54 protein-coding genes (1 of these 54 running past the window's edge) are annotated in these 57671 nt (G+C 74.9%); 35 read left to right on the plus strand and 19 right to left on the minus strand.

What is annotated here, in order from left to right; all coding sequences use genetic code 11:
- Positions 1-36: 36 nt before the first annotated feature.
- The 4 genes from ABD158_RS10030 to ABD158_RS10045 are packed head-to-tail and all read right to left on the minus strand — an operon-like array spanning position 37 to position 3510.
- Entirely contained in the window at positions 37-426 is a 390-nt protein-coding gene (locus ABD158_RS10030) for a universal stress protein (protein WP_344006665.1), read from the minus strand.
- Positions 423-1973, minus strand: coding sequence for a tripartite tricarboxylate transporter permease (locus ABD158_RS10035; RefSeq protein WP_344006667.1), 1551 nt, complete (start codon positions 1971-1973; stop codon positions 423-425). The genes ABD158_RS10030 and ABD158_RS10035 overlap by 4 nt, the downstream gene beginning before the upstream one ends.
- Positions 1973-2518: a tripartite tricarboxylate transporter TctB family protein gene (locus tag ABD158_RS10040; RefSeq protein WP_344006669.1), complete on the minus strand. Its 546-nt coding sequence runs from the start codon at positions 2516-2518 to the stop codon at positions 1973-1975. Before ABD158_RS10040 ends, ABD158_RS10035 begins: the two co-directional genes overlap by 1 nt.
- Entirely contained in the window at positions 2515-3510 is a 996-nt protein-coding gene (locus ABD158_RS10045) for a Bug family tripartite tricarboxylate transporter substrate binding protein (RefSeq protein ID WP_344006671.1), read from the minus strand. Before ABD158_RS10045 ends, ABD158_RS10040 begins: the two co-directional genes overlap by 4 nt.
- Positions 3511-3641: 131 nt before the next feature.
- On the opposite strand from ABD158_RS10045, the gene ABD158_RS10050 reads away from it, so the two are divergent.
- Positions 3642-5297 (plus strand): sensor histidine kinase, encoded by a 1656-nt coding sequence (locus tag ABD158_RS10050; protein ID WP_344006673.1) that lies wholly within the window; start codon positions 3642-3644, stop codon positions 5295-5297.
- Positions 5294-6001, plus strand: coding sequence for a response regulator (locus tag ABD158_RS10055; RefSeq protein ID WP_344006675.1), 708 nt, complete (start codon positions 5294-5296; stop codon positions 5999-6001). The genes ABD158_RS10050 and ABD158_RS10055 overlap by 4 nt, the downstream gene beginning before the upstream one ends.
- A gap of 32 nt (positions 6002-6033) precedes the next feature.
- On the opposite strand, the gene ABD158_RS10060 is transcribed toward ABD158_RS10055, so the two are convergent.
- From ABD158_RS10060 to ABD158_RS10070, 3 genes are all read right to left on the minus strand, one after another.
- Positions 6034-7035: a VldE C-terminal domain-containing protein gene (locus tag ABD158_RS10060; protein ID WP_344006677.1), complete on the minus strand. Its 1002-nt coding sequence runs from the start codon at positions 7033-7035 to the stop codon at positions 6034-6036.
- A complete protein-coding gene (gene dapD, locus ABD158_RS10065; protein WP_344006679.1) occupies positions 7036-7959 on the minus strand; it encodes a 2,3,4,5-tetrahydropyridine-2,6-dicarboxylate N-succinyltransferase in 924 nt (307 codons plus the stop codon). It lies immediately after the preceding gene.
- A 74-nt stretch (positions 7960-8033) separates the two neighbouring features.
- Positions 8034-8708 carry a PepSY domain-containing protein gene (locus ABD158_RS10070; protein ID WP_344006681.1) on the minus strand — a complete coding sequence of 225 codons (675 nt, stop codon included), beginning with the start codon at positions 8706-8708 and terminating at the stop codon, positions 8034-8036.
- A gap of 105 nt (positions 8709-8813) precedes the next feature.
- On the opposite strand from ABD158_RS10070, the gene ABD158_RS10075 reads away from it, so the two are divergent.
- The 9 genes from ABD158_RS10075 (at position 8814) to idi (ending at position 18699) form a co-directional block, all read left to right on the plus strand.
- Positions 8814-9419, plus strand: coding sequence for a DEAD/DEAH box helicase family protein (locus ABD158_RS10075; protein WP_344006683.1), 606 nt, complete (start codon positions 8814-8816; stop codon positions 9417-9419).
- A 25-nt stretch (positions 9420-9444) separates the two neighbouring features.
- A complete protein-coding gene (locus tag ABD158_RS10080; RefSeq protein WP_344006686.1) occupies positions 9445-9774 on the plus strand; it encodes a DNA polymerase ligase N-terminal domain-containing protein in 330 nt (109 codons plus the stop codon).
- A gap of 302 nt (positions 9775-10076) precedes the next feature.
- A complete protein-coding gene (gene ileS / locus ABD158_RS10085) occupies positions 10077-13376 on the plus strand; it encodes an isoleucine--tRNA ligase (protein WP_344006689.1) in 3300 nt (1099 codons plus the stop codon).
- Between the two features lie 71 nt (positions 13377-13447).
- Positions 13448-14278, plus strand: coding sequence for a UbiA family prenyltransferase (locus ABD158_RS10090; RefSeq protein ID WP_344006691.1), 831 nt, complete (start codon positions 13448-13450; stop codon positions 14276-14278).
- Positions 14275-15432 carry an NAD(P)/FAD-dependent oxidoreductase gene (locus ABD158_RS10095; protein WP_344006693.1) on the plus strand — a complete coding sequence of 386 codons (1158 nt, stop codon included), beginning with the start codon at positions 14275-14277 and terminating at the stop codon, positions 15430-15432. Before ABD158_RS10090 ends, ABD158_RS10095 begins: the two co-directional genes overlap by 4 nt.
- A 1-nt stretch (position 15433) precedes the next feature.
- Positions 15434-16546, plus strand: coding sequence for a type III polyketide synthase (locus ABD158_RS10100; protein WP_344006695.1), 1113 nt, complete (start codon positions 15434-15436; stop codon positions 16544-16546).
- Positions 16543-17082 (plus strand): isoprenylcysteine carboxyl methyltransferase family protein, encoded by a 540-nt coding sequence (locus tag ABD158_RS10105; protein ID WP_344006697.1) that lies wholly within the window; start codon positions 16543-16545, stop codon positions 17080-17082. The genes ABD158_RS10100 and ABD158_RS10105 overlap by 4 nt, the downstream gene beginning before the upstream one ends.
- On the plus strand, positions 17075-18115 hold the full coding sequence (locus ABD158_RS10110; protein WP_344006698.1) for an NAD(P)/FAD-dependent oxidoreductase: 1041 nt from the start codon (positions 17075-17077) through the stop codon (positions 18113-18115). The genes ABD158_RS10105 and ABD158_RS10110 overlap by 8 nt, the downstream gene beginning before the upstream one ends.
- The gene (gene idi / locus ABD158_RS10115; RefSeq protein ID WP_344006701.1) at positions 18112-18699 is read left to right on the plus strand and encodes an isopentenyl-diphosphate Delta-isomerase; all 588 of its coding nucleotides are present in this window, start codon (positions 18112-18114) and stop codon (positions 18697-18699) included. The genes ABD158_RS10110 and idi overlap by 4 nt, the downstream gene beginning before the upstream one ends.
- Positions 18700-18746: 47 nt before the next feature.
- Here the strand turns inward: idi and ABD158_RS10120 are convergent, their stop codons facing one another.
- Positions 18747-19676, minus strand: a complete 930-nt coding sequence (locus tag ABD158_RS10120; protein WP_344006703.1) for an oxidoreductase — start codon at positions 19674-19676, stop codon at positions 18747-18749.
- 128 nt (positions 19677-19804) lie between these two features.
- On the opposite strand from ABD158_RS10120, the gene dapE reads away from it, so the two are divergent.
- Genes dapE through ABD158_RS10135 form a run of 3 tightly spaced genes read left to right on the plus strand, consistent with a single transcriptional unit; the run spans position 19805 to position 21868 of the window.
- Positions 19805-20866 carry a succinyl-diaminopimelate desuccinylase gene (gene dapE / locus ABD158_RS10125; protein ID WP_344006705.1) on the plus strand — a complete coding sequence of 354 codons (1062 nt, stop codon included), beginning with the start codon at positions 19805-19807 and terminating at the stop codon, positions 20864-20866.
- Entirely contained in the window at positions 20851-21588 is a 738-nt protein-coding gene (locus ABD158_RS10130) for an LOG family protein (RefSeq protein ID WP_344006707.1), read from the plus strand. The genes dapE and ABD158_RS10130 overlap by 16 nt, the downstream gene beginning before the upstream one ends.
- A 7-nt stretch (positions 21589-21595) precedes the next feature.
- On the plus strand, positions 21596-21868 hold the full coding sequence (locus ABD158_RS10135; RefSeq protein WP_344006709.1) for a DivIVA domain-containing protein: 273 nt from the start codon (positions 21596-21598) through the stop codon (positions 21866-21868).
- On the opposite strand, the gene ABD158_RS10140 is transcribed toward ABD158_RS10135, so the two are convergent.
- Positions 21855-22682, minus strand: a complete 828-nt coding sequence (locus ABD158_RS10140) for an enoyl-CoA hydratase/isomerase family protein (protein WP_344006711.1) — start codon at positions 22680-22682, stop codon at positions 21855-21857. The genes ABD158_RS10135 and ABD158_RS10140 overlap by 14 nt on opposite strands.
- 141 nt (positions 22683-22823) lie before the next feature.
- Here ABD158_RS10140 and ABD158_RS10145 point away from each other — a divergent pair, with 141 nt between their 5' ends.
- Entirely contained in the window at positions 22824-22991 is a 168-nt protein-coding gene (locus ABD158_RS10145; protein ID WP_344006713.1) for a DUF3117 domain-containing protein, read from the plus strand.
- A 40-nt stretch (positions 22992-23031) separates the two neighbouring features.
- Complete coding sequence (locus tag ABD158_RS10150) at positions 23032-24717, plus strand: leucyl aminopeptidase family protein (protein ID WP_344006715.1); 1686 nt, start codon at positions 23032-23034, stop codon at positions 24715-24717.
- Between the two features lie 43 nt (positions 24718-24760).
- Here ABD158_RS10150 and ABD158_RS10155 read toward each other — a convergent pair whose 3' ends face one another.
- Positions 24761-25306, minus strand: a complete 546-nt coding sequence (locus ABD158_RS10155; protein WP_344006717.1) for an O-methyltransferase — start codon at positions 25304-25306, stop codon at positions 24761-24763.
- Positions 25307-25518: 212 nt separating this feature from the next.
- Here ABD158_RS10155 and sigE point away from each other — a divergent pair, with 212 nt between their 5' ends.
- The 4 genes from sigE (at position 25519) to ABD158_RS10175 (ending at position 29418) form a co-directional block, all read left to right on the plus strand.
- Positions 25519-26139 (plus strand): RNA polymerase sigma factor SigE, encoded by a 621-nt coding sequence (sigE, locus tag ABD158_RS10160; RefSeq protein ID WP_344006719.1) that lies wholly within the window; start codon positions 25519-25521, stop codon positions 26137-26139.
- Positions 26136-26663, plus strand: a complete 528-nt coding sequence (locus ABD158_RS10165; RefSeq protein WP_344006721.1) for a hypothetical protein — start codon at positions 26136-26138, stop codon at positions 26661-26663. Before sigE ends, ABD158_RS10165 begins: the two co-directional genes overlap by 4 nt.
- Before the next feature lie 380 nt (positions 26664-27043).
- On the plus strand, positions 27044-28129 hold the full coding sequence (locus ABD158_RS10170; protein ID WP_344006723.1) for a S1C family serine protease: 1086 nt from the start codon (positions 27044-27046) through the stop codon (positions 28127-28129).
- Between the two features lie 320 nt (positions 28130-28449).
- A complete protein-coding gene (locus tag ABD158_RS10175) occupies positions 28450-29418 on the plus strand; it encodes a hypothetical protein (protein WP_344006726.1) in 969 nt (322 codons plus the stop codon).
- Between the two features lie 236 nt (positions 29419-29654).
- On the opposite strand, the gene ABD158_RS10180 is transcribed toward ABD158_RS10175, so the two are convergent.
- Positions 29655-29891: a helix-turn-helix domain-containing protein gene (locus tag ABD158_RS10180; protein WP_344006728.1), complete on the minus strand. Its 237-nt coding sequence runs from the start codon at positions 29889-29891 to the stop codon at positions 29655-29657.
- Positions 29892-29993: 102 nt separating this feature from the next.
- Between ABD158_RS10180 and ABD158_RS10185 the strand changes: the two genes are divergently transcribed.
- Both ABD158_RS10185 and ABD158_RS10190 read left to right on the plus strand, forming a co-directional pair.
- Positions 29994-30668 carry a hypothetical protein gene (locus ABD158_RS10185; protein ID WP_344006730.1) on the plus strand — a complete coding sequence of 225 codons (675 nt, stop codon included), beginning with the start codon at positions 29994-29996 and terminating at the stop codon, positions 30666-30668.
- 2 nt (positions 30669-30670) lie between these two features.
- Complete coding sequence (locus tag ABD158_RS10190) at positions 30671-32005, plus strand: CpaE/TadZ family protein (protein WP_344006732.1); 1335 nt, start codon at positions 30671-30673, stop codon at positions 32003-32005.
- Here ABD158_RS10190 and ABD158_RS10195 read toward each other — a convergent pair.
- Positions 31968-33296, minus strand: a complete 1329-nt coding sequence (locus ABD158_RS10195; protein ID WP_344006734.1) for a hypothetical protein — start codon at positions 33294-33296, stop codon at positions 31968-31970. The genes ABD158_RS10190 and ABD158_RS10195 overlap by 38 nt on opposite strands.
- Positions 33297-33439: 143 nt before the next feature.
- Here ABD158_RS10195 and ABD158_RS10200 point away from each other — a divergent pair, with 143 nt between their 5' ends.
- Together ABD158_RS10200 and pruA are read left to right on the plus strand one after the other, a co-directional pair.
- The gene (locus tag ABD158_RS10200) at positions 33440-34840 is read left to right on the plus strand and encodes a wax ester/triacylglycerol synthase family O-acyltransferase (RefSeq protein WP_344006736.1); all 1401 of its coding nucleotides are present in this window, start codon (positions 33440-33442) and stop codon (positions 34838-34840) included.
- 13 nt (positions 34841-34853) lie between these two features.
- Complete coding sequence (gene pruA, locus ABD158_RS10205; RefSeq protein ID WP_344006738.1) at positions 34854-36482, plus strand: L-glutamate gamma-semialdehyde dehydrogenase; 1629 nt, start codon at positions 34854-34856, stop codon at positions 36480-36482.
- Between the two features lie 56 nt (positions 36483-36538).
- Here the strand turns inward: pruA and ABD158_RS10210 are convergent, their stop codons facing one another.
- Positions 36539-37009: a DUF2505 domain-containing protein gene (locus ABD158_RS10210; protein WP_344006740.1), complete on the minus strand. Its 471-nt coding sequence runs from the start codon at positions 37007-37009 to the stop codon at positions 36539-36541.
- A 102-nt stretch (positions 37010-37111) separates the two neighbouring features.
- On the opposite strand from ABD158_RS10210, the gene ABD158_RS10215 reads away from it, so the two are divergent.
- Complete coding sequence (locus ABD158_RS10215; protein WP_344006742.1) at positions 37112-41959, plus strand: NAD-glutamate dehydrogenase; 4848 nt, start codon at positions 37112-37114, stop codon at positions 41957-41959.
- 4 nt (positions 41960-41963) lie between these two features.
- On the opposite strand, the gene ku is transcribed toward ABD158_RS10215, so the two are convergent.
- The 3 genes from ku to ABD158_RS10230 form a co-directional block, all read right to left on the minus strand.
- Positions 41964-42989 carry a non-homologous end joining protein Ku gene (ku, locus tag ABD158_RS10220; protein ID WP_344006744.1) on the minus strand — a complete coding sequence of 342 codons (1026 nt, stop codon included), beginning with the start codon at positions 42987-42989 and terminating at the stop codon, positions 41964-41966.
- A 72-nt stretch (positions 42990-43061) separates the two neighbouring features.
- Positions 43062-43835, minus strand: coding sequence for a sulfite exporter TauE/SafE family protein (locus ABD158_RS10225; RefSeq protein WP_344006746.1), 774 nt, complete (start codon positions 43833-43835; stop codon positions 43062-43064).
- Entirely contained in the window at positions 43832-44551 is a 720-nt protein-coding gene (locus ABD158_RS10230) for a FadR/GntR family transcriptional regulator (protein ID WP_344006748.1), read from the minus strand. Before ABD158_RS10230 ends, ABD158_RS10225 begins: the two co-directional genes overlap by 4 nt.
- A 114-nt stretch (positions 44552-44665) precedes the next feature.
- On the opposite strand from ABD158_RS10230, the gene ABD158_RS10235 reads away from it, so the two are divergent.
- From ABD158_RS10235 to ABD158_RS10270, 8 genes are all read left to right on the plus strand, one after another.
- Positions 44666-45946 carry an SLC13 family permease gene (locus ABD158_RS10235; protein WP_344006750.1) on the plus strand — a complete coding sequence of 427 codons (1281 nt, stop codon included), beginning with the start codon at positions 44666-44668 and terminating at the stop codon, positions 45944-45946.
- 8 nt (positions 45947-45954) lie between these two features.
- The gene (locus ABD158_RS10240) at positions 45955-47139 is read left to right on the plus strand and encodes a CaiB/BaiF CoA transferase family protein (RefSeq protein WP_344006752.1); all 1185 of its coding nucleotides are present in this window, start codon (positions 45955-45957) and stop codon (positions 47137-47139) included.
- Positions 47136-48578, plus strand: a complete 1443-nt coding sequence (locus ABD158_RS10245) for a carboxyl transferase domain-containing protein (RefSeq protein ID WP_344006754.1) — start codon at positions 47136-47138, stop codon at positions 48576-48578. The genes ABD158_RS10240 and ABD158_RS10245 overlap by 4 nt, the downstream gene beginning before the upstream one ends.
- Before the next feature lie 8 nt (positions 48579-48586).
- Positions 48587-49570, plus strand: a complete 984-nt coding sequence (gene ligD / locus ABD158_RS10250) for a non-homologous end-joining DNA ligase (RefSeq protein WP_344006756.1) — start codon at positions 48587-48589, stop codon at positions 49568-49570.
- Entirely contained in the window at positions 49563-50462 is a 900-nt protein-coding gene (ligD, locus tag ABD158_RS10255; protein WP_344006758.1) for a non-homologous end-joining DNA ligase, read from the plus strand. Before ligD (ABD158_RS10250) ends, ligD (ABD158_RS10255) begins: the two co-directional genes overlap by 8 nt.
- A gap of 72 nt (positions 50463-50534) precedes the next feature.
- On the plus strand, positions 50535-51161 hold the full coding sequence (locus ABD158_RS10260; protein WP_344006760.1) for a hypothetical protein: 627 nt from the start codon (positions 50535-50537) through the stop codon (positions 51159-51161).
- Positions 51162-51241: 80 nt separating this feature from the next.
- Positions 51242-52018 carry an HAD-IIA family hydrolase gene (locus ABD158_RS10265; RefSeq protein WP_344007025.1) on the plus strand — a complete coding sequence of 259 codons (777 nt, stop codon included), beginning with the start codon at positions 51242-51244 and terminating at the stop codon, positions 52016-52018.
- Between the two features lie 87 nt (positions 52019-52105).
- Complete coding sequence (locus tag ABD158_RS10270) at positions 52106-53350, plus strand: hypothetical protein (protein WP_344006762.1); 1245 nt, start codon at positions 52106-52108, stop codon at positions 53348-53350.
- Here ABD158_RS10270 and ABD158_RS10275 read toward each other — a convergent pair.
- The 3 genes from ABD158_RS10275 to ABD158_RS10285 are packed head-to-tail and all read right to left on the minus strand — an operon-like array spanning position 53334 to position 55569.
- Positions 53334-54515, minus strand: a complete 1182-nt coding sequence (locus ABD158_RS10275; RefSeq protein ID WP_344006764.1) for a GDSL-type esterase/lipase family protein — start codon at positions 54513-54515, stop codon at positions 53334-53336. The two genes, ABD158_RS10270 and ABD158_RS10275, sit on opposite strands and share 17 nt — an antisense overlap.
- Positions 54512-55108, minus strand: a complete 597-nt coding sequence (locus ABD158_RS10280) for a TetR/AcrR family transcriptional regulator (RefSeq protein ID WP_344006766.1) — start codon at positions 55106-55108, stop codon at positions 54512-54514. Before ABD158_RS10280 ends, ABD158_RS10275 begins: the two co-directional genes overlap by 4 nt.
- Before the next feature lie 53 nt (positions 55109-55161).
- Entirely contained in the window at positions 55162-55569 is a 408-nt protein-coding gene (locus ABD158_RS10285) for a YkvA family protein (RefSeq protein ID WP_344006768.1), read from the minus strand.
- A gap of 95 nt (positions 55570-55664) precedes the next feature.
- Here ABD158_RS10285 and ABD158_RS10290 point away from each other — a divergent pair, with 95 nt between their 5' ends.
- Together ABD158_RS10290 and ABD158_RS10295 are read left to right on the plus strand one after the other, a co-directional pair.
- On the plus strand, positions 55665-57170 hold the full coding sequence (locus ABD158_RS10290; protein WP_344006770.1) for an HNH endonuclease: 1506 nt from the start codon (positions 55665-55667) through the stop codon (positions 57168-57170).
- Between the two features lie 35 nt (positions 57171-57205).
- A protein-coding gene (locus tag ABD158_RS10295) for a hypothetical protein (RefSeq protein WP_344006772.1) crosses the window boundary here: on the plus strand, positions 57206-57671 show its 5' portion. 44 nt of this gene lie beyond the right edge of the window; only the first 466 of its 510 coding nucleotides appear in the window; it begins with the start codon at positions 57206-57208; the stop codon falls past the right edge of the window.

The following is a 57671-nucleotide window of genomic DNA, read 5'->3' on the forward strand; positions in this document are numbered from 1 at the left end:
GACACCCGGATCGTGCGCACCCGGGCCGACTCGCGCTCAGGGGCTGGGCTTGACCGCCAGCACCGGGCAGGGCGCGTCGAGCAGGATCCGCTGGGCGACGCTGCCCATGAGCACCTTGCCGACCGGGCTGCGGTGGCGGATGCCGACGACCACGAGCGAGCCGCCGACCTCCTTCACCACGTCGATGACGGCCTCCGACGGCTCGACGCCGACGGGCTGACGGACCTCGTGGGTCAGCCCCTGCTCGCCGAGCGCGGCGTCGAGCTCGGCGAGGCGCTCGGTGGAGGCGAACCGCTCGTCGACGAAGGCGTCGCCGCGGGTGGCGTTGACGACGACGACGCCGAGCCGGCGCAGCCCGGCCTCGGTGACGGCGTGGGCCAGCGCGGCCTCGCCGTAGACGTCGGGGGTGTAGGCGACGACGATCACGAGCCGACCTCCTGGCGGTCCCTCTCGGGGACCTCGGTGAGTGGGGTGGCCGGCCGCGGGGCGACCCGCGACCAGACGAGCGGGACGACGACGACCAGGACGATGATCGCGTAGACGATGATCGCGATCGGCTCGTTGACCAGGCCGACGAGGTCGCCCGAGCTGAGGTCGAGCGCCTCGCGGAGCCGGACCTCCATGAGCGGGCCGAGGATGACGCCGAGGATCAGCGGCAGCACGGGGATCCCGAAGCGGCGCACGGCGAACCCGAGGGCGCCGAACACGAGCAGCAGCGCCACGTCGAACGGCTGCTGCCGGACGGCGTAGGCCCCGAGCGAGGCGAAGAACAGGATGCCGGCGTACAGCTGGGGGCGCGGGATGCGCAGCAGCTTGGCCCACACCGGGGCGAGCGGCAGGTTGAGCACCAGCAGCAGCGCGTTGCCGATGAGCAGGCTGGCCAGGAGCGCCCAGATCAGGTCGGGCTGGTCGGTCATCAGCGTCGGGCCGGGGGTGATGCCGTAGCCCTGGATCGCGGCGAGCATCACCGCGGAGGTCGCGGTCACCGGCAGGCCGAGGGCCAGCAGCGGCACCAGGGTGCCGGCGGCCGAGGCGTTGTTGGCGGCCTCCGGGCCGGCGACGCCCTCGATGGCGCCCTCGCCGAAGGACTCGCGACCCTCGGCGTGGTGGCGGCCGGCGAGCTTGCGCTCGGTGATGTACGACAGGAACGTCGGGGTCTCCGCGCCGCCGGCCGGCACGGCGCCGAACGGGAAGCCCAGCGCGGTGCCGCGCAGCCACGGCCTCCAGGAGCGCCGCCAGTCGTCCCTGCCCATCCACGGGCGCCCGACCGGGATCACCTGGAGCGGGCGGCGCCGCAGGTGCGCCGCCGTCCACAGCGCCTCGCCGACGGCGAACAGCCCGACGGCGACGACGACGATGTCGATGCCCTCGGCGAGCTGGTTGACGCCGAGCATCGCCCGGGGCTGCGCGGTGGAGGCGTCGAGGCCGACCAGGCCGATCGCGAGGCCGATGAACAGGCCGACGAAGCCGCGGAGCTTGGAGGCCCCCAGGACGGCGGAGACCAGCACCATCGCGAGCAGCATGATCGCGAAGTACGACGGGGCGCCGATCTGGACGGCGAATTCGGCGAGCGGCGGCGCGAAGAAGACGACGCCCAGGGTGCCGATCGTGCCGGCCACGAAGGAGCCGATGGCGGCCGTGGCCAGTGCCTGCGCGGCGCGCCCGGCCTTGGCCATCCGGTTGCCCTCGAGCGCGGTCATCACCGACGCCGACTCGCCGGGGGTGTTCAGCAGGATCGAGGTGGTCGACCCGCCGTACATGCCGCCGTAGTAGATGCCGGCGAACATGATCAGCGCCGAGGTGACGTCGAGGCCGTAGGTCACCGGGAGTAGCAGCGCGACCGCCATGGCGGGGCCGACGCCGGGCAGGACGCCGACGAACGTCCCGAGCAGGACGCCGATCACCGCCCACATGAGGTTCATCGGGGTGAGGGCGTCGGCGAGGCCCCCGCCCAGCAGGGAGAGTGTCTCCATCAGAGGATCCCGTCCAGGATGCCGGGCGTCAGGGGGACCCCGAGCGCGACGTAGAAGAAGTACCAGCTGGCCAGCGCGAGGGCGACGCCCACGAGCAGGTCGCGGACCAGGGTGCGGCTGCCGAGGGCCCAGGCGGCCCCCGCGAACAGCAGGCCGCCGGTGACGGCCCAGCCGAGGACGTCGACGAGCAGCACGTTGGCCGCGAGGACGACGGCGAGCTTGCCGACGGTGACGAAGTCGGAGCGCTGGTCGAGGTCGACGTCCTCGCCGCCCTCGGCCTCGGCCCGGTCGCCGCGCAGCGTGGCCACGATCCAGATCGCGGCGAGCACGATGAGCGCGCCGCCGATGACGTAGGGGAACAGGCGGGGCCCGACGGGGTCGGCGAACCCGATCCGCAGGCTGCTGGCGTCGACGACCAGGTAGACGCCGGCGACGGCGAGCAGGCCGGCGAAGACGATCTGGCCGACGTCGACGCCGGCGGGCACGCGCGCGGCGCCGCCGTCGGCGGGCGCCGGGTCGGGGGGCCGGGGGGTGGTGGTGCTCATGCGTCCTCCTCGTCGATGAGCTCGAGCTCGGTCAGGGTGTCGGCGACGCGGGCGTCCTGCTCGACGAGGAACCGGTCGAAGTCCGCGCCGGTCACGAAGGCGTCCTCCCAGCCGTTGGCCTCGAGCTGCTCGGTCCACTCGTCGGTGTCGCGCATGGCGGTGAAGTAGTCGATGTAGTCCTGCTCCCGCTCCTCGGAGATGCCGGGCGGGGCGAGGACGCCGCGCCAGTTGAGGAACGTGAAGTCGATGCCGGACTCGACGAGCGTGGGGATGTCGCTGAGCGACTCCTGCTCGATGCGCTCCTCGCCGGAGACGGCCAGGACGCGCAGGTCGCCGTTCTCGATGGACCCGGCGAACTCGCCGAGGCCGGAGAAGCCGACCTGGATCTTGTTGCCGAGCAGGGCGCTGGTGAGCGGACCGCCGCCGTCGTAGGAGATGTAGTTGACGGCCGTCGGGTCGACGTCGACCGCCTCGGCGAGCTGGTGCGGGAAGAGGTGGTCCGGCCCGCCGGGCGAGGAGCCGCCGCCGACGGTGATGGACGCCGGGTCGGCGCGCCACGCCTCGACGAAGTCGTCCACCGTGCGCCACGGGGAGTCGCCGGGAACCAGGATCCCCTCCTGCTCCTCGATCAGCTGGGCGATGGGGGTGGCGTCCTGCAGGGACTCGGTGGACCCGAAGGAGTACAGCGAGCCGACGACGCCGAGGCCGACGGTCATCATCGACTCCTCGTCGCCCTCGAGGTTCATCAGCTGCGCGAACGCCAGGCTGCCGCCGGCGCCGATGGCGTTCTCGACCTGGAAGCTGCCCCCGGTGACGTCGTGGTCCTCCATCACCCGGACGGCGGCGCGGCCCGTCAGGTCGTAGCCGCCGCCGGGGCTGTTCGGGATGATCATGAGCAGGTCGTTGTCGCCCTCGCCGCGGGTGACCCCGCAGGAGGAGACGGCGAGCGCCACGGCGAGGGTGGTGGCCACCACGCCGGTGGTGCGTCCCACCTGTCGTGCTCGATGTCGCATGCTGTCCTCTTCGATGATGTGGGGTGAGCCGGTTCACACCGGCCTGCACGGAGTCTGCGAGCCGCGTGTGGCGGCCGTCACGGTTAGGGAGGTAGAGGAGGTTGCGGTCGTTGTGGTCACGGCTGACGCTGGCCGGGCAGTTCCTGGTCTTCCAGCTGGGCGTGATCGGCCTGGTGGCGGTGTCGGTCACGGTGATCGCGGTGCCGCAGGCCGACGCCGAGTTCCGCAACGACCAGGGGCAGACCACCCGCGCCGTGGCGAACGCGATCGGCAACGCGCAGCTGGTGCAGGACGACATCGGCGCCGTCGGCGCCCAGCGCCTGCTGTCCCCGATCGTGGTGCAGCAGCAGGAGTCGGCCGCCATGGACCTCACCCTCGTCGCCGACACCGAGGGGACCGTCATCGCCTCCTCCGACCCGACGATCGTCGGGGACCGGATCGGCGTGGGGGAGGCGGCCGCCGACGTCGCCGCCGGACGCACCTGGACGGGCGAGGCGGAGCTGGGGGGCCGACGGTTCCTCGTCTCCTACCGTCCGGTGTTCGACGCCGTGGAGGGGCCGGAGGGCGACGTGGGCGGCGGCGTCGTACGGGTCGGGATCGCGGGGGCCGGCGTCGCGGCGCCCACGCTGGGCGAGCGCCTCGCCGGGGCGGTGCCGGACACGCTGCTCTACCTCGCGATCGCGGCGGGCCTCGGCGTCGCCGGATCCTACCTGCTCTCCCGGCTCGTACGACGGCGCACCCGCGGCCTCGAGCCGGCCGAGATCGCGACCCTGGCCGACCACCGCGAGGCGCTGCTGCACAGCATCCGGGAGGGCGTGCTGGGGGTGGGCACCGACGGCCGCGTCACCGTGCTCAACGACTCCGCGCGCGACCTGCTCGGCCTGCCGGCCGACGCCGTCGGCCGCCACCTCGACGAGCTGGACCTCCCGCCCGGGCTGCGCGACGCGCTGGCCGGCGCCGGCGCCGCGGAGGAGACGGTGGTCGTCACCGGCGCGAAGGCGCTCGTGGTCAGCCGTCGTGCCGCCGCCAGCGAGGGCCGCTCGATCGGCACCGTCACCACGCTCCGCGACCGCACCGAGCTGGTCGCGCTGCAGAGCCAGCTCGACGTCAGCCGCAGCGTCACCGACACCCTGCGCGCGCAGACCCACGAGCACGCCAACCAGCTGCACACCCTCTCGGGGCTGGTCCAGCTCGAGGAGTACGACGAGCTGCGCCGCCTCGTCGGGGACCTCTCGCGCCGCCGCGCCGAGATCAGCGAGGCCGTCACCGCGATGGTGGAGGACCCGGCCGTCGCGGCGCTGCTGGTCGCCAAGACCAGCTCGGCGCTGGAGTCGGGCCAGGAGCTCGGGCTGGTGCCCGGCTCCCGCCTGCGCCGCCTCGACAGCGCGACCTCCGCGGCCGTCACCACCGTGGTGGGCAACCTCGTCGACAACGCCCTGCACGCCTCCGCCGCCTCGGGGGGACGCCACGTGGACGTCCGTCTCGACGACGACGGCGCCCGGGTGGCCGTGGAGGTCAACGACGACGGCGACGGCGTGCCCGCGGAGGTCGCGGACGCCGTCTTCGCGCGCGGCTTCTCCACGAAGCCCGAGGTCACCGGCGGCCGGGGCGTGGGGCTGGCGCTCGTGCAGGTCGTGTGCGAGTCCCGCGGCGGTAGCGTCACCGTCGACAACGGCGGCGAGCTCGGGGGAGCGGTGTTCGTCGCGACCCTGCCCTACGCCGACCCGTACGCCGATCCCCACCGCGCCGAGGAGGTGCTCGCGTGACCCAGCCCGCGACGCTCGGGGTGCTCGTGGTCGACGACGACTTCCGGGTGGCGGCGATCCACTGCCGCTTCGTCGAGCGCACCGAGGGCTTCGAGGTCGTCGCGAGCGTCCGCAGCGGCGCCGAGGCGCTGGAGGCGGTCACGGAGCTGCGGCCCGACCTGGTGCTGCTCGACGTGCACCTGCCGGACCTGTCGGGCCTGGAGGTGCTCCGGCGGCTGCGGGCCTCCGCCGACCCGGGCGTGGCCGAGGTCGGCGTCATCGTCATCACCGCCGCGCGGGAGGCCGACACCGTCCGCGCGGCCCTCCACCGCGGGGCGGCCGGCTACCTGGTCAAGCCGTTCGAGGCCGAGGACCTCTCCTCCCGCCTCGCCGACTTCCGCCTGACCCGCGAGGTGCTCGCCGGCAGCCCCGACGTGGCCTCGGTCGACCAGGCGGCGATCGACGCGGTGTTCGGTCGGGTGGGCCCGGTCCGGCGCGAGGCCGACCTGCCGAAGGGCCTGTCGGCGGAGACCGGCCAGACGGTGCTGGCCGCGGTGCCGCCCGACGGGGACGTGTCGGCCGCCGAGGCGGCCGAGACCCTCGGGATGTCGCGCGTCACCGCCCGGCGCTACCTCGAGCACTTCGTCGAGTCGGGCCGGCTCGAGGTGCGCCTGCGCTACGGCCGCGCCGGGCGCCCCCAGCGCCGTTACGCCCGCGCCGGCTGAGTCGCCGCGGGTGCCGGGCCCCGGACGACGGGCTACTCGAAGACGTCGACGTGCACGTGGTCGCGGTGGCGCAGGATCTCGGCGGTCGCGGGGTCGCGGCCCTCGGTGTCGACCTCGTAGTCGCGCCACCCCTGCGCGGAGCGGCGGGCCGTCCAGATCCGGTCGTCGTAGATGACGGTGGCGACGCCGAGCCGCTCGGCGTGCGCGACCAGGTACTGCGCGAGCGCCCAGCCGCGGGTCAGGTTGGCCTCGTCGACGGGACGGAAGAAGAAGTCGACGGCGCGGCCGTCGTAGTGGGCGGAGCCCTCCATGTGGCCGGTGCTGACCCCCTCGGGCGCGAACCCGCCGGTCTGGACCTCCCCGAACGCCGCCAGCACGTCGCGGCGCACCGCGTCGGCGCGCTCGGTGAGCCCGAGGTCGCCCAGCTCGGCGGAGACCGCCTCGGCGCTGCCGCTGGCGTCGCACGTGAACGCGGCCCGCGAGAAGCCGGTCAGCGCGGAGGCGAGCACGCGGGCGTCGGCCGCGTGGTCCTCGTAGGCCTCCGGGAAGCCGGAGCGCTGCACCTCCTGGGCGGCCTCGGTGATGCGCATGCCCTCGTAGCCGTCGACCTCGACCAGCGCGTCGTAGAAGGCGTTGGTCGCGTAGACGGGGTCCTGCACCTGCGCCTCGGTGCCCCAGCCCTGCGACGGCCGCTGCTGGAACAGCCCCAGGGAGTCGCGGTCGCCGTAGTCGATGTTGACGATCTTCGACTCCTGGTACGCCGTGGCGAGCGCGATGGAGACCGCCCGGGCGGGCAGGTCGCGGCGCACGCCGATGGCGGCGATCAGGGCGGCGTTCTCGGCCTGCTCGGTCGAGACGGCCACGGTCCGACCGTCGACCTCGGCGGTGCAGCCGGAGGCGGAGGGCAGCCCGGGGATGATCGGCCCGAGGAGGCGGCTGACGGCGAACCAGGTGCCGACCGCGACCCCCGCGAGCAGGAGCAGGACGAGCAGCAGCGTGCCGGCCCGTCCGCCGCCGGAGCGGACGGCGGACATCTAGTTCGCGTGCAGGGCGGCGTTCAGCGCGATGCCCTGCCCGGTGCGGGCGACGGCCTCCACGGCCCCGGACACGGAGTTGCGCCGGAACAGCACCCCGTCGGACCCTGAGAGCTCGGCGGCCTTCACGACCCGGTCCTCGCCCGGCAGCGTCACCTTCGTGCCGGCGGTGACGTAGCAGCCCGCCTCCACGACGCAGTCGTCGCCCAGCGAGATCCCGATGCCCGCGTTGGCGCCCAGCAGGCAGCGCTCGCCGATCGAGATCACCTCGGTGCCGCCGCCGGACAGGGTCCCCATGATCGAGGCCCCGCCGCCGACGTCGGAGCCGTCGCCGACGACGACGCCCGCGGAGATGCGGCCCTCGACCATCGAGGCGCCCAGCGTGCCGGCGTTGTAGTTGACGAAGCCCTCGTGCATCACGGTGGTGCCGGGCGCGAGGTGGGCGCCGAGCCGCACGCGGTCGGCGTCGGCGATGCGCACCCCGGTCGGCAGCACGTAGTCGACCATGCGCGGGAACTTGTCGACGCCCCACACCGCCACCGGGCCGGCGCCCTTGAGGCGGGCCCGGGTGGTCTCGAAGCCCTCCACCGCGCACGGGCCGGCGGAGGTCCACACGACGTTGGTGAGCAGCCCGAAGACGCCCTCCATCGACATGCCGTGCGGCTTCACGAGCCGGTGCGAGAGCAGGTGCAGGCGCAGCCAGACGTCCTGCGGGCTCGTCGGGGCGGCGTCGAGGTCGGGGACCTCGACGAGCTCGACCTCGGTGGTCACCCGGCGGACGGCGTCCTCGCCGGCCAGCATCCCGAGGGTGCCGCCGGAGTCCTCGGTGCCGCGCTCACCGAGGCCGGGCTCGGGGAACCAGACGTCCAGCACGTGGCCGTCCAGGTCGCGCGTGGTCAGTCCGTAGCCCCAGGCGGAAGTCATGGCGCCGAGTCTAGGAGGGCCCGCTGAGCGCTCCCTGAGCCCGCCCGCGTGCCCCGCCCCGGCGGCCCGCCCGCTCAGTCGTCGTCGCCGTCGTCGTCCTGCTCGGTGCCGATGACCTGGCCGGAGGCGGCGTCGACGAGCACCGTGCGCTGGTCGTCGTCGGTGTCGTCGCCGAAGTCGACGTCCCAGCGCAGCGTGCCGTTGTCCTCGTCGAGGTCCACGCCGGTCACGTCGAGGTCGGTGACCTCGCCCGCGGCGGTCTCGATGGCGGCGGCGTAGTCGACCGAGGCGTCGAGCAGGCGCTGGCGCTCGGCGCGGTCGTCGCCGTCGTCGTCGTTGTCGTCGGCCACCGGGCCGCGGGTCACGGTGCTGCCGTCGGCCGAGACGTCGACGTCGTTCTCGACGCCGTCCTGGGTCAGCAGGGTGACGTCCCAGTCGCCGTTGTCGTCGCGGTCGACGGTGATCAGCGTCGCGCCCGACAGCTCGCCGAGGGCGGTCTCGGCGGCGGTGCGCAGGTCACCGCCGCCACCCTGACCGCCCTGGCCCGACGCGGCGCCGTCATCCTGGGACCCGGTGTCGTCCGGCGTGCTGGACGCGTCGCCCTCCGGGGACTCGGTGACGGTGACGGTGGCCGAGGGGGTGCCGGCGTCGGTGTCGCCGTCGTCGTCGGAGCCGCAGGCCACGAGGACGACCGCCAGCGGGGCGACGGCGAGGGCGGCGAGGCGGTGACGGAACGGGCGGGTCGACATGGGGTCTCCTGGTGTGCGGTCGGATGCGATCGGTGCGTCAAGTCTGCGAGAGCCCGTCCTAATTCCGGATGAAACCGACCTCAAGGGACTCTTAACCTTCTCGGCGTGAGCGGGTGTCGAGACGCGGAGCTGCTGCTGATCACGGGTCCGCCCGCCGTCGGGAAGATGACGGTGGGCCGCGCGATCGCGGCCCGCAGCGCCTACCGGCTCTTCCACAACCACCACACGATCGAGCCGCTCCTGGAGGTGTTCGGTCACGGCACACGGGCGTTCGAGGTGCTCAACGAGGAGTTCCGCCTCCGGGTGGTCACCGAGGCGGCGGCGGACGGGCTGTCGCTGATCTTCACCTTCGCGTGGTGGGTCGACTCCGACACGGACGCCGAGGTCGTCGCGCGTCTCGTGGCCCCCTACACCGATGCGGGTCTGCCCGTCCGCGTCGTCGAGCTGTACGCCGACCTGCCGACGAGGCTGGCGCGCAACGTCGGGACGGACCGGATCGCCGCGAAGCCGTCGAAGGCCGACCTCGCGTGGTCCGACGCCCACGTGCGGGAGCTGGACGCCGCGCACCGGATGAACACCGACCCCGCCCGGCCCTCCGTGGCCGACGATCTGCTGGCCTCCCTGCCGCACCTGCGGGTTCGCACCGAGGGGCGCGCCGCCGAGGACGTGGCGACCGAGGTGCTGCACTGGGTGGGTGTCTGGAGCACCTGATCGACCCCCCGGCCGGCCCCGCTTCGTGCTCCACGACCACCGCGAGCCCCGGCCCCACCACGACCTGCGGCTCGAGGAGGACGGCGTGCTGCGCTCCTGGGCGCTGCCGAAGGGGCTGCCGGTCGACGTGCGTGGCGACCGGCTCGCGCTCGCGGTGGCCGACCACGACCTCGACCACGCGACCTACGCCGACGAGCACAAGACGATCGCCGACGACGGCTGGTGGGAGCTGGAGCGCCGCGACGAGCGACGCTTCGTGTTCCGGCTCCACGGACGCGACGGGGCGACCCGCTACGCGCTGATCCACACCGGCGGCACCCACTGGCTCCTGCACCGGGTGAAGGACCAGTCGTGAGCGGCCCGGGTCGGACGGCCCGGGCGAACAGATTCGCCCGGCGCCGACGGCCCGCCGTACGATCGGTGCCACAGGCGTCCGAGCCGTCATCAGCGGCGAGCCTCCGGAAGAACGGCCCGGCCGGCACCACCGACCGGGCTCACTAGAACCGGACGGGTAGGCCCGTCACAGCCGTGAACGGAGAGGCCCCGCGAGGGGCAAGCAGGGTGGTACCGCGGTCCCCGCCGTCGAGCGTGGGTCGTCCCTGTGGTCAGACCCGATCGACCGCAGAGAACGACCCCAGCGCGAGGAGACCCCCACCCATGGCCGGCCAGAGCTACCCGAAGGTCACCACCGACCCGTCCGGCTCCGTGCCGCCGAGCCCACGCTTCCCCGACATCGAGCAGCGGGTCCTGGACTACTGGGACGCCGACGACACCTTCCGTGCGAGCGTCGAGCAGCGGGACGCGGGCGCCGACGGGTCCAACGAGTACGTCTTCTACGACGGCCCGCCGTTCGCCAACGGCCTGCCGCACTACGGCCACCTGCTGACCGGCTACGTCAAGGACCTCGTGCCGCGCTACCAGACGATGCGCGGGCGCCGGGTCGAGCGCCGCTTCGGCTGGGACACCCACGGCCTGCCCGCCGAGCTCGAGGCGATGCGCCTGGCCGGCATCAAGACCACCGACGAGATCGCCGAGCTGGGCATCGAGCGGTTCAACGAGCTCTGCCGCGCCTCGGTGCTGAAGTACACGGGCGAGTGGCGCGACTACGTGACCCGCCAGGCCCGCTGGGTCGACTTCGAGAACGACTACCGCACCCTCAACCCCGACTACATGGAGTCGGTGCTGTGGGCGTTCAAGCAGCTGCACGAGAAGGGCCTGGTCTACGAGGGCTTCCGCGTGCTGCCCTACTGCTGGAACGACGAGACCCCGCTGTCCAACCACGAGCTGCGCATGGACGACGACGTCTACCAGCGCCGCCAGGACCCCGCCGTGACCGTCGGGCTGCGCCTGGAGACCGGGGAGCTGGCCCTGGTCTGGACGACGACGCCGTGGACGCTGCCGTCCAACCTGGCGATCGTCGTGGGCCGCGACATCGACTACGTCGTGGTCACCTCCGACGTCACCGGCACGACCGAGCGCTACGTCGTCGCCGAGGCGCGGCTCGCGGCGTACGCGAAGGAGCTCGCCCCCGACGGCGAGCCCACCGTCGTGGAGCGGCTCACCGGCGCCGACCTGCTGGAGCGCTCCTACACGCCGCCGTTCACCTACTACGCCGGTCACGAGCGGGCGTTCCGGATCGTCGAGGCCGACTTCGTCACCACCACCGACGGCACGGGCCTGGTCCACACCGCCGGCGCCTTCGGCGAGGACGACAAGCAGGTCACCGACCGCGAGGGCATCGAGCCCGTCATGCCGGTCGGCAAGGACGGGCGGTTCACCGCGCCGGTCGTCGACTACGCGGGCATGCAGGTCTTCGACGCCAACCCCCACGTCATCGACGACCTCAAGTCCGCCACCGCGGGGGAGGCCGCGGGCTCCGTCAGCCCGGGCACGGTGCTGCTGCGCCGCGAGACCTACGACCACGCCTACCCGCACTGCTGGCGCTGCCGCGAGCCCCTGATCTACAAGGGCGTCGAGTCGTGGTTCGTCGCGGTCACGAAGTTCAAGGACCGCATGGTCGAGCTCAACCAGCAGATCCGCTGGGTGCCCGACCACATCAAGGACGGCCAGTTCGGCAAGTGGCTGGAGAACGCCCGCGACTGGTCGATCACCCGCAACCGCTTCTGGGGCTCCCCGGTGCCGGTGTGGAAGTCCGACGACCCGGCGTACCCCCGCCTGGACGTCTACGGCTCCTTCGCCGAGATCGAGCGTGACTTCGGACGCCTGCCGACGCGGACGGTCGACGACGGCGCGGGGGCGACGCGGGAGGTCCCGGACCTCCACCGCCCCTACGTCGACGACCTGACGCGGCCCAACCCCGACGACCCCCGGTCGCCGGAGGAGGGCGGCAGCACGATGCGGCGCGTCACCGACGTGCTCGACGTGTGGTTCGACTCGGGGTCGATGAGCTTCGCCCAAGTGCACTACCCCTTCGAGCAGGAGGAGTGGTTCAGCCACCACTTCCCGGGCGACTTCATCGTCGAGTACATCGGCCAGACCCGCGGCTGGTTCTACACGATGCACGTGCTGGCGACGGCGCTGTTCGATCGGCCCGCGTTCGAGAACTGCGTCTCCCACGGCATCGTGCTCGGCTCCGACGGCAACAAGATGTCGAAGTCGCTGCGCAACTACCCCGACGTCTCGGAGGTCTTCGACCGCGACGGCGCCGACGCGATGCGCTGGTTCCTCATGTCGAGCCCGATCCTGCGCGGCGGCAACCTCGTGGTCACCGAGCAGGGCATCCGCGACGCCGTGCGCCACACGATGATCCCGCTCTGGAACGCCTGGTACTTCCTGTCGCTGTACGCCAACGCGGCCGGCGAGGGCGGCTACGCCGGGGTCCGGCGCACCGACTCGACCCACCCGATGGACCGCTACCTGCTCGCCAAGACCCGCGAGTACGTCGAGGCCAGCACCGCGCAGCTCGACGACTACGACGTCGCCGGCGCCTGCGAGACCACGCGCGGCTTCATCGACGTGCTCACGAACTGGTACATCCGTCGCTCCCGGGGCCGCTTCTGGGCCACGGACTTCTCGGCGGACGACGCGACCGCCCGCGAGCCGTTCGACACCCTGCACACCGTGCTCGAGACGGTCTGCCGGGTCACCGCGCCCCTGCTGCCGCTGACCGCGGAGGAGATCTGGCGGGGGCTGACCGGCGAGCGGTCGGTGCACCTGACCGACTGGCCCGACGCGGCCGAGCTGCCGGCCGACCCGGGCCTGGTGGCCGCGATGGACCTGGTGCGGGAGGTCTGCTCGGCGGGCTCGGCGCTGCGCAAGGCCGGCGGCCTGCGGACCCGGCTGCCGCTGTCCTCGCTGACCGTGGTCGTGGCCGACCCGGCCCTGCTCGGGGGGTTCGCCGACGTCGTCGCCGACGAGCTCAACCTCCGCGAGGTGCGGCTGCTGGCCCTCGACGACCCCGAGGCCGCGTCGTACGGCGTGTCGCAGCGGCTGACGGTCAACGCCCGCGCGGCCGGGCCGCGGCTCGGCAAGGACGTCCAGGCCGCGATCAGGGGCTCGAAGTCCGGCGACTGGTCGGTCGGCGACGACGGTGCGGTGACCGCCGGCGGGCTGGCGCTGGTCGAGGGCGAGTACACCCTCGAGACCGTCGCCGACGGTGTCGGTGACGACTCGGCCACGGGCGTGCTGCCCGGCGGCGGCTTCGTCGTGCTGGACACGCGGGTGAGCGAGGAGCTCGCGGTCGAGGGCCTGGCCCGCGACCTGGTGCGCGCCGTGCAGCAGGCGCGCCGCGACGCCGGCCTGGAGGTCTCCGACCGGATCGCGCTCACGGTCGCCGGCACCGCCGGCGTCCACCGCGCCGTCGCGGCGCACGAGCGGCTCGTCGCGGAGGAGACCCTGGCGGTCGAGGTCGTCGTGGTCGACGAGCCGGTGCCCGGGGCCGACGAGGTCGCGCTGGCCGACGGCGAGCGGGCGACGGTGGGCGTCGAGCGCCGGTAGGCGGCGGGGTCGGGGAAGGGGTCCGGCCGGGAGTCTGGGTACCGGGTCGCGGGCACGGAGCAGCGGGAGGCGTGAGGGTGGCGAGCGGCAGCACGATCGGCGCGCTGGTGCGCTCCTGCCACCCCGCGCCCGCGGTCGCGGTGACCGTGCTGGCGGCGCTCCTGGCGGCCGGGGCGGGCGCCGACGTCGACCGCACCGTCGTGGTGGTCGCCGCCGTGCTCGCGGGCCAGCTGTCGATCGGCTGGTCCAACGATCTCGTCGACGCCGCCCGCGACCGGCGGGTCGGGCGCACCGACAAGCCCGCCGCCACCGGCGAGCTGCCCGTCGCGACCCTGCGGACCGCGACCGGGGTCGCGCTCGTGCTGGCGGTCGCGCTGCCGCTCGTGCTCGGGGTGTCGGCAGGACCGGGCGCCGCGACGACCGGGCTGCTGGTCGTCGCCGGCGGGTGGGCCTACAACCTCGGCCTGAAGGCCACGGTGCTCTCCTGGCTGCCGTACGCCGTGGCCTTCGGCGCGCTGCCGGCGTTCGTGCTGCTCGCCGACGGCCTGAGCGTGCCCGGCTGGATGCCGGTGGCCGGGGCGCTGCTGGGCGTCGGCGCCCACGTGCTCAACGTCGTGCCGGACCTCGACGACGACGCCGCGACGGGGGTGCGGGGGATGCCCCACCGCCTCGGCGCGCGCCGCGCGGTTGGCGCCGGGGCCGCGCTGCTCGTGCTCGCCACCGTCGTCATGGCCCTCGGCGCCCCGGTCCGCGGCGCGACGCTGGCGCTGCTCGCGGTCGTGGTGGGCGCGCTCGCCCTGGTCGCGGTGCTGCGGGGAGGGCGCACGGCCTTCCGGGCCGCGATGGCCATCGCGCTGGTCGACGTCGCGCTGCTGGTGCTCGCGCAGGGGGCGGGCGCGTGAGCGGGCCGCGGGACCCCTGGGACCTCGTCGTCGTCGGCGCCGGGCCCGCGGGCAGCGCGGCCGCGCTCGGCGCGCTCGCCGCCGACCCCGACGCGCGGGTGCTGCTGCTGGACCGCGCCGACTTCCCCCGCGACAAGGTCTGCGGCGACGGGATCGCCCCCCACGTGTTCGAGGCCCTCGCGGGCGCCGGCGTCACCGGTGTCGCCGACGGCTGGACCCCGATGCGCCGCCTCGAGCTGGCGCTGGGCGCGGCGAGCGTGTCGCGACCGCTGTCGCGGCCGGTGTGGGTGATCCCGCGGGAGGTCTTCGACGCCCGCCTGGTCGAGCGCGCGGTCGCCGCCGGGGCGGTGCTGCGCCGGGAGAAGGTGGACGCGGTCACGCGCACCGGGGCCTCACCCGAGGTCGCCGGCGAGCGGGCCCGGGTCGTCGTCGGCGCCGACGGCGCCCACTCGGTGGTCAGGCGGTCGGTCCACGGCGAGCGGCCCCAGCGCCGGGCGCTGGCGCTGCGCGGCTACGTGCCGACCCGCCCGGAGTGGGCGGGCTCGCAGGTGATCCGCTACGGCGAGCGGCGCCAGCCGTCGTACGCGTGGGCCTTCGACCGTGGGGACGGCCTGACCAACGTCGGCTACGGCGAGCTGCTCGACAACGAGCGTGACGGGCCGCCGACCCGGGCGGTGATGCTCACCGAGCTGGACCGCCTGCTGCCGGGCTCGACCGACGACGGGCGGCAGTGGCGGGCGCACCACCTGCCGCTGTCGGGGTGGACGTGGCGTCAGCCCGACGGGCCGGTGCTCCTGGCCGGCGACGCCTCCGGGCTGGTCAACCCCATGACCGGGGAGGGCATCTACTACGCGGTCGCCACCGGGCTGGCCGCCGGCCGCGCGGCGGTGACCGCGCGGCGCGAGGGTGACGCCACCCGGGCCGGGGCGGCGTACCGTCGCGACGTACGACGACTGCTCGCGACCCACCTGCGCCACACCGCCACGGCGGCGAGGCTCTCGGGGGTGCCGCGACTGGTCGTGGCCGGGATCGAGGCGGCCAGGCGGGACCCGCACGCGTTCGACGACCTCGTCGAGCTGGGGCTCGGTCGCGGACGCATCACCCCTCGGCTCGCGGGCGGACTGCTCGCGGGCCTGGCGAACAGGAGACCGTGACGTGCCGACAGGCCCCCAGCTGCTCGCGGTGCGCGGCGCCCTGCCTCCTCACCGCTACGACCAGCAGACGATCACCGACGCCTTCGCGGAGGTGATCGTCGCCCCGGACGCGGCGGTCGACCAGCGGCTGCTGCGTCGCTTCCACGCCAACGCGGGGGTCGCGGCCCGGCACCTGGCGGTCCCGCTGGAGACCTACGCGGAGCTGCGGGACTTCGGCCAGGCCAACGACCTGTTCCTCCTCCACGCCGTCGCGCTCGGCGCGCAGGCGCTGCAGGACGCGCTGAAGGCCGCGGACCTGACGCCCTCCGACGTCGACCTGATCGTCACCACCACCGTCACCGGGCTGGCGATCCCCTCCCTCGACGCACGCATCGCCGCGGTCGTGGGCCTGCGTCCCGACGTGCGCCGGGTGCCGCTGGTCGGGCTGGGCTGCGTGGCCGGGGCGGCGGGCGTCGCCCGGGTCGCCGACCACCTGGTGGGCCACCCCGACCACGTCGGGGTGCTGGTCTCGGTCGAGCTGTGCTCGCTGACGGTGCAGCGCGACGACACCTCCACGCCCAACCTGGTCGCCAGCGGCCTGTTCGGCGACGGCGCCGCCGCCGTCGTCATGGGTGGCGCCTCACGCGCGCCCGGGCCGGTGTCGGTGGTGGACTCCCGCAGCCGCCTCTACCCGGACTCCGAGCGCACGATGGGCTTCGACGTGGCCGCCACGGGCCTGCGGATCGTGCTCGGCGCCGACGTGCCGGACCTCGTCGAGGCGTACGTCGGGGGCGACGTCGACGCGTTCCTCGCCGACCACGACCTCACGCGGGCCGACGTCGGCTGGTGGGTCTGCCACCCCGGCGGGCCGAAGGTCATCGACGCGCTCCAGGCCGCGCTCGACCTGGACCCCTGGGCCGTGCAGCTCACCCGCGACTCGCTGGCCGACATCGGCAACCTGTCGAGCGCCTCGGTGCTGCACGTGCTCGCCGACACCCTGCGGGAGCGGCCGCCCGCCCCCGGCTCGTGGGGCGTGCTGATGGCGATGGGACCGGGGTTCTGCTCGGAGCTGGTGCTGCTGCGCGCCGACACGTCCACCACGTCCACCACGTCCACCACGGAGGTGAACGCGTGACCCTGCCGGTGCTGTTCACGGTCCTGGTGCTGCTCGTCGGGCTCGAGCGGGTCGCCGAGCTCGTGGTGTCCACGCGCAACGCCGCGTGGGCCTTCGCCCGGGGCGGCGTGGAGTCCGGGAAGGGCCACTACCCGGTGATGGTCCTGCTCCACACCGGCTTCCTCGTCGGCGCGCTGGTCGAGGTGTGGCTGCGACGCCCGGAGGTGCCGGCGGCCCTCGCGTGGTCGATGTTCGCGGTGGTCCTCGCCGCCCAGGCGCTGCGCTGGTGGTGCATCCGCACCCTGGGCCCGCAGTGGAACACGCGCGTCATCGTGGTGCCTGGCGGCGGTCTCGTGGCCTCCGGTCCCTACCGGCTGCTGCCGCACCCCAACTACGTCGCGGTCGTCGTCGAGGGCGTCGCCCTGCCGCTGGTCGGTGGGGCCTGGATCACGGCGGTCGTCTTCACCGTGCTGAACGCGGCCCTCCTCGCGGTGCGCCTGCGGGTCGAGAACGCGGCGCTGGCCGCTGCGGAGCCGTCGGGGGTGGGCCGTGCGTGACCTGGTCGTCGCCGGCGGCGGGCCGGTCGGCCTCGCCGTCGCGCTCCACGCGGCGCGGGCCGGCCTCGACGTCGAGGTCCGCGAGCCCCGCGCCGGCGTGATCGACAAGGCGTGCGGGGAGGGCCTGATGCCGGGCGCCGTCGCGGCGCTGGCCCGGCTCGGCGTCGACCCGGAGGGGATCGACCTGCACGGCATCCGCTACGTCGACGCCGGGCGCGGCGGGGTCCGCGAGGCCCGGGCCGACTTCCGGGCCGGGCCCGGCCGGGGCGTGCGGCGCACCGTGCTCCACGCGGCGCTGCACGACGCGGTGGCCCGCGCCGGCGTCCCCGTCGTCGCGACCGCCGTCCGGGACCTGGAGCAGCGTGACGACCACGTGCTGGTCGACGGCGAGCCCTCCCGCCACCTCGTGGGGGCCGACGGCCTGCACTCCGGCGTCCGCCGGCTCGCGGGGCTGACCGACGCCCGACCCCACCGGGACCCTCGACGCTACGGCCAGCGCGTGCACCTGGAGTGCGCCCCGTGGAGCGCCCACGTCGAGGTGCACTGGAGCCCGGTGGGCGAGGCCTACGTGACTCCGGTGGCACCCGACCTGGTCGGGCTCGCCGTCCTCACGGCGGACCGGACGCCGCTCGCCGAGCTGCTGCCCGCGTTCACCACGCTCGCCCCGCGCCTCGCGGGGGTCGCGGCCGGGAAGGTCCGGGGGGCGGGGCCGCTGCGCCAGCGCACCCGGGCCCGGGTCGCCGGGCGGGTCCTGCTCGTGGGCGACGCCGCCGGCTACGTCGACGCGCTCACCGGCGAGGGCCTCGCGCTCGGGCTGGCGCAGGCCGAGGCGGCGGTCGCGGCCGTCGCCGCGGGCACGCCGGAGGCCTACGAGATCGCGTGGCGTCGCCTGACGCGACGTCACGACCTGTTGACCGCGGGGCTCCTCCGGGCGACCCGGGCCGCGCCGGTCCGCTCGCACGTCGTGCCGGCCGCCCGCCGGATGCCGTGGGCCTTCGGCTGGGCGGTCGACCAGCTGGCGAGGCCCGCGTGAGCGCCCCGCCGGCGGGGGCGGAGCTGGTGGTGCTCCTCGACGAGGCCGGCGAGGCGGTCGGGACCACCGAGAAGGCCGGCGTCCACCACGCCGCGACGCCGCTGCACCTGGCGTTCTCCTGCTACGTCTTCGACGGTGAGGGCCGGGTGCTGGTGACCAGGCGGGCGCTGCACAAGCCGACCTGGCCGGGGGAGTGGACCAACAGCTTCTGCGGCCACCCGGGGCCGGGCGAGCCGCTGGCCGACGCCGTACGACGGCGCGCGCCGCAGGAGATCGGCGTCGAGGTCCGCGACGTGCGGCTCGCGCTGCCGGCGTTCCGCTACCGCGCCGTGATGCCCAACGGCGTGGTCGAGAACGAGATGTGCCCCGTCTACACCGCCGTCGCCGCGGGCCCCGTGGTCCCCGACCCCGCCGAGGTCGACCAGGCCGTCTGGGAGCCGTGGGCCGACTTCCGCGCCGGCGTGCTGGCCGGGACGCGCGCCATCAGCCCGTGGTGCGCCGAGCAGATCGCCCTGCTGCCACAGGACCCGCGCGCCGCTGCGCCGGCGGACCCGTCCGTCCTGCCCCCGGCCGCCCGCGTCTGAGCCCGGCCCGGACCCCGCACCGGCGCGCGGCGCGGTGCCGCGCGGGATCAGACCGGGAACGTGACCCCGGTGAGCTCCTCGGACGCGGCCCACAGGCGGTCCTGGGCGACCGGGTCGTGGGAGCGGGCGGTCGAGGTGACCCACACCGGCAGGCCGACGGTCTCGCCCGGCCCGGCCGGGCCGAAGTAGTCCCCGCCGGCGGCGGCCGGGTCGGTCGCGGCGCGCAGGCTGCCGAGCGCTCCGGCGGCGGGCGGGTTCAGCAGCCGGCCGCCGACCTTCATCCCGAGCTTGAAGATCGCCGGCGAGTTGCGGATCAGCTCGGTGGGGGAGACGCCGGGGTGCGCGGCGAGCGCGATGGCCGGGGCCGCGGCGTCGCGCAGCTTGCGGTCGAGGAGGTAGGTGAAGAGCAGGTTCGCCAGCTTGGAACGCCCGTAGGCCGCGGTGCGGTCGTAGCCGCGGGTGAGCTGCAGGTCGTCGAAGTCGATCCGCGAGCGCACCTTGTGGGCGATGCTGCTGACGTTCACGACCCGCCCGGCCGGCGCGGCCAGCACGCGGTCGAGGAGCAGACCGGTGAGCGCGAAGTGACCGAGGTGGTTGGTGCCCATCTGCATCTCGAAGCCGTCGGCGGTCTCGCGACGCGGGTTGACGTACATGACCCCCGCGTTGTTGACCAGCAGGTCGATCGCGTCGTAGCGGTCGCGCAGGGCGGACGCCGCCGCGCGCACCGACTCCAGCGACGCCAGGTCGAGCTCCTGCACCCGCAGGTCGGCACCCGGCACCCCGGCGTGGATGTCGGCCAGCGCCTCCGCACCCTTCGCGTGGTCGCGGCAGGCCAGCTCGACGGTGGCGCCCGCGCGGGCCAGCTCGCGGGCGGTCTCGCGGCCCAGGCCGGTGTTGGCGCCGGTGACCACGGCCACCTTCCCCTCCAGGGACGGGATGTCGCGGGCGGTCCAGGGCTCGGAGGTGAAGGCAGGCATGCCGCCAGCCTAGGAGCGTCCTCCCCGCGCCGCGGTGGTCGACCGCCGCCATGGAGCCGCTCGCGACGTGCGAGGACCTCCCCGAGGGCTACGGGTTTGTGCTGCTCCCGGCCTGCTTGACTGGCGCCATGCTGGACCTGACCCGTGACGTCGTCACGCTGACCCGCGACCTGGTCGACATCGAGTCGGTCAGCCACCACGAGGCCGACATCGCCGACGCCGTCGAGGCGGCGCTGTCCGCGCTGCCCCACCTCACCGTCGTGCGCCGGGGCCACACGGTGGTCGCCCGCACCGAGCTCGGCCGCGCCGAGCGGGTGGTGATCGCGGGCCACCTCGACACGGTCCCGCTGAACGACAACCTCCCCTCGCGCCTCGACGAGGAGACGGGCCTGCTGCACGGGCTCGGGACCTGCGACATGAAGGGCGGCGACGCGGTCATCCTGCGGCTCGCGGCCACGCTGAGCGAGCCGGTGCGCGACGTCACCTACGTGCTCTACGAGGCCGAGGAGGTGGAGGACGTCCACAACGGCCTCGGCAAGCTCGCCGCCTCCGACCCGGACCTGCTCGCCGCCGACTTCGCCATCCTCATGGAGCCCAGCAACGCCGGCGTCGAGGCCGGCTGCCAGGGCACGCTGCGCGTCGACGTCACCACCCGCGGCGAGCGCGCCCACTCGGCCCGGGCCTGGCGGGGCGTCAACGCCATCCACGGCGCCGCCGACGTGCTGGCCCGGCTCGCGTCGTACGAGCCGCGTCGCCCCGAGATCGACGGCCTGACCTACGTCGAGGGCCTCAACGCCGTCCGGGTCCGCGGCGGCGTCGCCGGCAACGTGATCCCCGACGAGTGCGTCGTCGAGGTCAACTTCCGCTTCGCCCCCGACCGGTCCACCGCCGAGGCCGAGGCCTTCGTGCGCGACTTCTTCTCCGGCCACGAGGTGACCCTCACCGACCTCGCCCCCGCCGCCGTGCCGGGGCTCGGACGCCCGGCCGCGGCCGCGTTCGTCGAGGCCGTCGGGGGTCAGGTGGCCCCCAAGTTCGGCTGGACCGACGTCGCCCGCTTCTCCGAGCTCGGCGTGCCGGCGGTCAACTACGGGCCCGGTGACCCGATGCTGGCCCACACCCAGGCGGAGCACGTCCCGGTCGCCGACATCCGACGCTGCGAGGAGACACTCACCGCATGGCTGAGCACGTGACCGGCACCCCCGAGCGGCAGCGCGGCCAGACCCGGCTGCGCCGCGGTCAGGTCGACACCTCGACCACCGACCAGCGGCTGCTCGAGTCCCGCGGCCCGACCGACTGGGTCCACACCGACCCGTGGCGCGTGCTGCGCATCCAGTCGGAGTTCGTGGAGGGCTTCGGCAGCCTCGCGGACCTCGGCTCCGCGGTCGCGGTCTTCGGCTCCGCGCGCACCCCGGCCGACCACCCGCAGTACGCGCTGGGCGAGCTCGTCGGGCGCCGCCTGGCGGAGGAGGGGTTCGCGGTCATCACGGGCGGTGGTCCCGGCGCGATGGAGGCCGCCAACAAGGGCGCCTGCGAGGCCGGCGGGACCTCGGTCGGCCTCGGCATCGAGCTGCCCTTCGAGCAGGGCCTCAACTCCTACGTCGACATCGGCATCGACTTCCGCTACTTCTTCGTCCGCAAGACCATGTTCGTCAAGTACTCCCAGGGCTTCGTGGTGCTCCCGGGCGGCTTCGGCACGATGGACGAGCTGTTCGAGGCGCTGACCCTGGTGCAGACCCGGAAGGTCACGTCGTTCCCGATCGTGCTGATCGGCGTCGACTACTGGGGCGGGCTGATCGAGTGGCTCCGCACCACGATGCTGACCGACGGCAAGATCGCCGCCAAGGACCTCGCGATGATCAGCCTCACCGACGACCCCGAGGAGGCGGTGCGGCTCATGGTGGACAGCCGGTGAGCGCGCGGTGACCTGGGTCTTCGCGATCCTGGTCGTGCTGGTCCTCGGCGGTGTCGCCGCGGCCGCCGCCGGGCGGGGGAGCGGGCTGGCCGAGGACGACGACCTCGTCGCGGGTCCGACCTCCCGGGAGGTGCCGCTGGACGCGTCGGGGCTCCGCGCCGTCCGCTTCCCGCTCGCCCTGCGCGGCTACCGGATGGCCGACGTCGACGCGCTGCTCGACCGCCTCGCGGCCCGCGAGGAGGCGCGGCAGCAGGAGGCCGAGCGTCCTAGCGACCCGTGAAGGTCGGCTTCTCCTTCGCCAGGAACGACGCGACCGCCGCGGCGTGGTCCTCGGTGTCGCCGGTACGCCGCATCTGGCGGCCCTCGAAGGCGAGCACGTCCGCCAGCTCGTGGGTCGCGGCGTAGGCCAGGGAGGCCTTGATCGACGCCAGCGCCACGGTCGGACCGGCCGCGAGCCGGGCGGCGAGGGTCGCGGCCTCGCCGGCGAGGTCGCCGGCCGGCACCACGCGGTTGGCCAGGCCTATCGCCAGCGACTCCTCGGCGTCGACGGTGCGGGGCATGAACAGCAGCTCGGCCGCGCGCGCGTGCCCGACGAGGCGGGGCAGGGTCAGGCTGGAGCCGGTGTCGCAGGACAGCCCGACGCCGGCGAACGCGAAGTTGAACCCGGCGGTGTCCGCCACCAGCCGTAGGTCGCAGGCCATGGCCAGGCTGGCCCCGGCCCCGGCGGCGACGCCGTTGACGGCCGCGACCACGGGCTTGGGCATCTCGAGCAGCGTGGTGACCGTCGGGTTGTAGTGCTCGGCGACGGTGCTGCCGAGGAGGTCGTCGCGGCCCTCGCGCTGGTGCTGCACGTGCTCCTTGAGGTCCTGGCCCACGCAGAATGCCCGCCCGGTGCCGGTCAGCACGACGCAGCGCACGTCGTCGTTTGCGGCGAGGTCGGCGAGGGTGTCGCGCAGCAGCACCTTGGTCGCGACGTCGAGGCCGTTCATGGCGCCCGGGCGGTTCAGGGTCACCGTCGCCACGGCGCCCTCGGTGGTGAGCAGGACGGGGGCCTCGGCGGGGCCGGAGTCGGGTGTCGTCACGGGTGTCGTCACGGGGGTCAGTGTGCCCGATCACAGCCTGCGCGGCGCGTCGGCGGAGCATGGGGGATAATGGTTCCCACCCGTCGTGACGCCGCGCCCCGCGGCGAGGCGTCATCGCGACGACCACCTGTGACTCAGAGGAAGAGGTACTCGATGGCCGCGATGAAGCCACGGACCGGCGACGGCCCGCTGGAGGTCACCAAGGAGGGTCGCGGCATCGTCATGCGCGTCCCGCTCGAGGGTGGCGGTCGCCTGGTGGTGGAGCTGAACGCCGACGAGGCGGGGGCCCTCGGGAAGGCCCTCGACGACGTCGTCGGCTGACCTCGTGGCGCGACGTACCCCTGGACCGACGCGGCTCGACGTGCTCGACCTGCCCGGCCTCCCCGAGCAGGCGACGCCCCCCGAGGTGACCCTCGGCGACGCCGACCTGGACGCCCTGCTCGACGTCGCCGACGTCGACGTGCTGGCGCTGCCGGTGCTGCCGGCACCGCCCTCGTCGCCCTCGTCGGACGGCGAGGCGAGCCCCGGGACCGAGGACGGACCCGCGTCGGTGCTCCTCGGACCCGGCGCCGCGGCGGTTTTCGAGGCCCTGGGCGTCGACCCGTTCGCGCTGCGCGCGGTCGCCCGGTCCGTCGGACGCACGGGCGAGGTCGTGTCCGTGCCTCTCGCCCGGGAGGGCGGGCCGTCCGAGGTGCTGCTCGTCGGCGTGGGCGCGGCCACCGGCCACGACCTGCGCCGGGCCGGCGCCGCGCTGGCCCGCCGCTGCCGCGACCGCGGCACGGTCCTGACGACCCTCGCGGCGGTGGCACCCGACCCGGCGACCGACCCGGCGACCGACCCGGCGACCGACCCGGCGACCGACCCGGCGCCGGCGGCCGAACCCGCCGGCACGCTGGGCGACCTCGTCGCGGGCCTGGTGCTGGGCTCGTTCGGGGTGCACGTCCGCTCGACGGGTCCCGCGTCACGGCCCGCCGCTCGTGTCGTGCTCGCAGGCCTGCCCGACGACGCCGACCACCGCGACGCCCTGGCCCGGGCACTCGCCCGCGCCGGCGCCGCCTGGTCGGCGCGCGCGCTCGCCACCGTGCCCAGCAACGTCAAGGACCCCGCCTGGATGGTCGGTCGCGCCCGCGCGGCCGCCGAGGCCGGCGACCTCGACGTCCGCGTGTGGGACGCCGAGCAGCTCGTGGCCGAGGGCTTCGGCGGCATCGCCGCCGTCGGTCGGGCCTCGGCCACCCCGCCCCACCTGGTGCAGCTCGACTACGCGCCGCGCCGCGCCGGGCGTCGTACGCCGCGCGTCGTGCTCGTCGGCAAGGGCATCACGTTCGACTCCGGCGGGCTGTCGATCAAGCCCGCCGAGGGCATGGTCACGATGAAGCGCGACATGACCGGCGGCGCCGTCGTGATCGCGGTCCTCGGTGCCCTGCGGGCGCTGGGCTGCCCGGTCCGCGTCACCGGCCTCGTCCCGCTCGCCGAGAACGCCGTCTCCGGCGACGCCCTGCGTCCCGGTGACGTGATCCGCCACTGGGGCGGGCGCACCACCGAGGTCACCAACACCGACGCCGAGGGCCGACTGGTCCTCGCCGACGGCCTCGCGTACGGCGTGGCGGAGCTCGACCCGGCCGCCATCCTCGACGTCGCGACCCTCACGGGCGCGATGAAGGTGGCGCTCGGCCAGCGCACCGGCGGCCTCTTCGCCGACGACGACGCGCTCGCCGGCCACCTCCTCGGCGCCGGCCGCGACGCCGGGGAGCCCCTGTGGCGGATGCCGCTGACGGAGGACTACACGGCCAAGCTCTCCTCGCCCGTCGCGGACGCCGACAACGCCCCCGGCGGTCCCGGCGCCACGACCGCGGCGCTGTTCCTGCGCCCCTTCACCGGCGACGTGCCGTGGGCCCACCTCGACATCGCCTCGGTGGGGGACTCCCCGTCGGAGTGGCACGAGTGGACCGCCGGCCCCACGGGCTTCGGGGTGCGACTGCTGCTGGATTGGCTGTGCTCGGCCGACCCCCTCGCGGGCGTCGGAGCGACGGCTCCGACCGCGGGCTGACTCCGCCGGCCGGGCCGCCCGGCCGGCGGTGGGACCGCGTGCGTCAGTGCTCGCGGGTGCGGGCGAGCAGCAGCCCGTCGCCCACGGGCAGCAGCACCCGCAGCAGGTCCTCGTCCTCGGCGACCGTCGTGAGGAGCTCGCGGACGGCCAGCGTCTCCTCGTCGCGCACGGACGGGTCGGCGACCCGGTCGTGCCACAGGGCGTTGTCGAAGACCACGACCCCGCCGGGGCGCAGCAGGCGGCGGGCCTCGGCGAGGTAGGCGACGTACTCACGCTTGTCGCCGTCGCAGAACACCAGGTCGTAGGCGCCGTCGGTCAGCCGCGGGAGCACCTCCAGCGCGGGTCCGGGGATGGTCCGGGCGCGCTGGTTGGGGAAGCCGGCCTCGGTGAACGTCTGCCGCGCGAGCCGCTGGTGCTCGGTCTCGACGTCGACCGTCGTCAGCACGCCGTCCGGTCGCATCCCGCGCAGCAGCCACACGCCCGAGACCCCGGTGCCGGTGCCGATCTCGACCACCGCGCGCGCCGCCGAGGCGGCGGCCAGGAAGCCCAGCGCCGCGCCGGCGCCGGCCGAGACGGGCACCACGCCCATGTCGCGCGCGCGCTGGCGGGCGGCGGTGAGGATCGGGTCCTCGTCGACGTAGGTCTCCGAGAAGACCCAGCTCTCGGGCTTCAGCGGCTCGGTGATGACGTCCTCCTGGGATCGGGCTGGCGACCGGGTCGTGCGCGGCCGGTCCCGGCGAGACTAGTGCCTCCGCCGGCGTTCCCAGGAACCTCTCAGCCTGCCCGCCTAGCGTGTCCGAGGTGGACGACGAGGCCGGCAGCAGCCCGGCGGGCACCGGTGACCCGGTCCCGTCGTGGGACGAGGTCGTCGAGCGCCACTCCGACCGCGTGTTCCGGCTGGCCTACCGGCTGACCGGCAACCGTCCCGACGCCGAGGACCTCACCCAGGAGGTCTTCGTGCGGGTCTTCCGGTCGCTGTCGACCTACTCGCCCGGCACCTTCGAGGGCTGGCTGCACCGGATCACCACCAACGTGTTCCTCGACCAGGCGCGGCGCCGCCAGCGGATCCGCTTCGACCCGCTCTCCGACGAGCGGGCCGGCCGGCTGGCCGCCCACGGGCCCGGACCGGACGCGGCGTACGCCGACCGGACCTTCGACGACGACGTCGAGAGCGCGCTCGCCGCGCTGCCGCCCGAGTTCCGCGCGGCGGTCGTGCTGTGCGACATCGAGGGCATGACCTACGAGGAGATCGCCGACGTGCTGGGCGCCAAGCTCGGCACGGTCCGCTCCCGGATCCACCGGGGCCGCGCCATGCTGCGCCGGGAGCTCGCGCACCGCGACCCCGGGTCAGGGAGGCGGCGCTACGGTGGCCCGGTGAGTCGAGAGCCACGCGTCGACCCCGCTCGGGCGGGACGCCCGTGATCGGGCCCCACCGACCCGGTCTGGGCCCGCTCGGTCCGCTGGGGCCGCTGGGCCACCTCGGACCGCGCGTCAGCGCCCTTGTCGACGGCCAGCTGCCGCCGGCGGAGGAGGAGCGTGCCTGGGCCCACGTGGACGTCTGCGGGACCTGTCACGACGAGGTCCGCCGCCAGGGATGGGTCAAGACCCGTCTCGCCGGCCTCGGTGACGTCGCCGGCGGTGACACGGGCGCGTTCAAGACCGCGCTGCTGGCCGCCGGCCCGCCGTCGGGCGACGAGCTGCTGCGGCTCGGCGGCGCCGCAGGGGTGCCGCGACGGTCCACGCGCACGGGTCTGGCCGCCCTGGGTACCGGCGCCGCGGGCGCGGTGGCGCTCGGGATGCTCGCGGTCGTGGTGCCGCCGGCGGCCGCCCCGGTGACCGACCGGGCCCCGCTCGTGCGTCCGATCGAGACCAGCCGCCCCGTCCTCACCCCGATCCGCCAGTCCCCGATCCGTCAGAACCCGACCCGTCAGAGGGAGCAGCCGTGACCGGCCAGCCAGACGAGCCCCGCGCCGACGAGCCGACCGAGCGGCTCCCGGTCGCCGGGGGCCCGGCGCCCTGGCACCCGCCCGGCCCCTCGCGGCCCGCGCCGGTCGACGGGCCGCCGCAGGGTCCCGCGGAGCCCGGTCGCTTCGGACCGGGCCCGGCCGGTCCCGGCCCGATGGGCGCCGGTCCGATGGGCGCCGGTCCGATGGGCGCCGGTCCGATGGGTGCCGGTCCGGCGGGTCCCGGTCAGATGGACCAGCCGCGTCCCGGACCGTCGTACCCGGCTCCCTGGGGTCCTCCCGGCGGCTTCGGCCCGCCGCGTGGGCCCGGCGGCCCCGGAGGCCTTCCGCCGGCGCACCGGGACCGGCCGCCGCGCGGTCGGGTGCCCGGCTGGCTGCTGCCCGTCGTGGCCGTGCTCGCGCTCGTGCTCGGCGCGGTCGGCGGCGCGCTCGGCGGCGTCGCCTACGACGAGCTGTCCGCCAGCGACGCCCCGGGCCGGCTCAGCAGCGGCCTCGGTGGCGGCGTGCGGACCGAGGCCCCGCTCGAGCCGGAGGACGGCTCGGTGGCCGCCGTCGCCGACGAGCTGCTGCCCAGCTCGGTGCAGATCCTGGTCGAGGGTGCCGACGGTGGCGCCACGGGCTCGGGCTTCGTCATCGACGACCAGGGCCACGTCGTCACCAACAACCACGTGGTCGCCCCCGCCGCCGACGCCGAGGGCGGCATCCAGCTCGTCGACGCCGACGGCAACCGGTTCGCGGCGGAGATCGTCGGCCGCAGCCCGGTCTACGACCTCGCCGTGCTGTACGCCGAGGAGGTCCGCGAGCTGCGGCCCGCCGCACTCGGGTCCTCGCAGCAGATGAACATCGGCGAGGGGGTCGTCGCGATCGGCTCCCCGCTCGGTCTGACCTCCACGGTCACCTCCGGCATCGTCTCGGCCAAGGACCGCCCGGTCACGACCGGCGGCGAGGACGAGTCGTCGTTCATCAACGCCGTGCAGACCGACGCCGCCATCAACCCGGGCAACTCGGGCGGACCGCTCGTCAACCTCGTCGGCCAGGTCGTCGGGGTCAACTCCGCCATCGCCACGGCCGGCGGCCTCGGCGGCAGCGCGGGCAACATCGGTGTCGGCTTCGCGATCCCGATCGAGCAGGTCGAGGTCACGGCCGACCAGATCCTGCGCGACGGCGAGGCCCGCTACCCCGTGATCGGCGCACAGGTGCGCACCGGCGGCGAGACCGACGAGGTCGGCGCCGTCGTGGAGGAGGTCAACCCCGGCTCCCCGGCCGAGTCCGCGGGCCTCGAGCAGGGCGACCTCGTCACCGAGATCGAGGGTCAGCCCGTCACCGACGGGGTGGCGCTGATCGTCGCCATCCGCACCTTCCAGCCCGGCGACACCGTCGAGCTCACGGTCGAGCGCGACGGCGAGGCCCAGCAGATCCCGGTGGAGCTCGACTCCGAGGTGGGCTGAGGCCGACCCGGCGCCAGCTCCCGCCGCAGCCCCGCCGACCCGGCGCGAGCTCCCGCCGCAGCCCCGCCGACCCGGCGCGAGCTCCCGCCGCGGCGGTGCCGAGTCGGCGTAAGTTCACGCCGCAGCCCCGCCGAGTCGGCGCCAGTTCCCGCCGCGGCGGTGCCGAGTCGGCGCCAGTTCCCGCCGCCGCGGTGCCGAGTCGGCGCGAGTTCCCGTCGTACGACGGGCCGACGGGCGTCCACAGGACGCCGGGTGGTCCGGTCCTCCACAGCGGCCTCGCGGTGAGGCGTCGCCGACCGGGGCGCGGGCAGGGACCCGGCATGACCCTGACCCTCGACCCCGCGACGGGGCTGCTCGAGACCTCCTTCCCCCTGCCGCTCGACGAGCCGTTCAGCACGGCCACCGCCCGCGCCGTCGGTCTGCGGCCCAACACGCTCACCCGGCTCGTCGCCGGAGGTGCCCTGCGGCGCATCGTCCGCGGCGTCTACGTGGCCGTCCAGGCGGGCGACTCGACGGCGCTGCGGGCGCGAGCACTCCGGCTCGTCGTGCCCGAGGACGCCGTCGTCGTCGACCGGCACGCGGCGTGGCTGCTCGGCGCCGAGATGGCGCTCGCTCCCGGCGAGCACCTCGAGCTGAGGCCGATCACGGTCTTCCGACCGCCGGGCCGCGGGCGGCTGCGCAGCACCCTGGTCGACTCGGGCGAGCGCGACCTCCGTCCGGAGGACGTCACCGACGTCGACGGGCTGAGGGTCACCACGGCCCTGCGCACCGCGTGGGACCTGGGGCGCGTGCGACACCCCGACCTCGCGATCGCCGGGATGGACGCTGTCGCCCGGCTCGGCCTCTTCACGCGCGAGGAGCTGCTCGGCGGCGTTCCCCGCTTCGCCCGCACGCGGTGGGTGACGACCCTCCGGGCGGTCGCCCCGCTCGTCGACGGTCGTGCGGAGTCGCCGCCGGAGTCCGTGCTGCGGCTGCGGTGGATCCAGGCGGGCCTCCCGACCCCCGAGCCGCAGGTGGAGGTGTGGGAGCACGGCGTCCTGGTCGCACGCCTCGACGTCGGTCACCGCGGACTGCGCCTCGCCGCCGAGTACGACGGGGTGGAGTTCCACACGTCCGAGGCCCAGGTCGCCCACGACCGGGTCCGTCGGGGGTACCTCGACGCGCAGCGCGGCTGGACGCTCGTCGTCGTCACCCGGCCCGACCTGTGGGGCCCCGGCGCCGGCGTCGAGGCGCTCCTGCGCCGCGGGTGGGAGCGGTCCCGGGCCCGGGCGACGCAGGTGATCTCGTGACGACTCGGCGTGCCCGGGACGTGATCTCGTGACGACTCGGCGTGCCCGGGACGTGAAGTCGTGACGACTCGTCGTGCCCGGGACGTGAAGTCGTGACGACTCGGCGGGGTGGGGGCGTGAAGTCGTGACGACTCGTCGTGCCCGGGGCGTGAAGTCGTGACGACTCGTCGTGCCCGGGACGTGAAGTCGTGACGACTCGGCGGGATGGGGGCGTGAAGTCGTGACGACTCGGCGGGTCAGTCGGGGGCGTCGGCCTCGACGAACGGGTGGGTGTCGACGAAGTCGCGGGTCTCGGCGTACATGCGCTCGATGTACTGCTCGAGCTGGGCCGCCTCGACCCGCCACTGCCCGCGCCCGCCGATCTTGATCGCGGGCAGGTCGCCGCGGCGCACCAGCGCGTAGACCTGGGCGCTGGAGGTGTTGAGCACCTCGGCCACGTCGGCCAGCGTGAGGAAGCGGGGCGTGCCGGGCATGGCCCAACTGTGCCACCCTGCGCGCCCGTGGCGTGGGAGGCCTCGGACCGACCTGTGGATGCGTGGCTCCCCAAACGGCCGCTCCCGACGCAGGATGTCGCCGTGAGCACGCCAGTCACGCCCGCCAGCGGCCCCCTCCCGCCGTCCGACGCCCCCGCCGCCACCCGCGCCCGTACGCCGGGGTGGCGCGACCCGCGGCTCTGGATCGGGGTGCTGATCGTCGCGGCCTCGGTGGTCCTGGGGGTCCGCCTGGTCGGCGGGGCCGACGACACCGTCGCCGTCTGGGCGGTCGGCGAGGACCTGGGTGTGGGCGACACGGTCGCGCCCGAGGACCTCGTCGCGCGCCGGGTCCGGTTCGGCGACGACACCGACCTCGACCGCTACCTCGTGGCCACCGAGGAGCTGCCCGGCGACCTGCAGCTGACCCGGGCCGTAGGGGCGGGGGAGCTGCTGCCCCGGGGCGCCCTCGGCGGCGCCGACGAGGTCGGGGTCGCGCAGGTGTCGCTGCGGGTGGTGGCCACCGACGTGCCGACCTCGGTGGGCTCCGGGTCGACCGTCGACGTGGTCGTCTCCCGGCCCGGCAGCAGCGGTCGGGGCCAGGCCGAGACGGTCCTGGACGACGTGGTCGTGGTGGAGGTGCCGAGCCTCGGCAGCGAGCTCGGGGCCGGCGCGGAGGGCCAGGTGGTCGTCGGGGTGCCGGACGACCAGGCCGACGCCATCGAGTCGACGCTCGCCCTCGCCAACGAGGGCCGGGTCTCGCTCGTCGAGGTGCCCTGACGATGATCTGCGTCCTGCTCGTCGCCTCCGGCGCGGCCTGGGAGCCGCGGGTGGTCTCCCTTCTCGCCGACGCCCCCGGCATCGTCCTGCTCAAGCGGTGCGTCGACGTCGACGACCTCATGGCGGCGGCCACGACCGGGCAGGCCGACGCCGCGGTGGTCGCGCTCGACGCGCCCGGTCTCGACGGCGGAGCGGTCGACCACCTCCGTCGCCACGGCGTGCGTCCGGTCGCGGTCGCGGCGGCCGGCGACGACGACGCGGCCGCACGGGTGCGCGCCACCCGCACCGGTGTCGCGGCCCTCGTCACCGAGGACCGCCTCGCCGACCTCCCCGACGTGCTGGTCGCGGCCACCGTGCCGGCGGGCCAGGACGGCGGCCAGGACGGCGGCCAGCACGACGGGGAGCACGGCGGTGCGACCGGCGGCGCGGGCACCGACGCCGGGCCCGGGCCCTGGCAGGAGGCGCCCGGTGAGGTCGTGCCGTCGGCACCGGGCCGGGTGATCGCGGTCTGGGGTCCGCGGGGGGCGCCGGGACGCACCCTGGTGGCGACGACGCTGGCCGCCGAGCTCGCCCACCGGGGGGTGCGGACCATGCTGGTCGACGCCGACCCGTGGGGCGGCTCGGTCGCGCAGGTGCTGGGGGTGATGGACGAGGTCTCCGGCCTGCTCGCGGCCGCTCGTCTCGCCACGACCGGCGAGCTCGCCGAGAGGATCGCGACGGTGCAGCGGGCGGTGGCGCCGGGGTTGACCGTGGTCACCGGGCTGCCGCGTGCCGACCGGTGGACCGAGGTGCGGCCCGGCGCGCTGGAGCACCTGCTCGAGGTGGGTCGCGGGCAGGCGGTGGTGGTCGTCGACTGCGGCTCCGACCTCGTCGACGACAGCGGTCCCGCGCTCCCGGGCGGTCGACCCGGGCGCAGCCGGATGACCACCGGGGTCCTCGAGACCGCCGACGAGGTGTTGGTGGTCGGCACCGCCGACCCCGTCGGGCTGTCGCGGCTCGCGCGCGGCCTGGTCGACCTCCGCGAGGTGGTCGCCGGCGCGCCGGTGCGGGTGGTCGTCAACCGGATGCGCCCCAGCCTCGGCTGGACCGAGGGCGAGGTCGCGACGATGGTGGAGGGGTTCTCCCGGCTGCTGGGCCTGCACTTCGTGCCCGACGACGGACCCGGGGTCGACCGGGCCCTCGTCGCCGGGCGGAGCCTGCGCGAGAGCGGCGAGGAGGCGGTCGTGCGGGCCGTCGCGGCGCTCGTCGACGCCATGGCGCCCCGCACCGCGCCGGTGCGGTCGACGCGGGGCGCCCGCCTCAGGCGGCGAACAGCAGGAGGAGGCCGCCGGCGGTGAACAGCACCATGACGACCAGCAGCGACAGCTGACCCGTGAGCTGGTGGCGACGGGGGAGCAGCTCCAGGGCGCGGTCGTGCGCGGCCACCGCGCCGAGCACGTGGCCCAGGACCACCCCCAGCACCTTGACGTTCGCCAGGAACGTCGGGTGCAGGGTCAGCCAGTAGTTCACCGACAGGTCCGCGGTGCCGAGGAGGTTCGAGCCGGTCGAGAGCGGGTCGCTCAGCTGGATCACCAGCGTCTGGCCGTCCTCGACGAACAGGCTCAGGTAGTGCGCGACGAAGTAGCCGACCACGATCGGCACCAGGGAGTGGGCGAAGCGTGCCGAGAGCACCCACCGCGAGGAGCCCTCGCGCACCCCGGTGGCCGCGCAGGCCGCGACGAAGACCAGCCCCACGCCGACGCAGAAGCCGAGCAGCGCGAGGGTCGACAGGACCGGGGTGGGCACGCCCCCGTCGTAACCGGTCACGAAGCCCGTCCACAGCGGCGACTCGCGGAACGAGTCGTAGCTGGTGGACCCGAACAGCACGGCCACGACGGCGAGCAGTCCCGGCGTCACGGGTGTCCGGGCGAGGTGCGCCAGCGGGCTCAGCACCACGAGCCGGCCCTCGTCGTCGCGCGCCCAGACCGACAGCCGGCCGACGAGGGTCGAGAACACCTCGAACGGATCGGCGCGCGCGAAGAACCGCTCGCCCCACAGCACGCCGCCGAAGACGGTGAGGACGAGGTAGGTCACCACCCACAGCCGCACCGGCCCGAGCTGGTTGTAGCCCGGGAAGACGAGCTCGAACCAGACAAAGGCGAGCAGCCCGGCCGCCGCGGGCCACATGCCGAGGCGCTCGGGGTAGCGGTACAGACCCTCCGCGGGGTCGGCGCCCGCGACGCGCGCGATCAGCAGGTGCAGGGTGCGCACCGGGCTGACGGCCCGGTAGAAGGAGCCGAGCAGCAGCGAGGCGGGCACGATGCCGACCCACAGCGCGATGTAGAACATCCGGAACGCCGGGTTGATGAGCACGTCCTGGCCCAGCACCGCCGCGTACAGGAAGAAGGCCAGGAAGGCGAGGCCGAAGCCTCGGGCCGCCCACCGCAGCGCGGTCGAGTCGGCGAGGCGTCCGAGCCACCCCGGCACCGGACGGCCGGTGGCCGCGGCGAACCGGGGCGCGCGCCAGGCCAGCGCGAGCACGGTGAAGGAGACGACGAGGGCCGCCACGGCGCCGGCGACCGCGAGGTCGCGCGGGATGGGCAGGTCCTCGGCGTTGCCGACGCCGTGAGCCAGCACGGTCCAGTCCACGGCGCGGGACTCCCCTCTGCCATCATCGAAGGTCCGGGATCGGTGGTCCGGGTCCCGGGCGGCGACGCCCGGCACGATCCCGGTGACCCACGATCCCAGCCCAGACAAGCAGGCCCCGCCCCGGGCCGCGGAGAGGTGGCGTGATGGACCGGCTCCGTCCCCGGGACCAGGCCCTGCTCGGCCTCGACGAGGAGGCCCCGCTGCACAACGCGACGGTCGAGGTCTTCGACGCCTCCGCCGCCACGCTCGACCACGAGGCGCTGCTGGCGCTGGTGGCCGAGCGGATCTCGTTCGTGCCGCGCTACCGCCAGCGCCTGCTCGAGACGCCCGGGGGCCTGGTGGCCCCGGCCTGGGTCGACGACCACCGCTTCGACCTGGAGTACCACGTGCGCCGCTCGGCGCTGCCCCGCCCGGGCACCTGGGCGTCGCTGCGCGAGCTGGTCGCCCGCATCGTGTCCCGGCCGCTCGACCGGTCCCGGCCGCTGTGGGAGCTGTACCTCGTCGAGGGCCTCGAGGGCGACCGGGTGGCCCTGCTGTCGAAGTCGCACCCCGTGCTGGCCGACGGCGTGCACACCGTCGACCTCGCGCAGGTGCTCATCGACGAGGTGGCCGAGGCCCCCGCGCTGGGCGAGCCGGAGGACTGGCGCCCCCGGCCCCGCCCGGGGGCGGCGGCCACGGCCGTCAGCGCCCTGCGCGACACGGTGCGCCGACCCGGCGCCGCCGTCGGGGCCACGGTGGGCGCCACCGTCGGCGCCGGTGCCCGCCGGGTGGGCGCCCTCGCGGGCGCCCTCGCGCCCCGACCGCCCGCCCCCACCACGCCGGTGAACCGGCCGCTGTCGCAGCAGCGCCGGCTCGTGCTGTGCCGCACCGACCTGGCCGCGCTCCGGGAGGTCCGCGACGCGCACGGCGGCAGCGTCAACGACGTCGTGCTCGCCGTCGTCGCGGGCGGGCTGCGCGGCTGGCTGATGACCCGCTCGGAGTCGATGTCGGGGGTCCGCAGGCTGCGGGCCGTCGTGCCGCTGTCGGTGATCGACGACGAGCTGGAGGCCACCTCGCTGGGCAGCCAGATCGCCAGCCACCACGTCGACCTGCCCGTCGGCGAGCCCAGCCCCGTCGTCCGGCTGCACCAGGTGTCCTACTCCTTCACCGCCCACCGCGAGGGCGGCCGGGCCGTGGCCGCGCGCCGCCTGGTGCGGACCGCGGGCTTCGCGCCCTCGACGTACCACGCGCTGGGGTCGCGGCTGGTCGCCGCCGAGCCGCCGGGCTCCTTCGACCTGTCGGTCACCAACGTCCCCGGGCCGCAGTCGGCCCGCTGGGCCGCCGGAGCGCGGCTGGTGGAGACCTACCCGGTCCCGCCGCTGACCCCGGGCCACGCGCTCGCCATCGGCGTCACGTCGTACGACGGGGCGGTGCACCTGGGCCTGACCTGCGACCGCGACGCGCTCCCGGACGCCGACGTGCTCGGCGCGTGCATGCTCGAGGCCGTCGACGAGCTGGTCGACTCGGCCCGCACGGCCGGTTCGCGTGCACCCCGGGGGCGGTGACACGATCGGGCGCATGGACGCCGTCACCACCCCGCCCGCCCCGATCAACGAGCCCAACCTGACCTACGCCCCCGGCTCGGCCGAGCGCATGTCGCTGCTGACCGAGATCGCGGCCCTCGAGGCGTCCGAGACCGCCCTGCCCGCCCACATCGGTGGCGAGCGCCGCACGGGCGGCGGGCGCGAGATCCCCGTGGTGCAGCCCCACGACCACGGCCACGTCCTCGGCCGGCTGGGCAACGCGACCCGCGCCGACGCGACCGACGCGATCGCCGCCGCGTCCGACGCCGCCCCGGCCTGGCGCGCGATGTCGGTCGACGACCGCTGCGCGGTGATCCTCAAGGCCGCCGACCTGCTCGCCGGCCCGTGGCGCCAGCGCATCAACGCCGCCACCGTCCTCGGGCAGTCGAAGACGGCGTTCCAGGCCGAGATCGACTCGGCGTGCGAGCTCATCGACTTCTGGCGCTTCAACGTCCACTTCGCCAAGCAGATCCTCACCGACCAGCCGATCGCGAACTCGCCGGGCATCTGGAACCGCACCGACCACCGCCCGCTCGAGGGCTTCGTCTACGCGATCACGCCGTTCAACTTCACGGCGATCGCCGGCAACCTGCCGACCGCGCCCGCGCTGATGGGCAACACGGTGATCTGGAAGCCCTCGCCCACCCAGCAGCTGGCCGCGACGCTGACGATGCAGCTGCTGGAGGAGGCCGGCATGCCCCCCGGCGTCATCAACATGCTGCCCGGCGACGGCCTCGAGGTCTCCGAGGTCGCGCTGGCCCACCGCGACCTCGCGGGCATCCACTTCACCGGCTCCACCCCGACGTTCCAGCACCTGTGGCGCACGGTGGGGGAGAACATCACCTCCTACCGCTCCTACCCCCGCATCGTCGGCGAGACCGGCGGCAAGGACTTCATCGTCGCCCACCCCTCCGCCGACCCCGACGTGCTGCGCACCGCGATGATCCGCGGCGCCTTCGAGTACTCGGGCCAGAAGTGCTCCGCCGCCTCCCGCGCGTACGTCGCCCGCTCGGTGTGGGACCGGATCCGCGACGACCTCGTGGCCGAGGTCGACGCGATCTCGGTCGGCGACCCGACCGACCTGTCGCACTTCATGGGCGCGGTGATCGACGACCGGGCCTTCGCCAAGCACCGCGCGGCGCTCGAGCGCGCGGCGGCCACCGACCACCTCGACGTCGTCGCCGGCGGCACGTGCGACGACAGCACCGGCTACTTCGTGCGGCCCACCGTCGTGGTCTCCACCGACCCGACCGACGAGATGTTCTCCACCGAGTACTTCGGCCCGATCCTCGTGGTCCACGTCTACGAGGACGGCGACTACGAGAGCGTCGTCCACCAGATGGAGTCGATCGCCGACTACGCGCTGACCGGCGCCGTCATCGCCCAGGACCGCGGCGCGATCGCGTGGACGCGCGAGGCGCTGCGCTTCGCGGCCGGCAACTTCTACGTCAACGACAAGCCGACCGGTGCCGTGGTGGGCCAGCAGCCCTTCGGCGGCGCGCGCGCCTCCGGGACCAACGACAAGGCCGGCGCCCCCAGCAACCTGATGCGCTGGACCAGCCCGCGGTCGATCAAGGAGACCTTCGTGCCGCCGACGGACTACCGCTACCCCTACATGGGCTGAGCCCCGTTGGCCGAGCGCCCACCGGTCGGCCGGTCGGCCGGTCGGCCGGGCGGCGCTCAGCCGAGCCGCTCGCGACCGACCTCGTGCTCCTTGCGCAGCCCGTCGCGGATCATGTCCTTCAGCAGGCCCTCGATCTTGCCGCCGACGACCGGCACCTTGACCCTGATGTCGAAGACGACCGTCTCGACGCAGCCGCCGCCGTCGGCCTCGGCGAGGTCGATGGTGCCGCTCACGTCGCCGGGCTTGCCCGGGATCTCGAGCCGGATGTCGGCGTGGGTGGGGCTGGTCCAGGTCTCGGTCTGCACGATGGTGACCTCGTCGCCGACGATCTTGGTGGCGTAGCCCGGCAGGCCCCTCGTCCGGCGGCCGAACTCGACGCGGACGTCGTCGCCGTCGATCGAGACCTCGTGGTGGGTGGCGCCCTGGCGGTCGCACACCGCCTCCCGGAAGGCGACGTCGTCGAGCATCGCGGAGACCTGCTCCGGGGTGGCGTCGTAGGGCATGTCGTGGGTCAGGCGCGTGGCCATCGCGGTCCTCCGGAGGGGCTCGTGGGGGTACAGGTGTACACATCATGGGGCATGCCCGCAGGTGCGCGGCGGCGCCCGACCGGGGGCGTTAGCCTCGCGTGCGTGGTCACCGTCGATCCGCTCTCCCCGCCCGACCTGCTGCGCGCCTACTTCCGTCACCTGCCCCCCGAGGAGGTGGCCGCGCGCGAGGACGGCGACCTGCGCGGCGCGCTCGACTCCCACACCGGGCTCGCCTCCGAGCGTCCGCAGGGCACCGCCCGCGTGCGGGTCCTGACCCCGCAGCGCGACCGTGACGGCTGGGCCGCCGACGGGCGCAGCGTCGTGGAGACCGTCACCGACGACATGCCGTTCCTCGTCGACTCGCTGACCATGGCGCTCGACCGCACCGGGCACACCGTCCACGCCGTCGTGCACCCCCAGATGACCGTCACCCGCGACATCGCGGGGCGCCTGCAGGCCGTGCGGCCGGCCCCCGAGCCCGGCGCCGCCGGGGTCGCCGCCGGGTCCGGCGAGGTGCGCGAGTCGTGGATGCACGTCGAGGTCGACCGGCTCGGCCCCGACGAGGACGTGGCCGCCCTCGAGGCCACGATCTCGGCGGCGCTGCGCGACGTCCGCGAGGCGGTCGAGGACTGGGCCAAGATGCGGGCGCGGGTCACCGAGGCGATCGCGGAGCTGCGGGACCCGGCCCCGGGGGTCCCCGAGCCGCAGGCGCGCCAGGCCGCCGAGCTGCTGGAGTGGCTGGCGGACGACCACTTCACGCTGCTCGGCTCCCGCGAGCTGACCGCGACGGACGGGGTCCTGGTCCCGGTGCCCGGCACCGGGCTCGGGATCCTCCGCGCCGACCCGGACCTCGCCGACGACGCCGCCGAGCCGCTCGAGGCGGACCGGGGCGTGCTCGGCATCGCGAAGGCCGACGAGCGCAGCACCGTGCACCGCGCGGCGTACCTCGACACGATCGGCGTCACGACGTACGACGGCGCGGGCGCGGTCAGCGGCGAGCGGCGCCTCGTCGGTCTCTTCAGCTCGGCGGCCTACACCGAGTCGCTGACCCGCATCCCGCTGCTGCGCGAGAAGCTCGGCGCGGTGCTGCGCGAGCTGGGCTTCGACGAGGAGAGCCACGCCGGCAAGGCGCTGGTCGACGTGCTCGAGAACTACCCGCGCGACGAGCTGTTCAGCGCGCCGGTCGCCGAGCTCACCCCGCTCGCCGAGCAGCTGATGTGGGCCCGCGAACGACGGGTGCTGCGGGTCTTCACCCGTCGCGCGCCGCGCGGCCGCTACCTCTCGGTGCTCGTCTACCTGCCCCGCGACCGCTACACCACCGCGGTGCGCGAGCGGTTCCGCGCCCTGCTGCGCGAGCGGCTGGGGGCGGCGAGCGTCGAGTTCTCGGTGCGCATCGACGAGTCGGCGATGGCCCGCGTCCACCTCGTGGCGCGCCCGGCCCGCGGGGAGGCGCTGCCCGAGGTCGACGCCGACGACCTCGAGCAGCTGCTGGACTCCGCCTCCCGCAACTGGCGCGACGACCTGCGCGCCGCCCTGGTGGGCGCGCGCGGCGAGGTCGCCGGCGACCGCCTCGCGCGCCGCTGGGCCGACGCCCTGCCGGAGGCCTACAAGGAGGACTTCGACCCCGCCACGGGCGCCGACGACGTCGCCCGCCTCGACGCGCTGCTGGCCGCCCTGGCCGATGCCGGCCGCACCAGCGGGCTCGACCTGCTGCTGAGCCGCGCCGAGGGCCTGCCCGACGACGAGGAGCTCGCCGACGCCGCCCCCCGCGGGGACGTGCGGCTGAAGATCTACCGCGTCGGGGAGCCGTTGTCGCTGTCCTCGATGCTGCCGATGCTCACCTCCCTCGGCGTCGAGGTCGTCGACGAGCGGCCCTACCGCCTCGACGTGACCGGGCAGCAGTGCCACCTCTACGAGTTCGGGCTCCGGCACCCCGGCCACGAGCCCGACGGCGCCGCCGGGCTCTTCGAGGACGCGCTCCGCGCGATCTGGGACGGCCACAACGAGGCCGACGGCTTCAACCGCCTCGTGCTCGGCGGCGGCCTGGGCTGGCGCCAGGCGACTGTGCTGCGGGCCTACGCGAAGTACATGCGCCAGGGCCTCACGCCGTTCTCGCTGACGACGATCGAGGACGCCCTGTGCGGCAACGTCGACCTCGCCCGCCTCGTGGTGCAGCTCTTCGAGACCCGCTTCGACCCCGACCTCGACCTGAGCGACGAGGCCCGCGCCGAGCGCACCGACACGATCCGCGGACGGATCGAGCGCGGCCTCGACGACGTCGCCAGCCTCGACCACGACCGGATCCTGCGCTCGTACGCCGCGCACGTGATGGGGACGCTGCGCACCAGCTTCTTCCAGCGCGACACCGACGGGGCGACCCGCCCGGCGATCTCGCTCAAGCTCGACCCCTCGCGGCTGCCGGACCTGCCCGCGCCCCGGCCGGCGTACGAGATCTTCGTGTACTCCCCGCGCGTCGAGGGCGTCCACCTGCGCTTCGGGTCGGTGGCCCGCGGCGGGCTGCGCTGGTCGGACCGGCGCGACGACTTCCGCACCGAGGTGCTGGGCCTGGTGAAGGCGCAGATGGTCAAGAACACCGTCATCGTGCCGGTCGGCGCGAAGGGCGGCTTCTACCCCAAGCAGCTGCCCGACCTGCTCGGACCGGGCGCCGACCGCGACGCCTGGATGGAGGAGGGCAAGGCCTGCTACCGCACCTTCATCTCCGGGCTGCTCGACGTGACCGACAACCTCGTCGACGGCGAGGACGGGCGCGTCGTCGTCCCGCCGGAGCGCGTCGTGCGCCACGACGGCGACGACCCCTACCTGGTGGTCGCGGCCGACAAGGGCACCGCGACCTTCTCCGACATCGCCAACGGCCTCGCCCTGGAGCGCGGGTTCTGGCTCGGGGACGCCTTCGCCTCCGGCGGCTCGGTCGGCTACGACCACAAGGCGATGGGCATCACCGCCCGCGGCGCGTGGGTCTCGGTGCGCCGCCACTTCCGCGAGATGGGGGTGGACTGCCAGCGCGAGGACGTGACCGTCGTCGGGGTCGGCGACATGTCCGGCGACGTCTTCGGCAACGGGATGCTCTGCAGCGAGCACATCCGCCTGGTCGCGGCCTTCGACCACCGCCACGTGTTCCTCGACCCCGACCCCGACGCGGCCACCTCGTACGCCGAGCGGCAGCGGCTGTTCGACCTGCCCCGCTCGAGCTGGGCCGACTACGACACCTCGCTGATCTCCGAGGGCGGCGGCGTGTGGCCGCGCTCGGCCAAGTCGGTGCCGGTCTCGGCCCAGGTGCGGGCGCGTCTCGGACTCGACGACACGGTGGAGCGGCTCACGCCGGCCGAGCTGCTGCACGCGATCCTGCTCGCCCCCGTCGACCTGCTGTGGAACGGCGGCATCGGCACCTACGTCAAGGCGTCCACCGAGACCCACGCGGACGCCGGCGACAAGGCCAACGACGCGATCCGCGTCGACGGTCGCGACCTGCGCGTGCGGTGCGTGGGGGAGGGCGGCAACCTGGGGCTGACCCAGGCCGGGCGCATCGAGTACGCCCGCGAGGGCGGTCCCGACGGCTCCCACGGGCGCCTCGACACCGACTTCATCGACAACTCCGCGGGCGTCGGGACCTCCGACCGCGAGGTCAACATCAAGATCCTGCTCGACCTCGTGATGGCCGACGGCCACCTCGACCCGGAGGACCGCCCCGCGCTGCTCGCCTCCATGACCGACGACGTGGCGTCGCTGGTGCTGCGCGACAACTACGAGCAGAACCTCGCGCTGGCCAACGCCGCCGCCAACGCCGCCAACCTCCTGCACGTGCACGAGGACTGGATGCGCCGCCTCGAGCGGGACGGCGACATCGACCGCGAGCTCGAGGGCCTGCCCGACAGCCGCGAGGTCCGCCGACGCCTGGGCCGGGGGGAGGGGCTGACCACGCCCGAGGCCGCGGTGCTGATGGCCTGGACCAAGATCGTGCTGGCACGGCGGCTGATCGACACCGACCTGCCCGACGACCCCTTCCTGCGCGCCGACCTCTACGGCTACTTCCCCTCGGCGCTGCACCAGGACCACCGCAGCCAGATGCAGGCCCACCCGCTGCGCCGCGAGATCGTGGTCACCCAGGTCGTCAACGACCTGGTCAACGGCGCGGGCATGACCTTCTGGCCGCGCCTGGCCGGCGAGACCGGCGCCGGCCCGGCCGACGTGGTGATGGCCAACTTCGTCGCACGGGAGATCTACGGGTCACTGGCGCTGCGCGAGGAGCTCGCGTCGTACGACAACCAGCTGGACGCGGCCGTCCAGACCCGGATGCGGCTCGAGATGCGCACCCTGGTCGAGCGGGCCTCCCGGTGGCTGCTCAACAACCGCCGCGCGCCGATGGACGCCGAGGAGGTCGTGGAGTCGTTCGGCGTCACGGCCCAGCGGCTCCTGCCGCTGCTCCCGGAGCTGATGACCGGCCGCGAGCTCGACGCGTTCTGCGCGCGGCGTGAGGACCTCGTCGCCGCGGGCGTGCCGGAGGACCTCGCCGGTCGTGTCGCGGCCCTGTCCCCGGCGTACGTGCTGCTCGGGGTGGTCGAGACGGCGGGCCGCGACGACGTGGACCCGGTCGAGGTGACCCGGCTGCACTTCGTGCTGGGCGAGCGCCTCGGGCTCTCGCTGGTCACCGAGCGGATCCTGGCGCTGCCGCGCGAGGACCGGTGGCAGACCATGGCCCGGGCCACGCTGCGCGACGACCTCCACACCGTGCACCACCAGCTGACCGCGGAGGTGCTCGCGACGACGTCGTCGCACGACACCGCCGCGGCCCGGGTCGCGGCCTGGGAGGACACCGCACCCGACCTGGTGGCCCGCACGGTGTCCTCGCTCGAGGAGGTCTGCGAGGGCGACGACGTCGACCTCGCCCGGCTCTCCGTCGGGCTGCGGCTCGTGCGGGGGCTGCTGGCCTAGCGGCTCAGCTGGCCTTCTTCCTCGCGGCGGTCTTCTTCGTCGAGGTCTTCTTCGTCGAGGACTTCGTCGGGGCCGACTTCGTGGCGGCGGTCTTCTTCGTGGCGGCCGACTTCTTCGTGCCGGTCTTCGTCGAGGCGGCCTTCTTCGTGGCGGCCTTCGTCGTGGCGGTCGACGTCCTCGGGGTCGACGTCGTCGCCGTGGCGGGCTCCTCGTCCTCGACCTCGTCGAGGTCGTCGGTGCTCTCGCCGCGCGCGGACTTGGCGGCGGCGACGGAGCGCTGGAGCGCGGCGAGGAGGTCGACGACCTCGCCCGAGGTCTTGGTCGAGGTCTCGGTGCGCTGCACCTCGCCGCCCTCGATCTTGGCCTTCACGACCGCCTGCACGGCCTCGGCGTAGTCGTCGGTGAAGTCGGCGGCGTCGAAGTCGCCGGCCAGGGTCTCCACCAGCATGGTGGCCATCTTGACCTCGTTGGGCTTGACGTCGCCGGCCTCGATCGAGAAGTCCGGGGTGCGGATCTCGTCGGGCCACAGCATCGTCTGCATGACGATGACGTCGCCGGCCTCGGTGGAGCGGACGCGCAGCACCGCGATGGTGGTGCGCTGACGGATCGCGACGGTCACCACCGCCATCCGGTCGGCGTCGAGCAGCGCCTGGCGCAGCAGCGCGTAGGGCTTCGCGCCGGACTTCTCCGGCTCCAGGTAGTAGGGCTTGTCGAGCAGCATCGGGTCGATCTGGTCGCTCGGGACGAACTTCTCCACCGCGATCTCGCGGCTCGAGGTGACCGGCAGGTCGGCGAGGTCCTCGTCGGTCAGGACGACCATCTCGCCGTCCTCGGTCTCGTAGCCCTTCGCGATGTCGGCGTAGGCCACCTCCTCGCCGTCGAGCGAGCAGACCCGCTGGTACTTCACCCGCCCGCCGTCCTTGGCGTGGACCTGCCGGAAGGAGACGTCGTGCGACTCCGTCGCGGAGTACAGCTTCACGGGCACGCTGACCAGCCCGAAGGACACCGCGCCCTTCCAGATCGCCCGCATGGTCGTCCCTCCCGCTGCGTGTAGCGGCACCACCGGTGCCTGCCGCCAGTATGGCGGGGAGCGGACCTCCGGTCAGCCCACCACGAGCACGACGGCCGCGGTGACCCCGACGAGGACGACCAGCGTGCGCAGCAGCGGCGCCGGCAGCCGCCGGCCGATGCGGGCGCCGACGTGGCCGCCCACGACCGAGCCGACCGCCAGCAGCCCGATGACCGCCCAGTCGAGGTCGGCCAGGACCACGAAGATCACCGAGGCCACGACGTTCGCGGCCAGGATCGCGAGGGTCTTGAGGGCGTTGAGGACCCGCAGCTCGATGTCGAGCCCGAGCGCCAGCACCGCGAGCGCCATCACCCCCGAGCCGGCGCCGAAGTAGCCGCCGTACACGCCGGTCAGGGCCGTGCCCGCCGTGGTGAACGGGCCCGGCAGGAGGCGCTCGGCCGGGACCTCCCCGCGGGCCTCGGCCCGACGCCGCACCCAGGCGGAGATGCGGGGCTGGGCGCCGACGAGCAGGCAGGTGAACAGGATCAGCCACGGCACGACCGCCTCGAACACGCCGGGCGGGAGCACCAGCAGCAGCAGGGCGCCCGCGATCGAGCCGACCCCGCACGTCAGGGTCACCACGAGGGTGACCCGCGGGTGCTCCCGCAGCTCGGCGCGGTAGCCCCAGGAGCCGGACAGAGCGCCGGGGGTCAGCCCGACGGTGTTGGAGGCGTTGGCCACGACGGGCGGCAGCCCCACGGCGAGCAGCACCGGGAAGCTCAGCAGCGACGCCACGCCGACGGTCGCGGTGAGCACGCCGGCCCCGAGCCCGGCCGCCACGACGGCCAGGGCCTCCCCGGGGCTCACGCCGGCTCGTCCGGGTGGCGCAGCAGGGCGACGTCGCCGACCTTGGCGACGTGGGCGTGCATGGCGGAGGCCGCCGCGGCGGCGTCGCCGGCGCGGATCGCCTCGGCGACGGCGCGGTGCCCCTGCAGGCTCATCGCCGGGCGCCCGGGCTGGCCGAGCGACTCCAGGCGCGTCTCGGCGACCAGCCCGGCGATCTCGGTCATGAAGCGGGCCAGCAGCGGCGAGTGCGCGGCGGCGGTCACGGCGGCGTGGAAGCGCTCGTCGGCGGCCACGCCCCGCCCGCCGTCGGCGACGTCGGCCGCCATGTCGGCCAGGGCGGCGTCGATCTCCGCCAGGTCCTCGTCCGTACGACGGGCCGCGGCCAGGGCGGCGGTCTTGGTCTCGAGCGCGTCCCGGGCGTCCAGCACGTCGGGCAGGCGGTCGGCGTGGGCGCGGACGGACTCGGTGACCCGGCCGCCCGGCGCGCGGGCGACGACGGTGCCGTCGCCGTGGCGCACCTCCACGACCCCGACGACCTCGAGCGCGACCAGCGCCTGGCTGAGCGTGGCGCGGCTGACGCCGAGCCGCTCGGCGAGCTCGCGCTCGGGCGGCAGGCGGTCGCCCGGGCCCATCCGGCTCGCGGTCACCCAGTCGGTGATCTGCTCGGCGACCTGCTCGTAGAGCCGGCTGCGGCGCAGACGGCGGGGGAGGGCGGCGCCAGGCTCCGGTCCGGTCACGGGGGCCACCCTATTGACGACAGGACGATTGACCTATTGGCTAGGCCACTGCGCCACCGAGTGATCGTCGTCACGCAGGACGACGGTCCGGGCGCCGGAGGAAAGAGGGACCGGATGGGACCGGAGTGGGTGGCGATCATCGCCTTGGTCGCCCTGTTCGTGATCGGCACCGTGCTGCCGATCAACATGGGGGCGCTGGGCTTCGTCGCGGCGTGGGTCGTCGGCATGTACGCCCTCGACATGGACGAGTCCGAGATCATCGGCGGCCTGTCGGGCGACCTGGTGCTCACGATCGTCGGCGTGACCTACCTGTTCGCGATCGCGCGCAACAACGGCACGGTCGACCTCATCGTCGCGACCTTCGTCAAGGCCGTCGGCGGGCGGGTCGCCCTGATCCCGTGGGTGATGTTCGCGGTGACCGCGGTCCTGACCGGCGTGGGCGCGGTGAGCCCCGCCGCCTGCGCGATCATCGGGCCCATCGCGCTCGGCTTCGCGGGCCGCTACAACATCAACCCGCTCATGATGGGCATGTTCGTCGTCCACGGCGCCCAGGGCGGCGGCTTCAGCCCGATCAGCATCTACGGGTCGATCACCAACGGCGTCATGGCCGACGCCGGGCTGCCCAACAGCGAGCTGGTCATCTTCTTCTCGAGCCTCGTGGTCAACCTCGTGATGGCCGGGATCCTCTTCGTCCTGCTCGGCGGTCGCCGGCTGATGGGGATGCGGGTGGACGAGAGCGGCGAGTCCCCCGACGGCGGCGAGGGTGCCTCCTCGGGCGGCCTGGCCACCACGACCCGGGCCCGGACCGACCAGGTGCTGACGCTGGTCGCCTTCGTGGCCGTCGCCACCATCGCCCTGGCCTTCGACCGCAGCATCGGCTTCACCGCCATCACCGCCGCGGTCGTGCTGGCGATGCTCGCGCCCGAGCGCCACAAGGACGCCATCAAGCAGATCGCCTGGCCCACGGTGCTGCTCGTCGCGGGCGTCTCGACCTACGCGTTCGTGCTGACCGAGGCCGGCTCCGACGAGTTCGTGGGCCGCTGGGCCGCGAGCCTCGGCGTCGCGGCGCTCGGCGCGCTCGTGCTCTGCTACGTCGGCGGCGTCGTGTCGGCGTTCGCCTCTTCCACCGCGCTGCTGCCCGTGATCATCCCGATCGCGCTGCCGCTGATCGCCGAGGGCGGCGTCTCGGCCGGCCTGTTCGTGGCCGCGCTCGCGGTCAGCTCGACCATCGTCGACGTGAGCCCGTTCTCCACCAACGGCGCCCTGATGCTCGCGAACCGACCCGACAACGTCGGCGAGCAGGCCTACTACCGTCAGATCCTGATCTATTCCGTCATCGTGGTCCTCGCCGGACCACTCCTCGTGTGGGCAGCCCTCGTGCTGCCGGGATGGTGAGCCCCGACATGACCGGTCCCCGCAACGGCCCCCTGTCCGACGTCGTCGTCGTCGACCTCTCCCGCGCTCTCGCGGGTCCCCACGCCACCCAGATGCTCGGCGACCTCGGCGCGCGCGTCGTCAAGGTCGAGACCCCCGGCACCGGTGACGACTCCCGCGGCTGGGGCCCGCCGTTCGTCGGCGACGAGGCCCACGTCGCGACGTACTTCCTCTCCGCCAACCGCAACAAGGAGTCCATCGCCCTCGACCTCAAGGACGACGCGGACCGCGAGGTCCTCCTCGGCCTCGTCGACGGCGCCGACGTGCTGGTGGAGAACTTCCGCACCGGTGTGCTCGAGCGGCTCGGCCTCGGTGTCGCGGACCTGTGCGCCCGCAACCCCCGCCTCGTCGTGCTGTCGATCACCGGCTTCGGCCACGACGGCCCCGAGGGCGGGCGCGCCGGCTACGACCAGATCGCGCAGGGGGAGTCCGGCCTGATGTCGCTGACCGGACCCGACCCCGAGCACCCGCAGAAGTTCGGCGTCCCGATCGCCGACCTGCTCGCCGGCATGTACGGCGCGTACGGCGTTCTGGCCGCGCTGCACGAGCGGGCCAGCACCGGCGTCGGGCGGGTCGTGCGGACCTCGCTGCTCGCCGCGAGCATCGGGGTGCACGCCTACCAGGGCACCCGCTGGACCGTCGCCGGCGAGGTCGCGAAGGCCGCGGGCAACCACCACCCGTCCATCTCGCCGTACGGGCTCTTCCACTGCCGCGACGGCATCGTGCAGATCGCCGTGGGCAGCGAGGGCCTGTGGCGCCGGCTCTGCGCGGCGTTCGACCTCGACCCGGCCGCCGAGGGCCTCGCGACCAACGTCGAGCGCGTCGGCAACCGGGAGCGGGTGATCGGGGTGGTCGAGGACGCGTTCGCCGACCACGACGCCGAGCCGCTGCTCGCCCGCCTCGCCGAGGCCGGGATCCCCGCGGGCAAGGTCCGCACGATGGACGACGTCTACACCTGGGACCAGGTCGCCAGCCAGGGCCTGCTCGTCGACGTCGAGCACCCGGTGCTCGGGACCGTCACCCTGCCCGGCCCGCCGCTGCGCTTCTTCGACGGCGACGGCACCGAGGTCACCCCGCGCGACTTCACCCCGCCGCCCGCGCTCGACGAGCACGGTGAGGCGATCCGACGGTCGCTGCGGGAGCCCGACGCGTGAGCGCGCGCCGCTGGGGGGTCCACGACCTGCTGGACCTCGTGCTGGACGAGGGGTCCTTCGTGTCGTGGGACCGCGAGATCGACGTCTCGCACCACCCGGAGGACTACCGGGCGACGCTGCGGGCCGCCGCGCAGAAGGCCGGCACCGACGAGTCCGTGGTCACCGGCCAGGGGCTCATGCACGGCCGGCCGGTGGCGGTGGTGGCCAACGAGTTCCGCTTCCTCGCGGGCTCGATCGGCACCGCCGCGGCCGAGCGCATCGTCTCCGCCGTCCGACGTGCCACCGCCGAGGGGCTCCCGGTCCTCGCCACCACGTCCTCCGGGGGCACCCGCATGCAGGAGGGCACGCCCGCCTTCGTGCGGATGGTCGACATCTCCCGCGCGGTGATGGAGCACCGCGCGGCGGGCCTGCCCTACCTCGTCTACCTGCGCGGGCCCACGCTCGGCGGGGTCTTCGCGTCCTGGGGATCGCTGGCCCACGTGACGGTCGCCGAGCCCGGCGCACTGGTCGGCTTCCTCGGCCCGAAGGTCTACGAGGCGCTGAACGGCGAGCCGTTCCCGACCGACGTGCAGACCGCCGAGAACCTCGCGGCGCGCGGGGTGATCGACGCCGTGGTCCCCGCCGAGCAGCTGCCGGTGCTCGTCGACCGGGCGCTGTCCACCCTCGTCGACCCGCCCGTGGCCCCCGAGCTGCCGGTCCGCACCGGCGAGGTGGCGCCCGGCGCGAGCGCGTGGGAGTCGATCGAGGCCACCCGCGCCCACGACCGCGCCGGGGTCCGCGACCTGCTGCGCCACGGCGGCGCCGGCACGGTGCGGCTGCGCGGCACCTACGAGGGGGAGCGCGACGCGACCGTCGTGGTCGCCCTGACCCGCCTCGACGGGCAGCCGTGCGTCGTCGTGGGCCAGGACCGGACCCGGCAGACCCGGGCCTCGCCGATGGGTCCCGCGGCGCTGCGCGAGGCCCGCCGCGCGATGCGGCTGGCCGAGGAGCTCGGGCTGCCGCTGGTCACCGTCATCGACACCCCCGGCGCCGAGCTCTCCGCGCGCGCCGAGGAGGGCGCGATCGCCGGCGAGATCGCCCGGTGCATCGCGACCCTGGCGACGATGCGGACCCCGACGCTGTCGGTGGTGCTCGGCCAGGGCTGCGGCGGCGGCGCGCTGGCGCTGCTGCCGGCGACCGAGTCCATCGCCACCGAGCGGGCCTGGCTCTCGCCGCTGCCCCCGGAGGGCGCGAGCGCGATCGTCCACGGCGGCGACACGTCGTACGCGCCGCAGATGGCGGAGGCCCAGCAGGTGCGGGCCGTCGACCTGCTCGCCGACGGCACGGTGGCCCACGTGGTGCCGGAGGTGCCCGGTGAGTCGGCCCGGTCGCTCGCGGTCGCGGTCGTCGCGGAGATCGCCTCCCGGCTGGCGCGGATGCGCGCGGAGCAGGCGGGGTAGCGGGGAGCATGCCCGGCCCCTCCGCCCGCACCGTGTCCCCGATGCTCGCGAGCCCCACGAAGACCGTGCCGAGCGGCGCGGAGTGGCTCCACGAGGTCAAGTGGGACGGGGTCCGGGTGATCCTCGAGGTCTCCGGCGGCGCGGTCCGCACGACGAGCCGCAACGGCAACGTCACCACGGCCGCGTGGCCCGAGCTGGCCACCAGCCCGCTCGGGGACCGCGACCTGGTGCTCGACGGCGAGGTGATCGCCCTCAACGAGGCGGGGGTGCCCGACTTCCGGGTCCTGCAGCACCGGATGCACGTGCGGCGGGCGGCCGAGGTGGCGCGGCTGGTGCGGTCGGTGCCGGTGACCCTGATGGCGTTCGACCTGCTCGGCCTCGACGGCGAGGACCTGACCGCGGCCCCGCTCGTCGAGCGCCGGGAGCGGCTCGCGGGGCTCGACCTGACCGGCAGCGCGTGGGCCGTCCCCGAGGCGTACGACGACGGCGCGATGCTGCTCGAGGCCACCCGTGCGCAGGGCCTCGAGGGGGTCGTCAGCAAGCGCCGCGCCTCGCCGTACCGGCCCGGGGTGCGCAGCCCCGACTGGCTCAAGCTCGCCCACCGCCACCGCGGCACCTACGTCGTCGGGGGGTGGCGCCCCCAGGTCGGCACCGACGACCGGCTCGCGGCGGTGCTGGTGGGGGAGCCGACCGCCGACGGACTGGCCTACCGCGGGCGCGTCGGCAGCGGGCTGTCCGGGGCCACCGCCCGCCGGCTGCAGGCGCTGCTGGAGCCGCTGGCGGCGGGCCGGAGCCCGTTCGCCGACGCCGTGCCGCGGGTCGACGCGACCGGCACGCGGTGGGTCGAGCCCGTGGTCGTGGTCGACGTCGACACCCACGGCGCCGGCTACGACCGGCTGCGCCAGCCCTCGTTCCAGGGGGTGCGCGACGACGTCGCGCCCGAGGACCTGCTCGTCGGGCGGGACCCCGGGCGGGGAGGCGGTCGTGGCTGAGACCCGCGTGCAGGTCGAGGGCCGAACGCTGACGATCAGCAACCTCGACAAGGTCCTCTACCCGCGCACCGGCTTCACCAAGGGCGAGGTCCTCGACTACTACGCCCGGATCGCGCCGGTGCTGCTGCCGCACCTGGCCGACCGGGCGGTCACCCGCATCCGCTGGCCCCACGGCGTCGCGGACGGCAGCTTCTTCGAGAAGAACGTGCCGCGCGGCGTCCCCTCCTGGGTGCGCACCGCCGAGGTGCCGACCACCGGCTCCCGCACCGCCGAGCGCGCGGACGGCACGCTGGTCTTCCCCGTCGTCGACGACCTCGCGACGCTGACCTGGCTGGCCAACCTGGCCGCCCTCGAGCTGCACGTGCACCAGTGGACCGTGACCCGGGCGGGCCGCGTCCGCGGCGCCGACCGGATCGTCGTCGACCTCGACCCCGGCGAGCCCGCCGGGCTCCACGAGTGCGCGCAGGTCGCCCTGCTGGCGCGCGACGCGTTGGCCGAGCGCGGGCTGGCGACCCGGCCCGTGCTCAGCGGGTCCAAGGGCCTCCACCTGTACGCCGCCCTGCCGCGCCGCCGCGACCCGGACGCGGCGACCGCGCTGGCCAAGGAGGTCGCCGAGACCCTGGCGGCGCAGCACCCGCGGCTCGTGACGGCGACCATGACGAAGGCGCGGCGCTCGGGGAAGGTCTTCTTCGACTGGTCGCAGAACTCCGGCTCCAAGACCACGGTCTCGCCGTACTCGCTGCGCGGGCGCGAGGTGCCGACCGTCGCCGCGCCGCTCACCTGGGACGAGGTCGCCGCCGGGGCCGAGGACCCGCTCGCGCTGGAGCAGCTGCGCCCCGACGAGGTGCTCGAGCGCGTCGCGGACCTCGGGGACCTGTTCGCGGTGGTCTAGCCCGCCGGGCGTCCGGGTTGGTGATCCGGGCGGGGTGCGCCAGTCTCGGCTCACCCGACCCGGAGGTCCCCCGTGCCCGTCCTGCCCCTGATCCTGTCCCGCGCCGCGGCCGTCTGCGCCGCCGGCGCCGCCGTCCTGGCCGTCACCTCGGTGCCGGCCCACGCCGAGTCGGTCGGCGTCGACGACCCCGTGGGCGACGTCGTCAACGGACGGTTCCGGGCCGGGGTCCCCGCGGACGACTTCAACGAGGAGAACACCGACATCCGGCGCACCGTGCTGGACCACCGGCGCAGCGTCGTGGTGACCCGGCTGCGCATGGTCGACGTCGAGGCCTCGGTCGTGCCGCAGGTGACGGTGCGGCTGCGCACGCCGAGCGGGGCGACGTTCAGCGCCCGCATGGCGCCGGGCACCGACGTCCGCAAGGTCGTCACCCTGACGAAGGACGTCGCCGACGGCGAGGAGGCGGCGCGGGTGTGCGACGGGCTGCGCGGCAGCCTGCTGCCCGAGGCCGACGAGCTCGTCGTCGCGGTGCCGCGCCCGTGCCTGGCCAACCCCCGGACGATCCGCTTCGGTGCGCTGGTCCGCAACCCGATCCCGCAGACCTCGGTGAACTCCTACGACGACGCGCGCCTGACCGGTGGCGTGAACCCGATCGACTACGAGACGCCGATCGGCCGGCGCGAGGTGCGCCGCGGCTGAGCGGGGAGCGCGCGGCGTCGCCGGGGCGCCATGATGGTCGGGTGAGCGACCCGCGACCGATCGAGACCTGGCTGACCGACATGGACGGCGTGCTCGTCCACGAGGAGGCGCCCATCGCCGGCGCGCCGGAGTTCCTGCAGGCGCTGAAGGACTCGGGCCGGCGCTTCATGGTGCTGACCAACAACTCCATCTACACCCCGCGGGACCTGCGCGCGCGGCTGCTGGCCTCCGGCATCGACGTGCCGGAGGAGTCGATCTGGACCTCGGCGCTCGCCACGGCCCAGTTCCTCGCCGACCAGCGCCCGCGGGGCACGGCCTTCGTGGTGGGCGAGGCGGGGCTGACCACGGCGCTGCACGAGATCGGCTACGTCATCACCGAGCGGGAGCCGGACTACGTCGTGCTCGGGGAGACCCGCACCTACTCCTTCGAGGCGATCACGCGGGCGATCCGGCTCGTCGAGGCCGGCGCCCGCTTCATCGCGACCAACCCCGACGTCAGCGGCCCGAGCGTGCAGGGCACGCTGCCCGCCACCGGGTCGGTGGCGGCGCTGATCACCGCGGCGACCGGCTCCACGCCGTACTACGTGGGCAAGCCGAACCCGCTGATGATGCGCTCGGCGCTGAACCGGCTCGAGGCGCACTCCGAGACCACGGTGATGATCGGCGACCGCATGGACACCGACGTCAAGAGCGGGCTCGAGGCCGGGCTGCGCACGATCCTGGTGCTCACCGGCTCCACCCGGCCCCACCAGGTCGAGACCTTCCCGTACCGCCCGACGAAGGTCGTCGACTCCATCGCGGACCTCGTCGACCTGGTCGCCGAGCGCAGCCCGCGGGTGGACGCCGACGACGACTGAGGGCTCCCGGCGACCCCATCCGTCACGTGCGCGAACACTGTTCACACTCGGCTTGGCGGGGGGCCGTCCAGCACCTACCGTGAGCAGGTGACTACCGTCCATCTCTCGGGGGCGGCGAGGGTGCCCACCCCCGCCGCGGACTCGTCGACGGTGCACGACACCGACGTCGAGGAGCTGCTCGAGACGCTGGTCCGCCTGGTGCCGGGCTCGCGGCTGGTCACCGTCGGCGCCGGGTCGGCCGCGCCGCGCACGGCCCACCGCGTGCTGGTCCCGGGGCGCCGGGGTCCGACGGCGCTGTCCACCACCCGTCCGCGGGCACTCGCCGAGGCGCACCGCGCGGTCGACGCCACCACCACCCCGGGAGACGCCATGGGCCTGCTGGGCACCCGCGCCTGGACCTCGCTCACCGCGGGCCAGCTGCTGCGCGAGAGGGTCGCGGTCGTCGGCGGCACCGACGGTCTGGCCGACCACCTCTCCGAGGTGCTCGGTCAGCGCGTCACCTACACGATGCGGATCGAGGAGGCGCGCACCAGCCGTCGCCCGGTCCTGTCCGTGCTCGACGCCCGCGACCGGCGCGTGGCCCGCGCCGACCTCGGCGTCAGCCCCGCCTCGCGCTCCGACCTCGACGCCGAGGTCGCCGCCCTCGCCCAGGTCGGCCCCCGGGAGTGGACCCACCTCGAGGTGCCCCGCGTGCTGTCCCGCACGTCCTGGGACGACATCGACGTCCTCGTGACCTCCACCCTGCGGGCCCCGCTGTGGCAGGGCGGCGCGCGTCGTCGCGCCGAGCCCCCGGTCGAGGCGATGGGCGAGCTGAGCACGGCGTGGGCGGAGCCCGCCGTACGGCTCGAGGAGATGGGGTGGATGCGCCGCCAGCAGGACCTCGTCGACATGCTCCGCAGCCGCACCGCCCGCCAGCGCTTCGGCGCGGTCGTCGACCGACTGCTCCACGACGCCCGCCGGACGACGTGGCCCGTGGGCGCGTGGCACGGCGACTGGACCGCTCACCACATGGCGCGCCGTGGTCCGCAGGTGCAGGTGTGGGGCTGGACCCGTTTCGAGACCGGCGTCCCGATGGGCCTGGACCCCTGTCACTTCCTGGTCTCGGCGGCGACCGACCGCGACGGCTTCACCCCGTCGGCGGTGCGCGCCGGGCTGGCCGAGGCGCTGCGGCGCCAGCACGGCCCGGGTGCCTCGGTGCTCGGGGCGCTCTACCTGCTCGCGGTCACCAGCCGCGAGCTGGTGCTCGCCGAGGGCCCCGGCGGCCACCGCGTCGCCGAGCGCGCCGAGGTGCTGCTGACGACGCTCGAGGACTGGTTCACGAGCCGGGTGTAGCCAGCACCAGGCGGGCGAACCGTCCGCCGACCTCGGCGTGGGTCGCGGCGTCGGGGTGCAGGCCGTCGGGCAGCGGGCGACGTACGGCGTCGGCCTCGCCGTACAGCGCCAGGCCGTCGACGAGACGCAGGTGCGGGTCGTGGGCCCGGCGCTGGTCCACCACGCGCGCGAGCTCCTCGCGGACCGTGCGCAGGGTCAGCGCGCCGTGGGCGACGTCGGCGGGGTCGCCGGTGGCCAGCCAGGCCACCCGGCCGGTCGCCATGGCGTCGAGGTCGGGCCCCAGCGGTCCGGGCGTGTCCTCGTGCAGCGGGCACAGCAGCGGGGTCACGACCACCAGGGGCACCGTGGGGTGGCCCTCGCGGATCGTGTCGAGGAAGCCGTGGACGGCGGGCGCGAAGGCGCGGCGCCGCATCAGGTCGGCGTTGACGACGTTGATCCCGAGGGCGACGGTCACGAGGTCGTCCGGACCGAGGGGGCGCGCGGCCTCACGCAGCGCGCGGGCCGTGGCCGGGTCGGCCATCGCGCCCCCGCCGAGGCCGACGTTGACCAGCTCGACGCCGGCGGCGCGGGCGGCGACGGCCGGCCAGGTGCCGGTCGGGGTCGTCGCGTTCGAGCCCTGGCTGATCGAGCTGCCGTGGTGCAGCCAGGTGCGCCGGCCACCGGTCGCCGCCGCGGCCACGGGCGCGTCGGCGCGCAGCGCGACGAGCACGGTGGTCTCGTCGTGGGGGAGCCAGAGCTCCACGTCCTTCTCGCCGGGCGGCAGGTCGGCGAACCGCAGGGTGCCCGCAGGGCCGCGCTCGTGGGTGTGGGTGCCGGTGGTCATGTCGATGCGCACGGTGTCGCCGCCGGCGACCGAGGCGTGCGCGACGAGCCGCCCGTCGACGACGAGCTCGTGGACGCCGTCGGGTCGGGGCGGCGCGCCGACGTACGACCGCTTGGTGGGGACGACGTCGAGCTCGAGCGTCGTCGCCGCGGTCCGCAGCGCGAGCCGGACGCCGGAGGGCTGCGAGGCGCTCAGGGTCAGCTGGGGGTCGCCGACCTGGTCGGTGACCCACCGCGGCAGGCGCAGGGGGAGCAGTCCGCGGTCGGTGCGCTCGACCTCGAGGGCGCCGCGCAGCAGGGCGGGGTCGAGGGGGACGTCGGCGAGGGGTGCATCGGGGGTCACGGGGTGTCTCCGGTCTCGGGGAGGGGGCGGGTCAGGGCGCCGTGGAGGGCGTCGAGGGTCCAGGTCCAGGACGCGTCGGCGTCGGGGAGGTCGGGCCCGGAGTGGGCGAACCCGCCCGCGGCCTCGAGGTCGACGAAGCCCGCGACGGTGGCGCCGAGCAGGCGCACCGCGTGGGTGGTGTCGGGCTCGGCGAGGCCGTAGCCGCGCAGCACGGCCCGCATCAGCCCCGCCAGGCGCGGCCCCGCGCCGGCCAGCGCGGTGGCGTGGTCCACGCGGTGGCGTGTCGCCTGCCAGCGGCCGGGGTGCGCGCGGGCGTAGTCGCGGTGGGCGTCGGCGACCGCGGCGAGCGCGTCGCGACCCGACACCCCGGCGAGCCGCTCGGCGACGGCGTCGGCCAGCTCGGCCAGCGCCAGGCCCGCGACACGGGCGCGGAGGTCGTCGGCGTCGCGGACGTGGGCGTAGAGGCTGGGCGGTCGGACTCCCACCCGCCGGGCGAGGGCCGCGGGCGTGACCGCGTCGAAGCCGACCTCGTCGGCGAGCTCGGCGCCCGCGCGGGCGAGCCTCGCGGCGGTCAGCGGTGCGCGGGGGGCCATGGACCCAGTGAACTACATGGCGTAGTGCATTGCCTAATGCTGTTAGGCAGTCGTCACGGGCGACGGGGTCCGGTGGCGAGGGCCAGCACGGCCTCCAGGCCGGCGGACGAGCCGCGCCAGTGCCGCCGGAGGGCCTCCGGGCCGGCCCGTCGTACGACGGAGCGGAGGGTGAGCACGACGATGATCGCGTCGTCGGCCCACCCCAGCACCGGGATGACGTCGGGCACGAGGTCGATTGGCATCGCGAGGTAGGCCAGCAGCAGCCACAGCCTCGCACGGACGCCGCGGGGCGCCGTGCGGTCCCGGGCGAGCCGGGCCAGCAGCCCTGCCAGGTCGGGCAGCAGGCGCAGGGCCTCGCGCAGCTGCAGCTCGCCCGGCCGCAGGCGCCACAGCGCCGCGACGGCGACAGCCCAGGTGAGCAGCAGGCCGACGGCGACGCCGACGATCGTGGACCAGGGCACGCGGGCATCGTCCCAGCCTCGGTCTCGGTGCGGCGGCCCTGCCGGGTGTGGATCGAGCGTTGCGGGTGTCGGCGACCGCGCCTATGATCGAACACGTGTTCGAGTTGTTGGCCGGTGTCGAGGAGCCCACCGTGGACTCCCTCATCGCCGTGCTCGCCATCGCCGACGCCACCGACACCGACGCCGGCGCGATCGACCGGATCCGCGACCTCGAACGACTCAAGGCCGCCGCCGCAGCCACCCAGGCCCGCCTCAGCGCCGAGCTCCTCGACCGCGCCGAGGAGGCCCACGCCGCACGCCGCGCCGCCGGAGTCGAGGACCACTCGCGCGACCCCCACGATCCCCACGACCCCCACGGGTCCCGCGCCGCGACCCGGTCGGTCGCCGCGCAGATCGCCCTCGCCCGCCGCGAGTCACCCCACCGCGGCCGCGAGCTCCTCACCCTCGCCCGACTCCTGGCCACCGACCTGCCCCACCTGCGGCGCCTGGTCGAGGACGGTCAGCTCTCCGAGCACCGCGCCCACGTCATCGCCACCCAGCTGCGCGACCTGCCACCCGCCCAGCGCCGCGAGGCCGACACCCGCCTCGCCGGCCCCGACGCCGACCTCCCACCCACCCTCAGCGACGGACTCAGCGGCGCCCCCGGGGTGACCGCGATGGGCACCGCGGAGTGCCGCGACGCCGCCCGTCGCCTCGCGCTGCGCCTGGACCCCGACGGGTGCGGGGCCCGCCGCGCCCGCGCCCGCACCCGGCGCCGGATCACCAGCCGCGTCGCCCCCGACGACATGACCACCCTCTCCGCGTTCCTCGGCGACCTCGAGGCCCACACCGTCATGACCTCGCTGCGCGCCGGCGCCGACGCCGAGATCGCCGCCCGCACCGCCCGCACCGCCCGCACCGCCCGCAGCAGGAACAACCCGGGTCACGTGAACGGTCACGGGATGGTGGAGCGGGACACCCGGACCCGGGAGCAGGTCATCGCCGACCTCTTCGTGGCCCGCCTCACCGGGCAGGTCGCCGCGGACGCGACCCCGGTCGCGGTCCAGCTCGTCGTGCCCGCCGAGGTCCTCCTCGGCGACGACGACTCCCCGGCCCACGTCCCCGGGCTGGGCCCCCTCCCCGCCCCGGTGGCCCGCCGGATGGTCCACGCCTCACCCGAGGTCCGCACCACCATCCGCCGCCTCTACACCCACGCCGGGGCCCTGGTCGCCATGGACTCCACCGCCCGCACCGTCACCGGCGCCCTGCGCACCTACATCGCCCTACGCGACGCCGCCCGCTGCCGCACCCCCTACTGCGACGCCCCCATCCGCCACATCGACCACATCACCCCCGCCGCCGCCGGCGGACCCACCACCGCCTCGAACACCCAAGGTCTCTGCGCGGCCTGCAACCACACCAAGGAAGCCTGGGGCTGGCGCCACCACGCCCGGCAGGACTCGCCACTGGAGCCCCACACCGTCCAGACCACCACCCCCACCGGACACACCCACACCAGCCGCGCCCCCGACCTCCCCACCCCCCTCAACCCCATGCCACCCCCGACCAGCCACCACATCGACCTCCGCTGGGACACCCCCATCCACCTCGACGTCGCCTGAGGCTTGGGCCTGCCCGGAAGGGGTAGACCCCTGTCATGAGCACACCCGAGCTGCTGGCCTTCGACGACCACCGCGAGGACGGTGACTTCCTCGTGCATAGCCCCGACGGCGTGGTGGCGCGGATCCAGGTCGGGGTCTGGAGCGGCCGGTCGTTCACGGCGACCACGCCGGACGGCGCACCGCTGTGCTCGGGCCGCAGCCGCGGGATCTTCTCGACCTGGTGGGACGCGGTCGACCCCGCGGGGGCTCCGCTGGTGTCGCTGCGCCGGAGCGGCTGGGGCGGGTCCCGCACCCACGTCGACCTGGGCGGGCGAGCGATGACGCTGCACGGCAGCTTCTCGGGCCGCCAGTGGCGCCTGGAGGACGAGCGCGAGGAGGTCGTGCTGTCGTCCGCGACGACGACCGGGTTCTTCACCTTCCGCCCCCACGCCTGGGAGGTGCAGGGTCACCGGAACCCGCTGACGCTGGCCCAGGTCGTGGCGGTCGTGCAGCTGTTCCGGC

It is taken from the genome of Nocardioides lentus, assembly GCF_039529515.1.
Lineage (GTDB): Bacteria > Actinomycetota > Actinomycetes > Propionibacteriales > Nocardioidaceae > Nocardioides > Nocardioides lentus.

What these genes read in the sequence shown, in the direction of transcription:
- ABD158_RS10130 (WP_344006707.1), top strand. Translation starts at nt 20,851, where the DNA reads ATGGCTGAGCACGTGACCGGCACCCCCGAGCGGCAGCGCGGCCAGACC.
- ABD158_RS10175 (WP_344006726.1), top strand. Translation starts at nt 28,450, where the DNA reads ATGACCCTGACCCTCGACCCCGCGACGGGGCTGCTCGAGACCTCCTTC.
- pruA (WP_344006738.1), top strand. Translation starts at nt 34,854, where the DNA reads ATGGACGCCGTCACCACCCCGCCCGCCCCGATCAACGAGCCCAACCTG.
- dapE (WP_344006705.1), top strand. Translation starts at nt 19,805, where the DNA reads ATGCTGGACCTGACCCGTGACGTCGTCACGCTGACCCGCGACCTGGTC.
- ABD158_RS10280 (WP_344006766.1), bottom strand. Translation starts at nt 55,108, where the DNA reads ATGGCCCCCCGCGCACCGCTGACCGCCGCGAGGCTCGCCCGCGCGGGC.
- ABD158_RS10155 (WP_344006717.1), bottom strand. Translation starts at nt 25,306, where the DNA reads ATGGGCGTGGTGCCCGTCTCGGCCGGCGCCGGCGCGGCGCTGGGCTTC.
- ABD158_RS10240 (WP_344006752.1), top strand. Translation starts at nt 45,955, where the DNA reads ATGACCGGTCCCCGCAACGGCCCCCTGTCCGACGTCGTCGTCGTCGAC.
- ABD158_RS10120 (WP_344006703.1), bottom strand. Translation starts at nt 19,676, where the DNA reads ATGCCTGCCTTCACCTCCGAGCCCTGGACCGCCCGCGACATCCCGTCC.
- ABD158_RS10200 (WP_344006736.1), top strand. Translation starts at nt 33,440, where the DNA reads ATGGACCGGCTCCGTCCCCGGGACCAGGCCCTGCTCGGCCTCGACGAG.
- ABD158_RS10235 (WP_344006750.1), top strand. Translation starts at nt 44,666, where the DNA reads ATGGGACCGGAGTGGGTGGCGATCATCGCCTTGGTCGCCCTGTTCGTG.
- ABD158_RS10180 (WP_344006728.1), bottom strand. Translation starts at nt 29,891, where the DNA reads ATGCCCGGCACGCCCCGCTTCCTCACGCTGGCCGACGTGGCCGAGGTG.
- ABD158_RS10265 (WP_344007025.1), top strand. Translation starts at nt 51,242, where the DNA reads ATGGACGGCGTGCTCGTCCACGAGGAGGCGCCCATCGCCGGCGCGCCG.
- ABD158_RS10040 (WP_344006669.1), bottom strand. Translation starts at nt 2,518, where the DNA reads ATGAGCACCACCACCCCCCGGCCCCCCGACCCGGCGCCCGCCGACGGC.
- ligD (WP_344006756.1), top strand. Translation starts at nt 48,587, where the DNA reads ATGCCCGGCCCCTCCGCCCGCACCGTGTCCCCGATGCTCGCGAGCCCC.
- ABD158_RS10190 (WP_344006732.1), top strand. Translation starts at nt 30,671, where the DNA reads ATGATCTGCGTCCTGCTCGTCGCCTCCGGCGCGGCCTGGGAGCCGCGG.
- ku (WP_344006744.1), bottom strand. Translation starts at nt 42,989, where the DNA reads ATGCGGGCGATCTGGAAGGGCGCGGTGTCCTTCGGGCTGGTCAGCGTG.
- ABD158_RS10145 (WP_344006713.1), top strand. Translation starts at nt 22,824, where the DNA reads ATGGCCGCGATGAAGCCACGGACCGGCGACGGCCCGCTGGAGGTCACC.
- ABD158_RS10210 (WP_344006740.1), bottom strand. Translation starts at nt 37,009, where the DNA reads ATGGCCACGCGCCTGACCCACGACATGCCCTACGACGCCACCCCGGAG.
- ABD158_RS10035 (WP_344006667.1), bottom strand. Translation starts at nt 1,973, where the DNA reads ATGGAGACACTCTCCCTGCTGGGCGGGGGCCTCGCCGACGCCCTCACC.
- ileS (WP_344006689.1), top strand. Translation starts at nt 10,077, where the DNA reads ATGGCCGGCCAGAGCTACCCGAAGGTCACCACCGACCCGTCCGGCTCC.
- ABD158_RS10070 (WP_344006681.1), bottom strand. Translation starts at nt 8,708, where the DNA reads ATGTCGACCCGCCCGTTCCGTCACCGCCTCGCCGCCCTCGCCGTCGCC.
- dapD (WP_344006679.1), bottom strand. Translation starts at nt 7,959, where the DNA reads ATGACTTCCGCCTGGGGCTACGGACTGACCACGCGCGACCTGGACGGC.
- ABD158_RS10060 (WP_344006677.1), bottom strand. Translation starts at nt 7,035, where the DNA reads ATGTCCGCCGTCCGCTCCGGCGGCGGACGGGCCGGCACGCTGCTGCTC.